Annotated in this window: 63 protein-coding genes and 1 pseudogene (2 of these 64 cut by a window edge); 7 read left to right on the forward strand and 57 right to left on the reverse strand. The window is 68.6% G+C overall.

What is annotated here, in order from left to right; genetic code table 11:
- The 3 genes from groL to IG54_RS0114070 all read right to left on the reverse strand — a co-directional run.
- Positions 1-1466 carry the 5' portion of a chaperonin GroEL gene (gene groL / locus IG54_RS0114060; RefSeq protein ID WP_030782438.1) on the reverse strand. It extends 163 nt beyond the left edge of the window, so only the first 1466 of its 1629 coding nucleotides appear in the window; it begins with the start codon at positions 1464-1466; its stop codon lies beyond the left edge, outside the window.
- Between the two features lie 137 nt (positions 1467-1603).
- Positions 1604-1912 carry a co-chaperone GroES gene (gene groES / locus IG54_RS0114065; RefSeq protein ID WP_010471835.1) on the reverse strand — a complete coding sequence of 103 codons (309 nt, stop codon included), beginning with the start codon at positions 1910-1912 and terminating at the stop codon, positions 1604-1606.
- A 473-nt stretch (positions 1913-2385) separates the two neighbouring features.
- Positions 2386-3312, reverse strand: a complete 927-nt coding sequence (locus IG54_RS0114070; RefSeq protein ID WP_030782445.1) for a polysaccharide deacetylase family protein — start codon at positions 3310-3312, stop codon at positions 2386-2388.
- A gap of 82 nt (positions 3313-3394) precedes the next feature.
- On the opposite strand from IG54_RS0114070, the gene IG54_RS0114075 reads away from it, so the two are divergent.
- Positions 3395-4663 carry a THUMP-like domain-containing protein gene (locus IG54_RS0114075; protein ID WP_078594082.1) on the forward strand — a complete coding sequence of 423 codons (1269 nt, stop codon included), beginning with the start codon at positions 3395-3397 and terminating at the stop codon, positions 4661-4663.
- 61 nt (positions 4664-4724) lie between these two features.
- On the opposite strand, the gene IG54_RS0114080 is transcribed toward IG54_RS0114075, so the two are convergent.
- On the reverse strand, positions 4725-6179 hold the full coding sequence (locus tag IG54_RS0114080) for an MFS transporter (RefSeq protein WP_030782452.1): 1455 nt from the start codon (positions 6177-6179) through the stop codon (positions 4725-4727).
- A gap of 73 nt (positions 6180-6252) precedes the next feature.
- On the opposite strand from IG54_RS0114080, the gene IG54_RS0114085 reads away from it, so the two are divergent.
- Positions 6253-6939, forward strand: a complete 687-nt coding sequence (locus IG54_RS0114085) for a TetR/AcrR family transcriptional regulator (protein ID WP_030782455.1) — start codon at positions 6253-6255, stop codon at positions 6937-6939.
- A 22-nt stretch (positions 6940-6961) separates the two neighbouring features.
- A complete protein-coding gene (locus IG54_RS0114090; protein ID WP_030782458.1) occupies positions 6962-7549 on the forward strand; it encodes a class I SAM-dependent methyltransferase in 588 nt (195 codons plus the stop codon).
- 3 nt (positions 7550-7552) lie between these two features.
- On the opposite strand, the gene IG54_RS0114095 is transcribed toward IG54_RS0114090, so the two are convergent.
- The 4 genes from IG54_RS0114095 to tsaB are packed head-to-tail and all read right to left on the reverse strand — an operon-like array spanning position 7553 to position 10110.
- Complete coding sequence (locus IG54_RS0114095; RefSeq protein WP_030782461.1) at positions 7553-7810, reverse strand: hypothetical protein; 258 nt, start codon at positions 7808-7810, stop codon at positions 7553-7555.
- On the reverse strand, positions 7807-8925 hold the full coding sequence (gene tsaD / locus IG54_RS0114100) for a tRNA (adenosine(37)-N6)-threonylcarbamoyltransferase complex transferase subunit TsaD (protein ID WP_030782464.1): 1119 nt from the start codon (positions 8923-8925) through the stop codon (positions 7807-7809). The genes IG54_RS0114095 and tsaD overlap by 4 nt, the downstream gene beginning before the upstream one ends.
- Positions 8918-9403, reverse strand: a complete 486-nt coding sequence (rimI, locus tag IG54_RS0114105) for a ribosomal protein S18-alanine N-acetyltransferase (RefSeq protein WP_051819517.1) — start codon at positions 9401-9403, stop codon at positions 8918-8920. The genes tsaD and rimI overlap by 8 nt, the downstream gene beginning before the upstream one ends.
- A 50-nt stretch (positions 9404-9453) precedes the next feature.
- Positions 9454-10110, reverse strand: a complete 657-nt coding sequence (gene tsaB / locus IG54_RS0114110) for a tRNA (adenosine(37)-N6)-threonylcarbamoyltransferase complex dimerization subunit type 1 TsaB (RefSeq protein WP_030782470.1) — start codon at positions 10108-10110, stop codon at positions 9454-9456.
- Positions 10111-10220: 110 nt separating this feature from the next.
- Between tsaB and IG54_RS0114115 the strand changes: the two genes are divergently transcribed.
- Complete coding sequence (locus IG54_RS0114115) at positions 10221-10766, forward strand: hypothetical protein (protein ID WP_063756223.1); 546 nt, start codon at positions 10221-10223, stop codon at positions 10764-10766.
- Here IG54_RS0114115 and IG54_RS43580 read toward each other — a convergent pair.
- The 6 genes from IG54_RS43580 to IG54_RS0114140 all read right to left on the reverse strand — a co-directional run bounded on the left by IG54_RS43580 (position 10738) and on the right by IG54_RS0114140 (position 16428).
- Entirely contained in the window at positions 10738-10962 is a 225-nt protein-coding gene (locus tag IG54_RS43580) for a hypothetical protein (RefSeq protein ID WP_106977010.1), read from the reverse strand. The genes IG54_RS0114115 and IG54_RS43580 overlap by 29 nt on opposite strands.
- Positions 10963-11102: 140 nt before the next feature.
- On the reverse strand, positions 11103-11615 hold the full coding sequence (gene tsaE / locus IG54_RS0114120) for a tRNA (adenosine(37)-N6)-threonylcarbamoyltransferase complex ATPase subunit type 1 TsaE (RefSeq protein WP_030782475.1): 513 nt from the start codon (positions 11613-11615) through the stop codon (positions 11103-11105).
- A 10-nt stretch (positions 11616-11625) separates the two neighbouring features.
- Positions 11626-12840, reverse strand: a complete 1215-nt coding sequence (locus tag IG54_RS0114125) for an alpha/beta fold hydrolase (RefSeq protein ID WP_030782478.1) — start codon at positions 12838-12840, stop codon at positions 11626-11628.
- Positions 12841-12873: 33 nt separating this feature from the next.
- Entirely contained in the window at positions 12874-14034 is a 1161-nt protein-coding gene (alr, locus tag IG54_RS0114130; protein WP_030782482.1) for an alanine racemase, read from the reverse strand.
- 397 nt (positions 14035-14431) lie between these two features.
- On the reverse strand, positions 14432-15871 hold the full coding sequence (locus tag IG54_RS0114135) for a bifunctional ADP-dependent NAD(P)H-hydrate dehydratase/NAD(P)H-hydrate epimerase (protein ID WP_030782484.1): 1440 nt from the start codon (positions 15869-15871) through the stop codon (positions 14432-14434).
- A gap of 188 nt (positions 15872-16059) precedes the next feature.
- Positions 16060-16428 (reverse strand): holo-ACP synthase, encoded by a 369-nt coding sequence (locus IG54_RS0114140; RefSeq protein WP_030782488.1) that lies wholly within the window; start codon positions 16426-16428, stop codon positions 16060-16062.
- An 89-nt stretch (positions 16429-16517) separates the two neighbouring features.
- Between IG54_RS0114140 and coaA the strand changes: the two genes are divergently transcribed.
- Both coaA and IG54_RS0114150 read left to right on the forward strand, forming a co-directional pair.
- Positions 16518-17516, forward strand: a complete 999-nt coding sequence (gene coaA, locus IG54_RS0114145; RefSeq protein WP_420712251.1) for a type I pantothenate kinase — start codon at positions 16518-16520, stop codon at positions 17514-17516.
- 35 nt (positions 17517-17551) lie between these two features.
- Positions 17552-18523 carry a DUF389 domain-containing protein gene (locus IG54_RS0114150; protein WP_030782495.1) on the forward strand — a complete coding sequence of 324 codons (972 nt, stop codon included), beginning with the start codon at positions 17552-17554 and terminating at the stop codon, positions 18521-18523.
- A gap of 154 nt (positions 18524-18677) precedes the next feature.
- Here the strand turns inward: IG54_RS0114150 and glmM are convergent.
- The 4 genes and pseudogenes from glmM to IG54_RS0114170 all read right to left on the reverse strand — a co-directional run.
- A pseudogene (gene glmM / locus IG54_RS0114155) lies at positions 18678-19928 on the reverse strand (phosphoglucosamine mutase); the annotation flags it as partial.
- Positions 19929-20045: 117 nt separating this feature from the next.
- Positions 20046-20567 carry a 30S ribosomal protein S9 gene (gene rpsI / locus IG54_RS0114160; protein ID WP_030782509.1) on the reverse strand — a complete coding sequence of 174 codons (522 nt, stop codon included), beginning with the start codon at positions 20565-20567 and terminating at the stop codon, positions 20046-20048.
- Positions 20568-20609: 42 nt separating this feature from the next.
- Positions 20610-21053 (reverse strand): 50S ribosomal protein L13, encoded by a 444-nt coding sequence (rplM, locus tag IG54_RS0114165; protein WP_030782512.1) that lies wholly within the window; start codon positions 21051-21053, stop codon positions 20610-20612.
- Positions 21054-21298: 245 nt separating this feature from the next.
- A complete protein-coding gene (locus IG54_RS0114170) occupies positions 21299-22525 on the reverse strand; it encodes a glycosyltransferase family 87 protein (protein WP_078594088.1) in 1227 nt (408 codons plus the stop codon).
- Between the two features lie 74 nt (positions 22526-22599).
- Here IG54_RS0114170 and IG54_RS0114175 point away from each other — a divergent pair, with 74 nt between their 5' ends.
- Positions 22600-23466 (forward strand): hypothetical protein, encoded by an 867-nt coding sequence (locus IG54_RS0114175; protein ID WP_030782517.1) that lies wholly within the window; start codon positions 22600-22602, stop codon positions 23464-23466.
- A gap of 31 nt (positions 23467-23497) precedes the next feature.
- Here IG54_RS0114175 and truA read toward each other — a convergent pair whose 3' ends face one another.
- The 39 genes from truA to rplL form a co-directional block, all read right to left on the reverse strand.
- Positions 23498-24352, reverse strand: coding sequence for a tRNA pseudouridine(38-40) synthase TruA (truA, locus tag IG54_RS0114180; protein WP_030782520.1), 855 nt, complete (start codon positions 24350-24352; stop codon positions 23498-23500).
- Positions 24353-24433: 81 nt separating this feature from the next.
- Positions 24434-24922, reverse strand: coding sequence for a 50S ribosomal protein L17 (gene rplQ, locus IG54_RS0114185; protein ID WP_030782522.1), 489 nt, complete (start codon positions 24920-24922; stop codon positions 24434-24436).
- A gap of 112 nt (positions 24923-25034) precedes the next feature.
- A complete protein-coding gene (locus tag IG54_RS0114190) occupies positions 25035-26057 on the reverse strand; it encodes a DNA-directed RNA polymerase subunit alpha (RefSeq protein ID WP_016645160.1) in 1023 nt (340 codons plus the stop codon).
- Positions 26058-26179: 122 nt separating this feature from the next.
- Positions 26180-26584, reverse strand: coding sequence for a 30S ribosomal protein S11 (gene rpsK, locus IG54_RS0114195; protein WP_003948617.1), 405 nt, complete (start codon positions 26582-26584; stop codon positions 26180-26182).
- 65 nt (positions 26585-26649) lie between these two features.
- Complete coding sequence (rpsM, locus tag IG54_RS0114200) at positions 26650-27030, reverse strand: 30S ribosomal protein S13 (RefSeq protein ID WP_030782528.1); 381 nt, start codon at positions 27028-27030, stop codon at positions 26650-26652.
- Between the two features lie 190 nt (positions 27031-27220).
- Entirely contained in the window at positions 27221-27334 is a 114-nt protein-coding gene (gene rpmJ / locus IG54_RS0114205) for a 50S ribosomal protein L36 (RefSeq protein WP_003974245.1), read from the reverse strand.
- Between the two features lie 58 nt (positions 27335-27392).
- Positions 27393-27614: a translation initiation factor IF-1 gene (gene infA / locus IG54_RS0114210; protein ID WP_003948620.1), complete on the reverse strand. Its 222-nt coding sequence runs from the start codon at positions 27612-27614 to the stop codon at positions 27393-27395.
- A gap of 280 nt (positions 27615-27894) precedes the next feature.
- Positions 27895-28731, reverse strand: coding sequence for a type I methionyl aminopeptidase (gene map, locus IG54_RS0114215; RefSeq protein ID WP_030782531.1), 837 nt, complete (start codon positions 28729-28731; stop codon positions 27895-27897).
- A gap of 124 nt (positions 28732-28855) precedes the next feature.
- The gene (locus tag IG54_RS0114220; protein WP_030782534.1) at positions 28856-29509 is read right to left on the reverse strand and encodes an adenylate kinase; all 654 of its coding nucleotides are present in this window, start codon (positions 29507-29509) and stop codon (positions 28856-28858) included.
- A complete protein-coding gene (secY, locus tag IG54_RS0114225; protein WP_030782537.1) occupies positions 29509-30822 on the reverse strand; it encodes a preprotein translocase subunit SecY in 1314 nt (437 codons plus the stop codon). Before secY ends, IG54_RS0114220 begins: the two co-directional genes overlap by 1 nt.
- A 225-nt stretch (positions 30823-31047) precedes the next feature.
- Positions 31048-31503 (reverse strand): 50S ribosomal protein L15, encoded by a 456-nt coding sequence (gene rplO / locus IG54_RS0114230; protein ID WP_030782540.1) that lies wholly within the window; start codon positions 31501-31503, stop codon positions 31048-31050.
- 1 nt (position 31504) lies between these two features.
- Complete coding sequence (rpmD, locus tag IG54_RS0114235; protein ID WP_005481207.1) at positions 31505-31687, reverse strand: 50S ribosomal protein L30; 183 nt, start codon at positions 31685-31687, stop codon at positions 31505-31507.
- The gene (rpsE, locus tag IG54_RS0114240) at positions 31687-32295 is read right to left on the reverse strand and encodes a 30S ribosomal protein S5 (RefSeq protein ID WP_007384078.1); all 609 of its coding nucleotides are present in this window, start codon (positions 32293-32295) and stop codon (positions 31687-31689) included. The genes rpmD and rpsE overlap by 1 nt, the downstream gene beginning before the upstream one ends.
- 68 nt (positions 32296-32363) lie before the next feature.
- Entirely contained in the window at positions 32364-32747 is a 384-nt protein-coding gene (gene rplR / locus IG54_RS0114245) for a 50S ribosomal protein L18 (RefSeq protein ID WP_030782545.1), read from the reverse strand.
- Positions 32748-32750: 3 nt separating this feature from the next.
- Positions 32751-33290 (reverse strand): 50S ribosomal protein L6, encoded by a 540-nt coding sequence (gene rplF, locus IG54_RS0114250; RefSeq protein ID WP_030782548.1) that lies wholly within the window; start codon positions 33288-33290, stop codon positions 32751-32753.
- Between the two features lie 21 nt (positions 33291-33311).
- On the reverse strand, positions 33312-33710 hold the full coding sequence (gene rpsH / locus IG54_RS0114255) for a 30S ribosomal protein S8 (protein ID WP_018528360.1): 399 nt from the start codon (positions 33708-33710) through the stop codon (positions 33312-33314).
- A 220-nt stretch (positions 33711-33930) separates the two neighbouring features.
- On the reverse strand, positions 33931-34116 hold the full coding sequence (locus tag IG54_RS0114260; protein ID WP_003956452.1) for a type Z 30S ribosomal protein S14: 186 nt from the start codon (positions 34114-34116) through the stop codon (positions 33931-33933).
- Positions 34117-34121: 5 nt separating this feature from the next.
- On the reverse strand, positions 34122-34679 hold the full coding sequence (rplE, locus tag IG54_RS0114265) for a 50S ribosomal protein L5 (protein WP_030782553.1): 558 nt from the start codon (positions 34677-34679) through the stop codon (positions 34122-34124).
- Positions 34679-35002, reverse strand: coding sequence for a 50S ribosomal protein L24 (rplX, locus tag IG54_RS0114270; protein WP_030685463.1), 324 nt, complete (start codon positions 35000-35002; stop codon positions 34679-34681). Before rplX ends, rplE begins: the two co-directional genes overlap by 1 nt.
- A gap of 2 nt (positions 35003-35004) precedes the next feature.
- Entirely contained in the window at positions 35005-35373 is a 369-nt protein-coding gene (rplN, locus tag IG54_RS0114275; RefSeq protein WP_003974257.1) for a 50S ribosomal protein L14, read from the reverse strand.
- Between the two features lie 97 nt (positions 35374-35470).
- Positions 35471-35755 carry a 30S ribosomal protein S17 gene (gene rpsQ / locus IG54_RS0114280; protein ID WP_030782556.1) on the reverse strand — a complete coding sequence of 95 codons (285 nt, stop codon included), beginning with the start codon at positions 35753-35755 and terminating at the stop codon, positions 35471-35473.
- Positions 35755-35979: a 50S ribosomal protein L29 gene (gene rpmC, locus IG54_RS0114285; protein ID WP_030782559.1), complete on the reverse strand. Its 225-nt coding sequence runs from the start codon at positions 35977-35979 to the stop codon at positions 35755-35757. The genes rpsQ and rpmC overlap by 1 nt, the downstream gene beginning before the upstream one ends.
- The gene (rplP, locus tag IG54_RS0114290; RefSeq protein ID WP_030782563.1) at positions 35979-36398 is read right to left on the reverse strand and encodes a 50S ribosomal protein L16; all 420 of its coding nucleotides are present in this window, start codon (positions 36396-36398) and stop codon (positions 35979-35981) included. Before rplP ends, rpmC begins: the two co-directional genes overlap by 1 nt.
- Positions 36399-36403: 5 nt before the next feature.
- Entirely contained in the window at positions 36404-37246 is an 843-nt protein-coding gene (rpsC, locus tag IG54_RS0114295; RefSeq protein ID WP_030782566.1) for a 30S ribosomal protein S3, read from the reverse strand.
- Positions 37246-37593, reverse strand: coding sequence for a 50S ribosomal protein L22 (gene rplV, locus IG54_RS0114300; RefSeq protein WP_004571827.1), 348 nt, complete (start codon positions 37591-37593; stop codon positions 37246-37248). The genes rpsC and rplV overlap by 1 nt, the downstream gene beginning before the upstream one ends.
- A gap of 42 nt (positions 37594-37635) precedes the next feature.
- Positions 37636-37917, reverse strand: a complete 282-nt coding sequence (gene rpsS, locus IG54_RS0114305; RefSeq protein WP_030782571.1) for a 30S ribosomal protein S19 — start codon at positions 37915-37917, stop codon at positions 37636-37638.
- Between the two features lie 12 nt (positions 37918-37929).
- Positions 37930-38766, reverse strand: a complete 837-nt coding sequence (rplB, locus tag IG54_RS0114310; RefSeq protein WP_030782576.1) for a 50S ribosomal protein L2 — start codon at positions 38764-38766, stop codon at positions 37930-37932.
- Positions 38767-38805: 39 nt separating this feature from the next.
- A complete protein-coding gene (gene rplW, locus IG54_RS0114315) occupies positions 38806-39225 on the reverse strand; it encodes a 50S ribosomal protein L23 (RefSeq protein WP_030782579.1) in 420 nt (139 codons plus the stop codon).
- Positions 39225-39878, reverse strand: coding sequence for a 50S ribosomal protein L4 (gene rplD, locus IG54_RS0114320; RefSeq protein WP_030782581.1), 654 nt, complete (start codon positions 39876-39878; stop codon positions 39225-39227). The genes rplW and rplD overlap by 1 nt, the downstream gene beginning before the upstream one ends.
- 8 nt (positions 39879-39886) lie before the next feature.
- Positions 39887-40531, reverse strand: coding sequence for a 50S ribosomal protein L3 (rplC, locus tag IG54_RS0114325; RefSeq protein WP_030782583.1), 645 nt, complete (start codon positions 40529-40531; stop codon positions 39887-39889).
- Between the two features lie 14 nt (positions 40532-40545).
- Complete coding sequence (gene rpsJ / locus IG54_RS0114330) at positions 40546-40854, reverse strand: 30S ribosomal protein S10 (protein ID WP_003948644.1); 309 nt, start codon at positions 40852-40854, stop codon at positions 40546-40548.
- A gap of 556 nt (positions 40855-41410) precedes the next feature.
- Complete coding sequence (locus IG54_RS0114335) at positions 41411-41920, reverse strand: hypothetical protein (protein ID WP_234336163.1); 510 nt, start codon at positions 41918-41920, stop codon at positions 41411-41413.
- A 242-nt stretch (positions 41921-42162) separates the two neighbouring features.
- Positions 42163-43356 carry an elongation factor Tu gene (gene tuf / locus IG54_RS0114340; protein WP_030782587.1) on the reverse strand — a complete coding sequence of 398 codons (1194 nt, stop codon included), beginning with the start codon at positions 43354-43356 and terminating at the stop codon, positions 42163-42165.
- 143 nt (positions 43357-43499) lie between these two features.
- Positions 43500-45626: an elongation factor G gene (fusA, locus tag IG54_RS0114345; RefSeq protein WP_030782590.1), complete on the reverse strand. Its 2127-nt coding sequence runs from the start codon at positions 45624-45626 to the stop codon at positions 43500-43502.
- A gap of 39 nt (positions 45627-45665) precedes the next feature.
- A complete protein-coding gene (gene rpsG / locus IG54_RS0114350) occupies positions 45666-46136 on the reverse strand; it encodes a 30S ribosomal protein S7 (RefSeq protein ID WP_003974303.1) in 471 nt (156 codons plus the stop codon).
- 2 nt (positions 46137-46138) lie between these two features.
- The gene (gene rpsL / locus IG54_RS0114355; RefSeq protein WP_003948652.1) at positions 46139-46510 is read right to left on the reverse strand and encodes a 30S ribosomal protein S12; all 372 of its coding nucleotides are present in this window, start codon (positions 46508-46510) and stop codon (positions 46139-46141) included.
- Positions 46511-46850: 340 nt separating this feature from the next.
- Positions 46851-50765, reverse strand: a complete 3915-nt coding sequence (locus IG54_RS0114360) for a DNA-directed RNA polymerase subunit beta' (RefSeq protein ID WP_030782593.1) — start codon at positions 50763-50765, stop codon at positions 46851-46853.
- A 98-nt stretch (positions 50766-50863) separates the two neighbouring features.
- Positions 50864-54349, reverse strand: a complete 3486-nt coding sequence (rpoB, locus tag IG54_RS0114370) for a DNA-directed RNA polymerase subunit beta (protein WP_030782595.1) — start codon at positions 54347-54349, stop codon at positions 50864-50866.
- A 576-nt stretch (positions 54350-54925) separates the two neighbouring features.
- A protein-coding gene (rplL, locus tag IG54_RS0114375) for a 50S ribosomal protein L7/L12 (RefSeq protein ID WP_030782597.1) crosses the window boundary here: on the reverse strand, positions 54926-55010 show its 3' portion. 299 nt of this gene lie beyond the right edge of the window; 85 of the gene's 384 nt are visible here — the last part of the coding sequence; its start codon lies beyond the right edge, outside the window; the stop codon is at positions 54926-54928.

Genomic DNA, 55010 nt, shown 5'->3' on the forward strand with positions numbered 1-55010 from the left:
ACCAGGTCGCCGTACTCGCCGGTCGCGGCGTTGAAGCCGAAGCCCTTGTCCAGCTCGGCGACCTTCGAGGTGATGACGTAACCCTCGAGGCCGGCGTTCTCGGCGATCCAGCGCAGCGGCTCGACGGCGGCGCGGCGGACGACCGCGACACCCGTGGCCTCGTCGCCGGTCTTGTCGAGGTTGCCCTCGAGGACCTTGACGGCGTGGACCAGGGCGGAGCCACCACCGGAGACGATGCCCTCCTCGACCGCGGCGCGGGTCGCGGAGATGGCGTCCTCCAGACGGTGCTTCTTCTCCTTCAGCTCCACCTCGGTGGCGGCGCCGACCTTGATGACGCACACGCCGCCGGCCAGCTTCGCGAGGCGCTCCTGGAGCTTCTCGCGGTCCCAGTCGGAGTCCGTGGCCTCGATCTCGGCCTTGATCTGGGCGACGCGGCCCTCGACGTCGGCCTTGTTGCCGCCGCCGTCGACGATCGTGGTGTCGTCCTTGGTGATGGTGACGCGGCGGGCGGTGCCGAGCACGTCCAGGCCGACCTGGTCGAGCTTGAGGCCGACCTCCTCGGCGATGACGGTGCCGCCCGTGAGGGTGGCCATGTCGCCGAGCATCGCCTTGCGGCGGTCGCCGAAGCCGGGGGCCTTCACCGCGACGGCGTTGAAGGTGCCGCGGATCTTGTTCACGACCAGGGTCGACAGGGCCTCGCCCTCGACGTCCTCGGCGATGATCAGGAGCGGCTTCGAGGAGTTGGCCTGGATGACCTTCTCGAGCAGCGGCAGGAGGTCCTGGATGGAGGAGATCTTGCCCTGGTGGATCAGGATGTACGGGTCGTCGAGGACGGCCTCCATACGCTCCTGGTCGGAGACCATGTACGGGGACAGGTAGCCCTTGTCGAAGGCCATGCCCTCGGTGAAGTCCAGCTCCAGGCCGAAGGTGTTGGACTCCTCGACGGTGATGACACCGTCCTTGCCGACCTTGTCCATCGCCTCGGCGATCAGCTCGCCGACCTGCGGGTCCTGGGCCGACAGACCGGCGACGGCCGCGATGTCGGCCTTGTCGTCGATCGGGCGGGCGGTGGCGAGCAGCTCCTCGGAGACGGCCGCGACGGCGGCGTCGATGCCCTTCTTCAGGGCGGCCGGGGAGGCGCCGGCCGCGACGTTGCGCAGGCCTTCCTTGACCAGGGCCTGGGCGAGCACGGTGGCGGTGGTGGTGCCGTCGCCAGCGATGTCGTTGGTCTTGGTCGCCACCTCCTTCACCAGCTGGGCGCCGAGGTTCTCGTACGGGTCCTCGACCTCGACCTCACGGGCGATGGTGACGCCGTCGTTGGTGATGGTCGGGGCGCCGAACTTCTTGTCGATGACGACGTTGCGGCCGCGGGGGCCGATCGTCACCTTGACCGTGTCGGCAAGCTTGTTGACGCCGCGCTCAAGGGCGCGACGGGCGTCCTCGTCGAACTTCAGGATCTTCGCCATGGGAGCGATTCAGCCCTCTCGAAAACTCGGGTGAACGAACCGCGCCCCTCGCCGCCCGGCAATCAGCGGGGTGACCAGGGGCGCAGCTCAAAAAGCAAATCTGCTGGTGAAGCAGGTGATGCAGGTGAAGCGGTGAATTACTTCTCGACGATCGCGAGCACGTCGCGAGCCGAGAGGACGAGGTACTCCTCGCCGCTGTACTTCACCTCGGTGCCGCCGTACTTGCTGTACAGCACGATGTCGCCGGTCTTCACGTCGAGCGGCAGACGCTCGCCGTTCTCGAAGCGGCCCGGGCCCACGGCCAGGACGACGCCCTCCTGGGGCTTCTCCTTGGCGGTGTCCGGAATGACCAGGCCGGAGGCCGTGGTCTGCTCGGCGTCGAGCGGCTGGACCACAATGCGGTCCTCGAGCGGCTTGATGGCAACCTTGGAGCTGGTGGTCGTCACGATCCGGTCTCCCCCTTCGGAGATCTCACGGGGTTAACAGTCTTAGGTGTGGCGACCAGGTGGATCCGTCGTCGCGGGTGCCGGACCTGCCCGTCGCTATTGGCACTCTCCAACGGGGAGTGCCAGAAGCGAGACTAGGACGGCGATTAGCACTCGGTCAAGCGGAGTGCCAATCGACTGCGTCCGGCTTCAGCGGATCGCGGCGCCCCGGGCGGGCGGGGCGGGCGGTGTTTTCCCTCGTTCGGGGCAACGGCTCTCGATGACTCCGGGTTCCCCGCCCGCGGCTCGCGGAGGCCTCGTTTCCCCACAGGCGGAGGCGGACGGCTCCCTGTCGGGGAGCTTCTCCGCCGCCTTTCTGCCCAGTCGCTCGATCGGGTCGACCGATTCGGCGCAGGACGTCAGCAGCGCGGGCGCGAGTACTCCGCACAGGAGGGCCCCGGTGAGGAGGCGGCGGTGGGCTCGCGCCCGCCGGGTCACAGGTAGTCCTCCAGCCTGGCCACCGCGTACCCCTTGGCCGTGACCGTCCTCATGAGCCTGCGGACCATGTCGGGCATGGTGCCCTTCCAGTCCTCGCGGCCCCTGAAGTGGGTGAGGATGATGTCGCCGGGGTGCAGGTCGCGGTCCCACTCGCGGTACTCCATGCGGTCGGCGAAGACCTCCGCGTTCCACAGCGGCACGGCCTTGATGCCGCACGACCTCGCGGCGCGCAGGGTGTTGGCGTTGTAGTTGCCGTACGGCGGGCGGAAGAGTTCGGGCCGCTTGCCGTAGCGCTTCTCGATGGTGTCCTGCATGCCGCAGATCTCGCGGCGCTGGCTCTTGTACGAGAGGCCGGGCATATAGCGGTGATTGAGGGTGTGGTTGTTCAGGGCGACCCCGTGCGACTGCATCTTCTTGAAGTACGCGTAGTCCTCCTTGACCAGGTAGTCACTGAGGAAGGCGGTGTACGGGATCCTCAGGTCGCTCATCATCCTCAGCAGCGCCGGATCCTTCTCGGCGCCGTCGTCGATGGTGAGGAAGACGACCTTCTGCTTGGTCGGGATGCTCGTGAAGACCGGCGGCAGCTTGGCGTGGCCCTTGACCTCGAAGCCCTTGCGGGTCTTGAGCCGCGGCTTCTTCCTGGGGGGCGCGGGCGCCGCCAGCGGGGTCCTTGCGAGGCGCCAGCGCTTGGCGGCCGCGACCCGGGCGGCCTGGGAGACGCCGAGCTGATGGGCGTAGGAGTCGAGGGCCCTGGCGGGCGGGGCCTTGAGCGGCTGCTGGCCGTGGGCGGGCTTCACGGCGTCCGAGCCGCCCGCGGAGGCGCAGCCCGAGGCGATCGCCGTGACGGTCAGCACCGCCACGACGGCACGCGTCTGATTCTTCCGCCGTGCGGCGGATTCTTCCTTTTGTCGTACGAGTTGCATGGCGCCGGATCCTCGCAGCTCACCGGCGTACCCCGGGGTCGACACCGCCACCGGCCGCGCACCATCCACCGACTGGCCCACAATGGGGCGGGTGAACGACCCGAACACGCCGAGCACCCCTGCCGCCGACCGCACCTCCGAAGGCGCCGAGGACGCGGGCCTCGACGATCCCCTCGCCGCCTTCGCCGCCCTGCGCACCGAAGCGGGGCGGGCCCTGCTCGACGAGGTGCGGGACGTGGAGCCCGCGCGGGAACTCGCCGCCGCCACCCGGCTGCGCCGCGAGCACCCGGCGCCGCTGGTCTCGGCCGCGCTCGCCCAGGCGCGGCTGCGCCAACGGGCCGTGGCGAAGTTCGGCGCCGAGGACGCGGCCCGGATGTTCTTCACGCCGGACGGCGTCGAGCAGTCCACCCGCGCCTCCGTCGCCACGCACCGCGCCGAGAGTTTCAAGAGGCTCGGGGTGCGTTCCCTCGCCGACCTGTGCTGCGGCATCGGCGGTGACGCGATCGCGCTGGCGCGGGCCGGGATCTCCGTGCTGGCCGTCGACCGGTCCCCGCTGACCTGCGCGGTCGCCCGTGCCAACGCCGAGGCGCTCGGGCTCGCCGACCTCATCGAGGTCCGGGAGGCCGATGTCATGGACGTGGACACATCGGCGTACGACGCGGTGTTCGTGGACCCGGCGCGGCGCTCCTCCAAGCGCGGCCGCATCTTCGACCCGGAGTCCTACTCCCCGCCGCTGTCCTGGGCGGTCCGGGCGGCCCGCAAGGCCCCGCGCGCCGCGCTGAAGATCGCCCCCGGGATCCCGCACGAGGCGATCCCCGCGGGGACCGAGGCCGAGTGGATCTCGGACGGCGGCGATGTGAAGGAGGCGGTGCTGTGGTTCGGCACGGACGCGCCAGCCTCGCACCGCGCGACGCTCCTGCCCCAGGACGTCTCCCTGTGGAGCGCCCTGGACGCGATGCTTCCCGACCCCGAGGTGCGGCCCGTGGGGCGGTACCTGTACGAGCCGGACGGCGCCGTCATCCGTGCGCATCTGGTCGCCGAGGTCGCGGCGCGGGTCGGCGGCGGGCTGATCGACGAGACCATCGCGTACGTCACGTCCGACGCGCTGCACACGACGCCCTACGCGGTGGCGTACGAGATCACCGACCGGCTCCCCTTCGGTGTGAAGAAGCTGAAGGCCCTGCTCCGGGAGCGGGAGGTCGGGATCCTGACGGTGAAGAAGCGGGGTTCGGCGGTGGAACCGGAGGAGCTGCGCCGCAAGGTGAAGCCGCAGGGGAAGAACGCGGCGACGGTGTTCCTGACGCGGGTGGCCGGGGCGCCCACGATGCTGATCGGCCACCCGGTCCCGTAACTCGGCCGCCCGGCCCCGGAAAGGAGCGCGGGGGCCGGGAGGGAGCCACGAGGGGGGAGCCTCAGGCGCGGGCGACAGGGTCCGGGGCGGTGTCCCGAGCCGGCGGCACGGGCGACGACGCTCGGCGGCCGTGCAGCACGGCTGTCCCCAGCGCGGCCGCCACCAGCAGCCCCGCGGACACCGCGAAGGCCGCCGCGTGCCCCTCGGCGAGGGCGGCCCGGCCGGTCCCCGTGCCGGTGACGTTCGCCGCGACCGTGACCAGGACCGCGAGGCCGAGCGAGCCGCCGAGCTGACGCGAGCTGTTGAGCAGCCCGGAGGCCATGCCGGCCTCCTCGGGGGCGACCCCGCTGGTCGCGGCCGTGCCCAGCGGTACGAAGCACATGCCGATGCCGACGCTCGCGACCAGCGAGGGCCCGAGGATCGAGCCGAGGAACGTGCCGCCCGCCTCGACCGTCAGCGCGAACCAGCCGAACCCGGCGGCCCCGAGCAGCCCGCCCGCCACCAGCAGCGCCCGTTCGCCGACCCGCCCGACCGTGCGGGCCGCGACCGTCGACCCGGCCACGACGCCCGCGCAGAACGGCAGGAAAGCGGCACCGGCCGCCGTCGGCCCGTACCCCATCACCTGCTGGAGGTAGAGCGAGGTGAAGTAGAAGGCGGCGAACTGCCCCGACGACATCAGCAGCGAGAAGACGTTCGCGGAGAGCACGGGCCGGTGGGCGGTGCCGAGCAGGCCGAGCCGCAGCAGCGGCTCCCGCTTGCGGGCCTCGACGGCGACGAAGGCCGCGAGCAGGACGGCCGCGACGCCGAGCGTGCCCAGCGTGGTGCCGGATCCCCAGGCGTACGTCTCCGTGCGCACGAGGCCGAGCACAAGTGCCGCCGTCCCGGCCGTGACGAGCAGGGCACCGGTGACGTCGAGTCGGGGCGCGGGCCCGGTGCGGCGGTCGACGGGCACCCCGCGGCGGGCGGCGAGGAGCGCGGCGAGCACCACGGGGACGTTGACGAGCATCACCGATCGCCAGCCCACCCAGTCGGTGAGCAGCCCGCCCGCCATGATCCCGACCGCGCCGCCGAGCGCCCCCGCGACGCCCCAGAGGCCGAGCGCCCGCGAACGAGCGGGCCCCGCCGCGTAGTTGACGGTGATCAGGGTGAGCGCGACGGGTGCGAGCGCCGCCGCGCCCGCGCCCTGTACCGCCCGCGCCGCGATGAGCTGCCCCGGTGTCAGGGCGAGCCCGCCCGCGAGGCTCGCCACGCCGAAGACGACGAAGCCCCAGATGAGGGTGCGCCGGCGCCCGGCCAGGTCGGCGAGGCGTCCGCCGAGCATGAGCAGGCCGCCGAAGGCGAGCGCGTAGGCGTTGACGACCCAGAGCAGCGAGCCGGGGGCGAAGCCGAGGTCGTCGTCCATGTCGGGCAGGGCGATGTTGACGACGGAGACATCGAGGGAGACGAGGAACTGCACGGTGAGCAGCACCGGCAGTAAAGCCCCTTGCGGGGTACGCGAGTTCACCTTGTTCACCATGGGCGGCACATTACTATACGCGTATAGAAATTAGGCAGGGGTCCGTGCGGAGCGAGCGCGCGACAATGAGCCGGTGGCAGCAGAAGAGAAGGCGAAGAAGCGCGGCGTGGGGCGACCCCGGCGCCTGGAACCGGAGACGATCGTCGCGACCGCCCGCCGGATCCTTCAGGAGGAGGGCGTGGCGGCCCTGAGCATGCGCCGGGTCGCCAAGGAGGTCGGCACCACGCCGATGGCGCTCTACCACCACGTACGCGACAAGGACGAGCTGCTGATGCTCACGCTCGCCGGTACCGCCGCCACGGTCCCGCGCCCCGAGCTGCCGGCCGACCCGCGCGAGCGCCTCCTCGCCGTCGCCCTGCATATGCACGGCACGCTGGCGCGGATGCCCTGGGTGGTCGAGGTGCTCAGCCTCGGCGACCTCACCGACAGGGGCGCCCTGTGGATGGTCGAGGAGATGATCGGCGCGGCCGTCGACTGCGGCCTCACCCCCGCGGAGGCGGTCCGCGCCTACCGGACCCTGTGGCACTGCGTCTACGGAGACCTGGTCTTCCGCCGCGCGATGGAGCGCCGCGCCGCGGACCCGGACCGCAAGCGGCACTTCCCCGGCATGCTCACGGACGCGGACGCGGCCGAACTCCCCCACCTCGCGGCGCTCGCGGACCAGTGGACCGAACTGACCGAGGACTACGACGTGGCCCGCCAACTGGGCGCGGTCGTCGACGGGTTGCTGGGGCGGGCGGGAGCGGAGCGGGCGGAGTGAGCCGTGTGCCAGGCTCGCCGCCATGCCCTTCGACCACAACGACCACTACCACCCGCTGCTCCTGAGGCACCTGCCGCCGCACGGCCGCACCGCCCTCGACATCGGCTGCGGCACCGGCCGCTTCGCCCGCCGCCTCGCGGCCCGCGGCTACGAGGTCGACGCGCTCGACCCGTCGGCGGAGGTCGTCGCCGAGGCCGAGGCGCTGGGTGGAGGCCCCCGCTACCGGCGGGCGGACGTGACCGCGCAGGACCTCCCCGAGGGCCACTACGACGTCATCACCTGCCTGGCGAGCCTGCACCACATGCCGTTCACCACGCTGACCCGGCTGCGCGCCGCCCTCGCGCCCGGCGGCACCCTGCTCGTCCTCGGCTGCTACGCCGGGACGACCTGGTGGGACCTCGCGGCGACCCCCGCCAACGCGCTGGCGCGCCTGACGGTGTACGCGGGCGAGCGCGTGCGCGGCACGCACGCGCCCCCGCTCAAGGCCCCCGTACGACAGCCGGACATGACGCTCCCGCAGATCCGCGCCGAGGCGACCCGCCTCCTGCCCGGCAGCGACGTCCGGCAGCTGCTGTTCTGGCGGTACCTGTTGACGTACCGCCAGCGGTGAGCGTCAGTCCGCGTCGACCGGCTCGAACCGCCAGCGATGCACCGCCCGGGTCACCAACTCCGGTGCGGGCTCGGGCAGTTCGGGCAGCTCGGCGTCGTACGCGGCGTCCCACCAGGTGATGACCAGGACCCGGTCCTGCGGCGCGCGGAACGTCTCCCGCCGCAGCGGCACGACGTCGAACCGCTGCTCCCGCGCCCACGCGAGCAGCTCCGCGCCGCGCCCCTCGACGGCACGGGCCTCCCACATCAGCGCGACGGTCACGAGTACAGGTTCCCCTTGCTGACCTCGTGCACATGGTCGTGGTCGTGCGTGTGGCCGTGCCCGTGGCCCGGCACGTGCGGTTCCGTCACCGGCAGCGACGAGTCCGCCGACAGGTCCCAGGACGAGGCCGAGCGGTTGCGCGCCACCATCTCCGCGCCGAGGGCCGCGACCATCGCGCCGTTGTCCGTGCACAGCTTCGGACGCGGCACGCGAAGGCGGATCCCGGCCTTCTCGCAGCGCTCCTGCGCGAGGGCGCGGAGCCGCGAGTTGGCGGCCACGCCGCCGCCGATCATGAGGTGGTCGACGCCCTCGTCCTTGCAGGCGCGGACCGCCTTGCGGGTCAGCACGTCGACGACCGCCTCCTGGAAGGACGCCGAGACGTCCCGCACCGGCACGTCCTCGCCCGCGGCCCGCTTGGCCTCGATCCAGCGGGCGACGGACGTCTTGAGCCCGGAGAAGGAGAAGTCGTAGGCCGGGTCGCGCGGGCCGGTCAGACCGCGCGGGAACGCGATCGCCCGCGGGTCGCCCTCGCGCGCGTACCGGTCGATGACGGGGCCGCCGGGGAAGCCGAGGTTCAGCACCCGCGCGATCTTGTCGAAGGCCTCGCCCGCCGCGTCGTCGATGGTCGAGCCGAGCGGACGGACGTCCGAGGTGATGTCGGCGGACAGCAGCAGCGAGGAGTGGCCGCCGGAGACCAGGAGCGCCATGGTCGGCTCGGGCAGCGGCCCGTGCTCCAGCTGGTCCACACAGATGTGCGAGGCGAGGTGGTTGACGCCGTAGAGCGGCTTGCCGAGCGCGTACGCGTACGCCTTCGCGGCCGAGACGCCGACGAGCAGCGCGCCCGCGAGTCCGGGCCCGGCGGTCACCGCGATGCCGTCGAGGTCCTTCGCGCTCACCCCCGCTTCCTTCAGGGCGCGGTCGATGGTCGGCACCATCGCCTCCAGGTGCGCGCGGGAGGCGACCTCGGGCACGACGCCGCCGAAGCGGGCGTGCTCGTCGACGCTGGAGGCGACGGCGTCGGCGAGCAGGGTGGTGCCGCGGACGATGCCGACGCCGGTCTCGTCGCAGGAGGTCTCGATGCCGAGGACGAGGGGTTCGTCGCGCGAGTCAGCCATGAATCTCGGTTCCTTGTACGCCAGTCGGAGCGGAGGTGGAGGGATCGGTACGGCGCATCACCAGGGCGTCCACATTGCCGGGCTGGTAGTAGCCGCGCCGGAAGCCGATGGGCTCGAAGCCGAAGCGTTCGTACAGCTTCTGGGCCCTGGTGTTGTCGACCCGCACTTCGAGCATGACCTCGGGGCACTCGAAGGCGGTCGCGGCCTGGAGCAGGTCGGTGAGCAGCCGGGCACCGAGCCCGGTGCCCCAGTGGTCGCGGGCGACGGCGATGGTCTGGACGTCGGCGAGGTCTCCGGAGGCGGCGAGCCCCGCGTAGCCGACCAGGCGGTCGCCGTCCATGGCCACCACATAGCGGCGGGTGGCCAGCGGCCCGCGCGCGTGGGCCAGCTCGGACCAGAACATGCCACGCGACCAGGCGTCGTCCGGGAAAAGCTCCTTCTCCAGGGCGAACACCGCGTCGATGTCCCACCAGCGCATCTCGCGCAGCACGGCGGCCGCGGTCGCATCGGTCCCATCGGTCACATCGGTCACTTCGGGGTGACCACCTTGTAGTTCTTCGGCACCTGCGCGTCGGGGCGGCGCAGATACAGCGGCCGGGGCTCAAGGAGTGCCTCGCCCCCGGCGAGCTTCTCGGCGGCCAGGGACGCGAGCGCCGCCGCCGAGACGTGCTCGGGGGCGCGGGCGTCGGGGAAGGTGTCGGGGTAGAGCAGCGCGCCCGCGCCGACGGCGGGCAGGCCCTCGACGTCGGCGGCGATGTCCGCGGGCCGGTCGACCGCGGGCTCGCTGACGCGCGTACGCACGTCCTGGTAGCGCGCCCAGTAGACCTCCTTGCGCCGGGCGTCGGTGGCCACCACGAAGGGGCCGGAGTCGATGCCGGAGGCGTAGGCGAGGCCGTCCAGCGTGCAGACCCCGTAGACGGGGATGCCGAGGGCGAGGCCGAAGGTCTCGGCGGTCATCAGTCCGACGCGCAGCCCGGTGTAGGGGCCGGGGCCCACACCGGCGACGAGGGCGGTGACGGCGTCGAGTCTCAGGCCGGCGTCGGCGAGCACGCGGTCGACGGCCGGAAGCAGCAGTTCCCCATGGCGCCGGGCGTCCACCTGGCTCGACTCCGCCACGACGGAGGAGCCGTCGTGGAGGGCGACGGTGACGGCGGGCGTTGCGGTATCAAGAGCGAGCAAGAGCACGCGAACAGCCTACGGCTCCGGCGCCCGGCGCACGGCCGCCCCGGGATGAGCGGTGCCTGCTGCTACCGTCGCTCCGTATCCGTACGCCGTACGAAGAGTGGGAGCGCAAGGTGTCAAGGAGCAGCTCGGGATTCGTGGCCGGGCTCACCGCCGCCGCGCTCGCCGCGGTCGGCTTCCTCGCCTACCAGGCTTCGGCCAACGCGCCGGACCCGGCCAAGCCGGAGAAGTCCGCGGGCGCCACCGCCTCCCGCTCCCCCAAGGACAGGGCCGACCCGATGGCGGTGCCGGCCGAGTCCGGCGCGGGCGAGCGGGTCGTGTACTCCGTGGGCGAGGACCGGGTCTGGCTGGTCGAGGCGTCCGGGAAGCCGCGGATCACGTTCAAGGTCACGCCGGGTTCGGTGGACCCGGCGCCGGGCACGTACGCGGTCACCTCGCGCTCCGGGACCGTCACCGGTACGGACGGGGTGCCGATCGAGCACGTCGTGCGGTTCACGACCGTCGACGGGATCACCGTCGGCTTCAGCGCGGCGGTCGACGGCTCGACGCCGAAGCCGGACCCGGCGAAGAGGACCGGTGGCATCCGCGAGTCGCGCGCGCACGGCAACGCGATGTGGGAGTTCGCGACGATCAGCAAGAAGGTCGTCGTCGTTCCGTAGGCCTCTTCCCGGCGGGTGCCGGGTCCCTGGGCGGAGTGGAGACCGCGGTCGCCGCGGCGCACGACGCGAGCAGATCGCTCATCGACAGGTGCGACAGGCCCGACAGCTGCGAGAGGCCCGAGACGGCCGAAGGTCCCGGCAGCCCGTGCGCATGCGCGTGCGGCTGCGGCTGTGCGTCACGTTCTGAAGCCGGCATGGATGCCTCCTGGGCTCCCGGGGACAGACGTGGTTAGGTAGACCTAACCAGGACCTGTACCCATGTGACCACGCGCGGCGCGTGCAACGCAAGATTTTGCCGACGACTTGTCGGAACCTTCGGCGGAACGCCCCGTGGCGTCAGGCCGCGAGCGAGGCCAGGTCCGCGTCCGTCCACCGCTCGCCGAGCCCGGTCAGCGTCACCTCGCGCACCTCGTCCGCCGTGTCGCCGACGGCGCGGTCGATGACGACGTGCAGCCGGTCGTCCGACAGCTCCTCGACCTTGCCGTCGCCCCACTCGACGACGACCACCGAATCGGGCAGCGAGACGTCGAGGTCCAGGTCCTCCATCTCGTCGAGCCCGCCGCCCAGGCGGTACGCGTCGACGTGCACCAGCGCGGGCCCCTGACCGAGCGGCGGGTGGACGCGGGCGATGACGAAGGTCGGGGAGGTGACGGCGCCGCGCACGCCGAGGCCGTCACCGAGGCCGCGGGTCAGCGTCGTCTTGCCGGCGCCCAGCTCGCCGGTGAGCATGACGAGGTCGCCGGGGCGCAGGAGTTTCGCCAGGCGGCGGCCCAACTCGCCCATCCGTTCGGGGGAGTTGACGGTGATCTTGAGTACGTTGGCGGGGGCCTGGTGGTGCGGTGCTTCCATACCGTCCACGTTAGCCGCTGGACGACCCCGCGTCGGCTGCCGCCCGCCCGGCGCCCGCCCTGGCCAGCAGCTCCGCGAGCCGGTCCGTGACCGCGTCGGGGTGCTCCAGCATGACCAGGTGCCCGGCGTCCGGGACCAGGACAAGATCGGCGTCCGGCAGCAGCGCCGCGATCGCCTCGCTGTGCTCGCTCGGCGTGACCAGGTCCTCCTCCCCCGCGAGCACCAGCACCGGCAGCCCGGCGAAGCGTTCGAGCGCCGCCGCCTTGTCGTGCTCGGCGAACGCCGGGTAGAACTCCGCGACCACGTCGATCGGCGTCGACTCGATCATCCGCTCCGCGAACCGCGCGATCGCCGGGTCCACGTCCCTGCTGGAGAACGAGTAGCGCTTGATGACCCCGGCGAAGAGGTCGGCGGTGGCCCGCCGCCCCCGCTCCACCAGCTCGGCCTGCGAGCCGAGCGTCCGCAGTACGCCGGGCAGCACCCGCCGGACCGCGTTCATCCCGGCCACCGGCAGCCCGAAGTTCACCTGACCGAGCTTCCCCGACGACGTACCGACGAGGGCGACGCCCACGACGCGCTCGCGGATCAGTTCGGGGAACTGGTCGGCGAGCGCCATCGTCGTCATGCCGCCCATGGAGTGCCCGACGAGGACGAGCGGCCCCTCGGGCGCGGCCGCGTCGATGACGGCCCGCAGGTCGCGCCCCAACTGGTCGATGGAGACCGGCACACCGCGCTCCGCCTGGTCGACGCCCCGCCCGGAACGGGCGTGGCTGCGCTGGTCCCAGTAGACCGCGCGGACCGCGCCGCGCAGGGCGTCCCGCTGGAAGTGCCAGGAGTCCTGGCTCAGGCAGTAGCCGTGGCTGAAGACGACCGTGACGGGCGCGGGGACGCGGCGCCCGAGGAGACGGCGCCTGCGCGCGGCCTGCTCGCCGTCCGTCTCGACCTCCTCGACCTCGTACGACAGCTCCGTGCCGTCGTCCGCGTACGCCGTGCCGGGCATGCCGCGCAGCGAGCCGTACGGCCCGGCGGCGTCCAGTGCGAGGCGGGCCTTCTTGCGCATGCCGCGCCCCACGGTGAGCCGCTCGATGGCGACGCCCGCGGCCGCGCCCGCGGCGAGCACACCGAGCGCGGCGCCGGCCACCCCGGCCCGGCGCCAGTTCCCCGCCGCGGCGGCGGCCTCCGTCACCGCTTCCGCCGCGGCAGCCCCCGTGCTGCTCTCGCTCACGTGCCGCTCCTCGTCAGTGGTCGGACTGCTCGTTCACATCTCTCCGATGCCGGGCCGCTCATTCACGTAGACGCGCGGGACACGCGATCCGATGCGGGTGACGATCTCGTACGCGATGGTGCCCGCGGCCTGCGCCCAGTCCTCGGCGGTCGGCTCGCCGCGGTCGCCGGGCCCGAACAGCACCGCCTCGGCGCCCACTTCGGGCTCGTCGCCGCCGAGGTCGACCACGAACTGGTCCATCGCCACACGGCCCGCGACCGTACGCCACTTGCCGTCGACGAGGACCGGGGCGGTGCCCGAGGCGTGCCGCGGAATGCCGTCGCCGTACCCGGCGGGGACGAGGCCGAGCGTGGTCGCGCCCGGGGTGACGTAGTGGTGCCCGTAACTCACCCCGTGGCCCCCCGGAGCGTGCTTCACATGGGCGAGCGAGGCGGTCAGCGTCATGACGGGCCGCAGTCCGAAGTCCTCGTGGGTGCCCACCTCGGGGCTCGGCGAGACGCCGTACATCGCGATGCCCGGCCGTACGAGATCGAAGTGGGTCTCCGGGAGCGTGAGGGTCGCCGGGGAGTTGGCGATGTGCCGCACCTCGGGCCGTATCCCCTCGCCCTCGGCGTACGCCACCATCTCGCGGAAGACCGTGAGCTGGGCGGCGATCGACGGGTGCCCCGGCTCGTCGGCGCACGCGAAGTGCGACCAGAGCCCGGTGACCCGGACGAGCCCCTCGGCCTCGGCGCGCAGGGACGCGGCGACCAGCTCGGGCCAGTCGGCCGGCATGCAGCCGTTGCGCCCGAGGCCGGTATCGGCCTTGAGCTGGATACGGGCGGTGCGCCCCGCCTCCCGGGCGGCGGCCGTCACCTCGCGCAGCGCCCACGGCGCGCTCACCGACATGTCGAGACCGGCCTCGACGCCCTCGCGCCAGGGGCCGCCCGGTGTCCACAGCCAGCACATGATCCGCCCCGGCAGTCCCGCGGCGCGCAGGGCCAGGGCCTCCTCGGGTGTCGCGGTCCCGATCCAGGCGGCCCCGGCCTGGACGGCGGCCTTGGCACAGGGCACCATTCCGTGGCCGTAGGCGTCGGCCTTCACCACGGCCATGAACGCGGCGTCCGGCGCGTGGGCACGCAGCGCGCGCACGTTGGCGCGGAGGGCGGCGAGGTCGATCTCGGCCCGGACACGGAAAGGTGCAGTCTCGTTCATCGCGCACAAGTGTCTCAGAGCGCGCCCCTTGCCCCGCTGGGGCGGCCCTCTCTGCGATCGGCACCCCCGAGGGGGGCGCGCTGCGGCGCCGCCCGCAGGGGCGCGGGGCTCGGGCGCCGCTAGTGGGCGGGCGCGGGGCTCGGGCGCCGCTAGTGGGGGGCGCGGGACTCGGGCGCCGCTAGTGGGGGGCGCGGGGCTCGGGCGCCGCTAGTGGGCGGGCGCGGGACTCTGGTGCCACCAGCCAGGCAGCGCGGGAACCTCGGCGCCGCTACCGGCGGCGCGGGACTCCAACGCCGGCGGCGCCAGCGTCGGCGCCGGCGAGCATCCCGCCCCCGCACCCGGGCTCACCCCCGGCCCTCAGCCCCGGCATCGACGGCCCGGCCCGCCGCCGGCCGGCTCAGTCCGCCCGCCGCACATCCCGCCAAGCGGCCAAAATCGCGTCCGCCACGTCCTGGGCCGCCACCGGCCCCCCACTCGACGCGTGCCGCGCGGCGAGGCCGTGCAGATAGGCGCCGACCGCCCCCGCGTCCCGCGCGTCCAGGCCCGCCGCCAGGAGGGAGCCCGCCAGGCCCGACAGGACGTCGCCGCTGCCCGCGGTGGCGAGCCATGGGGTGCCGGTGGGGTTGACGCGTACGGGCCCCTCCTCGGAGGCGACCAGCGTGGTGGACCCCTTCAGCAGCACGGTCGCGCCGTACCTCCCCGCCAGTTCCCGCACCGCGGAGAGCCGGGCCGACTCCACCTCCTCGCGGGAGACCCCGAGGAGCGCGGCGGCCTCCCCGGCATGCGGCGTGAGCAGCGTCGGCGCGCGCCGCGCCCGCACCTCCCGCTCCCCCGCGAGCCGCAGGCCGTCCGCGTCGATCAGCACGGGCACATCGGCGGCGACCACGTCCCGCAGCCGCTCCCCGTCGTCCCCGAGGCCGGGCCCCACGACCCAGGCCTGCACCCGCCCCGCCTTCGACGGCGGCCCCGCGGACACCAGCGTCTCCGGGAACCGCGCGATGACGGCGTCCGCGGCGGGCCCGACGTACCGCACGGCACCCGCGCCCCCGCGCAGCGCACCGGCCACGCAGAGAACGGCGGCGCCCGGATACCTCGCGGACCCCGCGACGACCCCGACGACCCCGCGCCGGTACTTGTCGCTCTCCCCGCTCGGCCGAGGCAGCAGCCCCGCCACATCGGCGTACTGAAGGGCTTCCAGAACCCGCTCGCCCGCGGCCGGTTCGAGCCCGATGTCGACGAGCCGCACCGCACCGGCGTACGCGCGCCCCGGATCGATCAGCAGCCCCGGCTTGTACGCCCCGAAGGTCACCGTCACATCCGCGCGCACCGCCTCGCCGCGCACCTCGCCCGTGTCGGCGTCGATGCCGCTCGGCAGGTCGACGGCGACGACGAGGGCGTCCCCTGCGACGGCGGCGACGAGGCGCGCGGCCCGCTCCCGGAGGCCGCCGCGGCCCCCGATGCCGACGATCCCGTCCACGACGAGCCGGGCCCGCGCGACGACACCCTCGGCCCTGTCCTCGCTCCCGTCGACCACCGTGCCCCCGGCGGCCCGCAGCGCGGCGAGCCCACCGGCGTGGGTCCGCTCCGGAGCGAGGAGCACGGCGGTGACTCCCGCGCCGCGCCCGGCCAGTCTGGCCCCCGCGTACAGGGCGTCGCCGCCGTTGTCCCCGCTGCCCACCAGCAGCGCGATCCGGGACCCGTACACCTTGCCGAGCAGCTGCGCGCACTCGGCGGCGAGCCCGGCCGCGGCCCGCCGCATCAGCGCTCCCTCGGGCTCCCGCGCCATGACCTCGCGCTCAGCAGCCCGGACACTCTCCACGCCATACGCATTACGCATGCCCCCAGTGTGCCCGCCGGGCAGCGCGGAGAGCTGTGCCCCTACTTCACCGTGTCAGCGCGGCGAGACGGGCGGGTGGGCGGGAAGCATCCGCCGCGAAGCGGCGGGCTGGAACGGCGAGCGCCCCAAGACGCCCGCAGCCGCGAAAGCACCCTCGCCGAGGCCGCCCCCCAAGGCCCAGGGGCCAGTCACCCCTCCGCCACCACCACCGCCGACGCCACCCCCGCGTCATGGCTCAGCGACACGTGCCAGGCCCGGACCCCCAGCTCGGCAGCCCGCGCGGCGACCGTCCCCCGCACCCGCACCCGCGGCTGCCCGCTCTCCTCGACATACACCTCGGCGTCCGTCCACCGCAGCCCCCCGGGCGCCCCCAGCGCCTTCGCCAGCGCCTCCTTCGCCGCGAAACGGGCCGCCAGCGAGGCCACCCCCCGGCGCTCCCCGCTCGGCAGCAGCAACTCGCTCTCGACGAACAGGCGTTCCGCCATTCCCGGCGTCCGGGCCAGCGCCGCCCCGAACCGCTCGATCTCGGCGACGTCGATACCGACCCCAATAATCACAGGCTCACCCCAAGAATCACCGGCTCAGCGTGACACACCCCACCACACGCCCAACCCCCTCGCCGTTCAAACAGCCGTAACAATGGACTGTGATCTCTTCGGTCTCCGCGCCTGCGAAGGCGCCGCGGAGCGCCCACCGGCACCGGCCGGAGGCGACTCCCTACGTCGACCTGACCCGTAACGAGTGGAGCGCTCTCCGGGAGAAGACGCCTCTGCCCCTGACGGCGGAGGAGGTGGAGAAGCTGCGCGGCCTCGGTGACGTCATCGACCTGGACGAGGTCCGCGACATCTACCTCCCGCTCTCCCGCCTCCTGAACCTCTACGTAGGCGCGACGGACGGCCTGCGCGGAGCCCTCAACACGTTCCTGGGCGAGAAGGGATCCCAGTCCGGAACCCCCTTCGTCATAGGGGTCGCCGGCTCCGTGGCCGTCGGCAAGTCGACCGTCGCCCGCCTGCTCCAGGCCCTCCTCTCCCGCTGGCCGGAACACCCCCGCGTAGAACTGGTGACGACCGACGGCTTCCTGCTGCCCACGAAGGAGCTGGAGGCCCGCGGCCTGATGTCCCGCAAGGGCTTCCCCGAGTCGTACGACCGCCGCGCCCTCACCCGCTTCGTGGCGGACATCAAGGCGGGCAAGGCCGAGGTCACCGCCCCCGTCTACTCGCATCTGATCTACGACATCGTCCCGGGCAAGCGCCTGACGGTCCGCCGCCCCGACATCCTCATCGTCGAGGGCCTGAACGTCCTCCAGCCCGCGCTCCCCGGCAAGGACGGCCGCACCCGCGTGGGCCTCGCGGACTACTTCGACTTCAGTGTGTACGTCGACGCGCGCGCGCAGGACATCGAGCGCTGGTACCTGAACCGCTTCAAGAAGCTGCGCGGTACGGCCTTCCAGAACCCGTCCTCGTACTTCCGCAAGTACACGCAGGTGTCGGAGGAGGAGGCCCTCGACTACGCCCGCACCACCTGGCGCACCGTCAACAAGGTCAACCTCCTGGAGAACGTGGCGCCCACCCGGGGCCGCGCCACCCTGGTCGTCCGCAAGGGCCCCGACCACAAGGTCCAGCGTCTGAGCCTGCGCAAACTCTGAAGATCCCACCCGCCGCACCCGACTACCCTGCCGGGATGCTGCACTTGCGCCTGATCTCCCCCGCGGACAAGACCGACGACGTACTGCGCCTGATCGAGGGGACGACCGGCACCACGCACCTGGCCGTCGTCCCCGGCGCCGCCCGCGACCCCGCGGGCGATGTCGTCATGTGCGACGTCGCACGGGAGGCGGGCGACGAGCTGATCGCCGGGCTGCGCGACCTCGACCTGGACAAGTGCGGCTCGATCGCGGTCGAGAACATCGACCTCTCCCTCTCCGAGCGTGCCGACGAGGCGGAACACGAGGCGCCGGGCGAGGGCTCGGACGCGGTCCTGTGGGAACAGCTGACCGACGCCACCCACGAGGAGTCGACGCTCTCGATCACGTACGTCGCGTTCATCACGCTCGCCACGATGATCGCGGCCTGCGGTGTCGTGCTCGACAACGCGATCCTGATCGTCGGCGCGATGGCCGTCGGACCGGAGTTCGGTCCCCTCGCCGGATTCTGCACGGCCCTGGTACGGCGCGCGCCCCGGTTGGCCCTGCGCTCCCTGATCGCCCTGCTGGTGGGCTTCCTCGTGGCGATGGTGGTGACGACCGGGTTCAGCTACTTCATGGACGCCACCGACCTGTTCAGCCACGAGGCCCTCAAGGCGGAGCGGCCGAACACGAACTTCATCTACCGCCCGGACTGGTTCTCGTTCGTGGTGGCGGTCCTCGCGGGCGCGGCGGGCACGCTCTCGCTCACCTCGGCGAAGTCGGGGGCGCTGGTCGGCGTGGCGATCTCGGTGACGACGGTCCCGGCGGCGGCGAACGCGGCGGTCGCCTTCAGCTACCACGAGTACAAGCAGGCGTGGGGCTCCACCGAGCAGCTCCTGCTGAACCTGCTCGGCATCGTCCTCGCCGGTACGCTCACGCTGCTGGCCCAGAAGGCTCTCTGGGCCACGCAGCGCGAACGTACCGCCAAGTCCCGGCGGAACGCTCAGGACTCGGTGACGGGCTCCTAGGGCCTGTCCGGCGGATCATGCCGCGGGCCGCGGGGTCTGGCACGCCGATCTGCCGCGTTGTCGTCGGTTGACAACGCTCCGCGTTGCCGCCCTCCTCCGCCTTGCATCTCGACGCACCAGACCCCGCTCACCAGCGCAGAAAGGTGACCGCCAAGGGCCGCAGCAGCACCCGCCCGGTGGAGCCCAGCTCACGCTCGGCGTCGGTGACGGCCGCGGAGAGTTCGGCGGAGGTCTTCACGCGCGACTTGTCGACGTCGGGGACGTTGATGAGGACCTGCGGCAGGCGCTCCATGACACTCGCCAGGTCCGCGAGCGTCCGCCCGGTCTCGGCGACGCGGGCCGCGAGCAGCAGGCCGGTCAGCGTGCCGTCACCGGTCGTCGCGTGGTCGAGGACGATCACGTGCCCGGACTGCTCGCCGCCGAGGGCGAAGCCGTGCTCCTTCATCGACTCCAGGACGTACCGGTCACCGACGGCGGTCTGCACCAGGGACAGGCCCTGGGCCTCCATGGCGAGCTTGAAGCCGAGGTTCGACATGACGGTGGCGACAACGGTGTCGTGACGCAGCGTGCCGTGCTCCCGCATGGCGAGGGCGAGCACGGCGAGGATCTGGTCGCCGTCGATCTCCGCGCCGGTGTGGTCCACGGCGAGGCAGCGGTCGGCGTCCCCGTCGTGCGCGATCCCGAAGTCCGCCTTGTGCTCCACGACGGCGGCCTTGAGCAGCCCCAGGTGCGTGGAGCCGCAGCCGTCGTTGATGTTCAGGCCGTCGGGCTGCGCCCCGATGGTGATGACCTCGGCGCCGGCGCGCGTGAACGCCTCGGGCGAGACGCGGGCGGCGGCGCCGTGCGCCTCGTCCAGGACGATCCGCAGCCCGTCGAGGCGGTTGGGGAGCACGCCGAGCAGGTGCGCGATGTACTGGTCGAGCCCCTGGTCGTACGACTTGACGCGGCCGACGCCCGAGCCGGTGGGCCGCTGCCAGGGAGCGCCGGTGCGGTGCTTGTCGTAGACCGACTCGATGCGGTCCTCCAGCTCGTCGGCGAGCTTGTGGCCGCCGCGCGCGAAGAACTTGATGCCGTTGTCGGGCATGGCGTTGTGGCTGGCGGAGAGCATCACGCCGAGGTCGGCGCCCAGCGCCCCGGTGAGATGCGCCACCGCGGGGGTGGGCAGCACACCGACGCGCAGGACGTCCACGCCCGCGCTCGCGAGGCCCGCGACCACGGCGGCCTCCAGGAACTCCCCGGACGCGCGCGGGTCACGCCCGACCACCGCCACCGGGCGATGGCCTTCAAAGGTGCCCGCCTCGGCCAGTACGTGCGCCGCCGCCACGGAGAGTCCGAGCGCCAGCTCGGCCGTCAGATCCGCGTTGGCGACACCACGCACGCCGTCCGTGCCGAAGAGTCGTCCCACTGCTGTCCTCCGAACGTTCCAGAAAAACGAATTGCCTCAGGGGTTCCTGAATAGACGAACGCCCCGGCAGCACGGTGAGTGCCGCCGGGGCGAACGAAAAGTACAAGCAGGCAGCGATTAGCGCTTGCTGTACTGCGGGGCCTTACGGGCCTTCTTGAGACCGGCCTTCTTGCGCTCGACCGCACGGTCGTCACGCTTGAGGTAACCGGCCTTCTTCAGGGCGCCGCGGTTGTTCTCGACGTCCGCCTCGTTCAGCGCACGGGCGACACCGAGACGGAGCGCACCGGCCTGACCGGAGACGCCGCCACCCGAGATGCGGGCGATGACGTCGTAGCGGTTGTCCAGCTCGAGCACCTTGAAGGGCTCGTTGACTTCCTGCTGGTGGACCTTGTTCGGGAAGTAGTCCTCGAGCGTGCGCCCGTTGACCTTCCACTTGCCGGTGCCCGGGACGATCCGGACGCGGGCGATGGCGTTCTTGCGACGGCCCAGGCCGGCGGCCGGCTGGGGGTCGCCGAAGCGCGCGGCGTTCGACTCCGAGGTGTACTCGCCCTCAAGGGGAGCCTCGGACTCGGTGGTGTACTGCTCGACGTCAACAACCTCGGTCTCTTCGACCGGCTGCTCAACGGTGGTCTCGGCCACGATTCTCCTCAGATTCTTTTTCGTCTTAGGGGGTGGCCGGAACTACTGCGCGACCTGGGTGATCTCGAACGGGACCGGCTGCTGAGCGCCGTGCGGGTGCTGGTCGCCCGCGTAGACCTTCAGCTTCGAGAGCATCTGACGGCCCAGGGTGTTCTTGGGGAGCATGCCCTTGACGGCCTTCTCAACGGCCTTCTCGGGGCTCTTCTCGAGCAGCTCGTCGTAACGGACGGAACGCAGACCACCCGGGTAGCCGGAGTGGCGGTACGCCATCTTCTGGGTCTTCTTGTTGCCGGAGAGGTGCACCTTCTCCGCGTTGATGATGATGACGAAGTCACCGGTGTCAACGTGGGGGGCGTAGATCGGCTTGTGCTTGCCACGCAGGAGGGTGGCAGCGGTGGTCGCCAGACGACCGAGGACGATGTCCCGGGCGTCGATGACGTGCCACTGGCGGGTCACATCGCCGGGCTTGGGGCTGTACGTACGCACTTAGTAGCCTTCGCTTCTTCAGTGGATGGGGTCCAGACACACGGCACCCAGGAAGCGATCATGCAGCTGGGGCCCACAATGCCGGGGACGCTGCCCGTATGCGAGCCACTGGTAACTGCTCCAGGGAACCTACGTAAGGGCCCTTTCGCGTGAGATCGAGGACACCAATACGTATCAATCCCCGAGAGTACCCGCGCCGCCCCGTACCGGTCAAAACGCGGCGCTGAAGACCGGCACCAGGCGACTCACACACCACGGACAGGTCTGCACTCATCAGGGTAACGCCCCGCCCGCTCCACCCCGCACCGCCCGCACAGCACCCCCGCCGCGCACGCACACGCCCCCGCCGCACACACCCGCCCGACCGTGACCGCCAGCAGACACAGCGTCGCCGCGTCCTTGAAGGCCCGCCGCGTCACCGGCTCGAACCACGGCCAGACGAACCCCGGCACCTGCGGCACCAGCGCCACCCAGAACCACGGACTGCGCGCCGGCGCCCCCGCCCGCAGCGCGCCCGCGAGCAGCAGTGGCAGGACGACCAGCAGATAGTGGTCGTAGGAGGGCCGGGAGACGAGAAAGGCCGAAAGCATCAGCATCGTGGCGCACTCCACCACCCTCGAAGGCCCCTCGTCCCCCCTCCCCCACCGCCGCCTGGCACACCACACCCCGGCCGCCGCCGCGCCCCCCGCGACGAGCGTCGCCGCCGACTGCGGCACCCCGAGCCGCGCGAGCACCGCGGCGGGCGATGCCTCATACAGGCGTACGAAGGCGTCGTCGCCCCGCAGCAGGAACGGCAGCGTCCGCGTGAAGAACCCGGCGGGGTCCGGCATCACGAGCGCGGCCCCCAGCGACGCCACCGCGGGCACGGCGACCGCCGCCCCGAGCGCCCGCCACCGCCCGGCGAAGACGAAGAGGAGCACCACGGGCGCGAGCAGCGGCTTCACGGCGACGGCGGCGCCGATGACGAGCCCGGCCGCGAGCCACCGCCCGCGGGACACGAGCAGCAGCGCGAGCGGCAGCGCGGCCGCGGACGCCACCGTCCAGTTGCCGAGCCCGACGAGGTGTCCGAAGGGCGTGAAGCCGAGCGCGAGCCCGAGCAGGCCGTACGCCGCGAACCGGCTGCGCCAGGGCACCTCGTACAGCCGCAGCGCACACGCCCAGCCCACGACGAGACCGGCGCTGACGCCCAGGGGCACCAGGAAGCGGACGACGGCGGTCGGGAGCAGGGCCTGCGGCACCGCGGCGAGCACGGCGCCCGGCAGATAGAGGAAGTGCCGGTCGGCGTAGGGCGAGCGCCCGTGGATCCAGGCCTCGGCGGCGCGCACGACGATGGCGTTGTCCATGCCCCCGTCCGGCGACCGCAGCCCCACGCGGAGGGCCCCGGCGAGCAGCACCAGACCCAGCACGGCCCGGACATGCCATCCAGCGGGCCGCAACAACCATCCACTAACAGCCGATTTGCCCGTATCCATACGCCTCAGGCTAGGGCGGGAACCCCACGCGGCCCCGGCTCAACATCCCCAACTCCCCGTCTAAGATGCGCCCCATGAGCTTTGGGCAAGGGGGACCTCAGTGGGGTCCGGGCGGAACGGGCGGGCCCGGCGGCGGGCCCACGCCCGACTGGGCGGCACTCGCCGAGGCCTCCGAGGCGCGCGCCCGGCGCCGCAAATGGCTGATGATCGGCGGCGGCGCGCTCGCCACGGTCGGCATCGCGGCGGCCGTGGCGCTCACCGTCGTCTCCGCGAACAGCGATGACGCCTCCGCCTCGAACAAGCCCGCGAGCGAGCTGCCGGCGACGGCGGACATCCCCGGGGCGAGCGAGAACCCCGGCCCGACCTTCAAGCCGACCACGCCGCCGCCCCCGCCGGATCCCAAGGACTTCATCTCCAGCGCCAAGAAGGACAAGGCGCCGCTCACCCCCGAGGGCCTCTTCCCCGGAAAGACGTTCACCTCGGGTGAGACCGTCTACAAGAAGGGCACCACGGACAGCACCAAGCAGTGCGCGTCCGTCACCCAGCCCGCCCTCGGCGCGATCCTCACCAAGAACGACTGCACGCGCCTGATCCGCGTCAGCTACGTCAAGGGCGCCCTCGCGGTCACCATCGGCGTCGCCGTCTTCGACACCTCGGGCGAGGCGGCGAAGGTCAAGGAGCAGGTGAGCAAGGGCCTGGTCACAGCGTTGCCCGGCAAGGGCGTGCCGGGTTTCTGCCAGACGGGCGTATGCCGCGGGACGTACAACGCGTACGGCCGCTACGCCTACTTCACCACCACCGGCTACACCAGCGGCAAGAACGTGACGACCGGCGACCGCAAGGCCTACGCCGTCGGCGACACCATGGCCCGCTTCGCCTTCCAGCGGATCACCCAGCGCGGCCAGGCCCAGGCGTCGGCCGCGGCGGCAGCCCCCGAGTAGCCGGGCGGCCCATGGGTCCGGCGGCCGGGGCTCAGCAGCATCCGGCGCCGGGCAGCGTCCGCTTGTTGCGCGCCTCCTTGCTGCGCGCGGCGAGCAGCTCGTCGGCGGGGTAGCCGACCTCCTCCAGCGTGAGTCCGTGCGGCCGCACGACATGCACGGCGGAGTCCCGCACGCCCGCTTCGAGGACCTTCCCCGGCCACTCCACGGGCCGGTGCCCGTCGCCCACGAACAGCATGGCGCCGACCAGGGACCGCACCATGTTGTGGCAGAAGGCGTCGGCCCGCACGGTCGCTTCGAGGATCCCGTCGGGCCGCCGCTCCCACCGCAGCTCCTGGAGCGTACGAATGGTGGTGGCCCCCTCGCGCCGCTTGCAGTAGGCGGCGAAGTCGTGCTCGCCGATCAGCCGCTCGGCGGCGGCGTTCATGGCGTCGAGGTCCAACTCCCAGTCGTGCCACAGCACATGACCGCGCAGCAGTGGATCGACGCCACCGGGGTGGTCGGTCACGCGGTACGCGTACCGCCGCCACACGGCGGAGAACCGCGCGTTGAAACCGGCGGGCGCCTCGGCGACCTTCCACACCCGCACATCGTGCGACAGCCGCCCGGCGAGCCGCCGCAGCAGCTTCTCGCGGTGCTCCTCCCACACGCTCTCGGGCAGGTCGACGTGCGCGACCTGCCCCCGCGCGTGGACCCCGCTGTCGGTCCGCCCCGCGACGGTCAGCTCGTACGTCTCCTGCGACCGCGTCACGGTCCGCAGCGCGGCCTCGATCTCGCCCTGGACGGTCCGCTGCCCGTCCCGCTGCTTGGCCCAGCCGGAGAAGTCCTTGCCGTCGTACGACAGATCCAGTCGCACCCGCACGAACCCGGGCCCTGCTTCGTCACTCACTCGTGGTTCCTCTCAGGCAACAAAAAGCGGGCCCACCCCCGGCAAGGGGCGGACCCGCGACGCCCTGAAGGGGCAGAACGCTTACGCGTCCTTCGACTCCTCGGCAGCCTCGTCGGACTTGGCCTCGACGGCCTCGTCCTTCTTGAGGGAGTCTTCCTTGACCGCGCGCTTGGTCGCGGCCTCGGCCTCACCGGTGGCCTCCTGGGCCACGGTCAGGGCCTCCACCAGCTCGATGACCGCCATGGGCGCGTTGTCGCCGCGACGGTTACCGATCTTGGTGATACGGGTGTAGCCACCCGGGCGGTTCTCGTAGCGCGGGCCGATCTCCGTGAAGAGCGTGTGCACGATGCTCTTGTCGGTGATGACGGACAGCACCTGGCGGCGGTTGTGAAGGTCACCCTTCTTCGCCTTGGTGACCAGACGCTCCGCGTACGGGCGCAGGCGACGGGCCTTCGCCTCGGTGGTGGTGATGCGGCCGTACTCGAAGAGCTGCTTGGCGAGGTTCGCCAGCAGAAGCTTCTCGTGCGCGGCGCTGCCGCCCAGACGGGCACCCTTGGTGGGCTTCGGCATGGTGTTTCTCCTTGATGTCTGCCCCGGCCGTATCAGGTACCGGGGTCAGTGGCCGCGCCCCGACAGGGGCGCGGGGAACTGCGCGACCGGCCCGAGCCGGTCCGCAGAGAATTTAGTACTGCTCGGTCTCGACGAACCCGGCGTCGGCGTCGTCGTCGGCGCCGAAGGCGTCCGCGGCGGCGGTCGGGTCGAACCCGGGAGGCGAGTCCTTCAGCGCGAGGCCCATGCCATTGAGCTTCATCTTGACCTCGTCGATCGACTTCGCACCGAAGTTGCGAATGTCGAGCAGGTCCGCCTCGGAGCGGGCGACAAGCTCGCCCACCGAGTGGATGCCCTCACGCTTGAGGCAGTTGTACGACCGGACGGTCAGCTCAAGCTCTTCGATCGGCAGCGCCAGGTCGGCGGCGAGGGCGGCGTCCGTCGGGGACGGGCCCATGTCGATGCCCTCGGCGTCGATGTTCAGCTCGCGGGCGAGACCGAACAGCTCGACCAGGGTCTTGCCGGCGGACGCCATGGCGTCGCGCGGCCGCATGGCCTGCTTGGTCTCGACGTCGACGATCAGCTTGTCGAAGTCGGTGCGCTGCTCGACACGGGTCGCCTCGACCTTGTACGTGACCTTGAGCACCGGCGAGTAGATCGAGTCGACCGGGATACGGCCGATCTCCTGGCCGACCTGCTTGTTCTGCACGGCGGAGACGTAACCGCGACCGCGCTCGACGGTCAGCTCCATCTCCAGCTTGCCCTTGCCGTTGAGCGTGGCGAGGACGAGGTCGGGGTTGTGCACCTCGACACCGGCCGGGGGCGCGATGTCAGCGGCGGTGACCAGACCCGGACCCTGCTTGCGCAGGTACATCACGACGGGCTCGTCGTGCTCGGACGACACGACCAGCTGCTTGATGTTCAGGATGAGGTCGGTGACGTCCTCCTTGACGCCCGGCACGGTGGTGAACTCGTGCAGGACACCGTCGATGCGGATGGACGTGACGGCCGCACCCGGGATCGAGGAGAGGAGCGTACGACGCAGGGAGTTGCCGAGGGTGTAGCCGAAGCCCGGCTCCAGCGGCTCGATCACGAACCGCGAGCGGAACTCGTCGACGACCTCTTCGGTCAGCGACGGGCGCTGAGCAATAAGCATGAAGGAATCCTTCAGTCAGGGGCACCCACTATTTGATGCCCTGAGATGTTTCAAGGGTACGGGCGGCACGCCTCCGAAGAGCCGTACCGCCCGAATCCAGGTAAAGCTAAGACAACCGTGCGTCAGACGCGGCGGCGCTTGGGCGGACGGCAGCCGTTGTGCGGCGTGGGCGTCACGTCCTGGATCGAGCCGACCTCAAGGCCGGTCGCCTGGAGCGAACGGATGGCGGTCTCACGACCGGAACCCGGGCCCTTGACGAAGACGTCGACCTTGCGCATGCCGTGCTCCTGCGCGCGACGGGCAGCCGACTCGGCGGCCATCTGCGCGGCGAACGGCGTGGACTTGCGCGAGCCCTTGAAGCCGACGTGGCCGGCGGAGGCCCACGAGATCACGTTGCCGGTCGGGTCCGTGATGGACACGATCGTGTTGTTGAACGTGCTCTTGATGTGAGCGTGCCCGTGGGCAACGTTCTTCTTTTCCTTGCGGCGCACCTTCTTGGCAGCGCCCTGACGACCCTTGGGGGGCATCTATAACTCCTACGGGAGGTGGTCGGTCCTACAGCGACAGCTGTCAATAGACCGCTGAGCGAGGACTACTTCTTGCCCGGCTTCTTCTTACCGGCGATGGCGCGACGCGGGCCCTTGCGGGTGCGGGCGTTGGTGCTGGTGCGCTGACCGCGGACGGGCAGGCCACGACGGTGACGCAGACCCTGGTAGCAACCGATCTCGACCTTGCGGCGGATGTCGGCCTGGATCTCGCGACGGAGGTCACCCTCGGTCTTGATGTTGGCGTCCACGTACTCGCGGATCTTGACGAGGTCTTCCTCGGTCAGATCGCGGACGCGGGTGTTGCGGTCCACCTCGGTGGCGTCCAGCGTCTGCTGGGCCAGCGTGCGGCCGATGCCGAACACGTAGGTGAGGGCAACCTCGATGCGCTTTTCGCGCGGGAGGTCAACGCCTTCAACGCGTGCCATTCATGGCTCCTGTTGATTCTTCGGAGGTCTTCAGCAGTACCACTCCCAGCGGCCGTATGAGGTACCTACTGGGTCCCCGGCCTCCGACCGGGGGTGTCGCCCTCCATTACCTGAATGGAACTGAAGAGGGACGGGTCCTGCGTATCTACTTACGTGCGTCGCGCGAAAATCTGCGAACGGCAGTTGTGCGTCAGCCCTGGCGCTGCTTGTGGCGCGGGTTGTCGCAGATGACCATGACCCGGCCGTGACGGCGGATCACCCTGCACTTGTCGCAGATCTTCTTGACGCTCGGCTTGACCTTCATTGGGTGAGGTTCTCCGGGTCAGTGCCACCACCCCGCCGGAACGGGGTGCGGGCAAGATCTACTTGTACCGGTAGACGATCCGGCCACGCGTCAGGTCGTACGGAGACAGCTCCACCACGACCCGGTCGTCAGGGAGGATACGGATGTAGTGCATACGCATCTTGCCGCTGATGTGTGCCAGGACCTGGTGGCCGTTCTGGAGCTCCACCTTGAACATGGCGTTCGGAAGAGACTCGACGACAGTGCCTTCGATCTCGATGGCACCTTGCTTCTTGGCCACGCTTCGCCCTTCGAATCGACTACCTTGATCGACTTCATGCTCCGTATGCAGACACACGGATGCACGAGAGCCGACGCGTCAGTCTACGTCAGTGCACTCGGAAAGACGAATCGAGAAAGTCTGCCCCATGCCGTAGATCCTTAAGCAACCGGCTGGCCGACCGGCGCCGCATGGCGCACCGACTGCTGTGGGCAGGCGTGCCGCAGGGCGGCACGGGTGGGCACAGCCAACGGCGCCGCCCGCGAGAACCAAGGCTCCCGCCCCGGCGCAGCCGGACGGCTCAGCCCAGCGGGTCCGGCGCCGGGGTTACCCCGTACGCCGCGAGGCGCTCACGCCCGCAGTCGGGAGCCGTCAGGACGAGCGGGCCCTCCTCCGTGAGGGCCACCGAGTGCTCCCAGTGCGAGGACCAGGTGCCGTCGGTCGTGATGACCGTCCAGTCGTCCTCCAGGACCTCCGTGCGCGGGGTGCCCAGCGAGACCATCGGCTCGATCGCGAGGCAGAAGCCGGGGACCAGCTTGGGGCCCTTGCCGCGGCGGCGCTCGACGTAGTTCAGGAGGTGCGGGTCCATGTGCATCTCGGTGCCGATGCCGTGACCGCCGTAGTCCTCGACGATCCCGTACTTGCCGCCGCCCGGCTTCGGCTGGCGGCGGATGTACGTCTCGATGGCACGGGAGATGTCGACGAGGCGGTTGCCCTGCTTCATCGCCGCGATGCCGGCCCACATCGACTCCTCGGTCACCCGGGACAGCTCCACCAGCTCAGGAGCGTGCCCGGTGCCGACGAACGCGGTGTAGGCCGCGTCACCGTGCCAGCCGTCGATGATCGCGCCCGCGTCGATGGAGATGATGTCGCCGTCCTTGAGGACGGTCTTGTCATCCGGGATGCCGTGCACGACGACCTCGTTGACCGAGGTGCAGATCGTCGCGGGGAAGCCGCCGTACCCCAGGAAGTTGGACTTCGCGCCGTGCTCGGCGATCACCTTGCGCGCGACGTCGTCGAGATCCTTCGTGGTGGCGCCGGGCACCGCGGCCTCACGGGTCGCGGCGTGAATCGCGGCGACGACAAGGCCCGCCTCACGCATCTTCGCGATCTGCTCGGGGGTCTTGATCTGCACCATGGGGCTTCCGCTCTCCGTCATCCGTCCAACAACCGGCCGCGTACGAACCGTCTACGTACACAACAGTACGGCCGCGGTCCCCCGAAGGGCACCGCGGCCGAAACAGCGTACTGGTTACTACTGGCTACTTGTCGCCCTTGAGCGCGTCCATCGCGCGCTCGGTGACCTCGTCCACCTTGCCGAGCGCCGAGATCGTGACGACCAGACCCTGGGTCCGGTAGTAGTCGATGATCGGCTCGGTCTGCGTGTGGTAGACCTCGAGGCGCTTGCGGACGGTGTCCTCGCTGTCGTCCTCGCGCTGGTACAGCTCGCCGCCGCAGATGTCGCAGACACCTTCCTGCTTCGGCTGCGAGTACGTCACGTGGAAGACGTGGCTGGAGTCCTTGCGGCAGATACGGCGGCCGGCGATCCGCTTGACGACCTCGTCCTCGGGGACCTCCAGGTCCAGGACGGCGTCGAGCTTCACGTCATCGGCCTTGAGCGCCACATCCAGCGCCTCCGCCTGCGACACATTGCGCGGGAACCCGTCGAGCAGGAAACCGTGCTCGGCGTCCGGCTGCGCCATGCGGTCCTTCGCCATGCCGATCGTCACCTCGTCGGGCACGAGGTTCCCGGCGTCCATGAACGCCTTCGCCTGCTTGCCCAGCTCCGTGCCCTGGCTGATGTTGGCACGGAAGAGGTCGCCCGTGGAGATGTGCGGGATCGACAGGTTCTTGGCGAGGAACGCGGCCTGCGTTCCCTTGCCCGCACCGGGCGGCCCGACGAGGACGATTCGCATCAGCGGAGGAACCCTTCGTAATTGCGCTGCTGGAGCTGGCTCTCGATCTGCTTCACGGTTTCCAGACCCACACCCACGATGATGAGGATGCTCGTCCCGCCGAACGGGAAGTTCTGGTTGGCCCCGAAGCCCACCAACGCCATCGTCGGCACAAGAGCGATCAGACCCAGATACAGCGAACCCGGCCAGGTGATCCGGTTGAGTACGTAGCTCAGGTACTCAGCGGTCGGACGGCCAGCCCGGATGCCCGGGATGAAGCCACCATACTTCTTCATGTTGTCGGCGACTTCCTCGGGGTTGAAGGAGATCGCGACGTAGAAGAAGGCGAAGAAGACGATCAGCACGAAGTACGTGGTGATGTAAACCGGGTGGTCACCTGTGGTCAGGTTCGCGTCGATCCACTGCTTCCATCCCGAGTTGCCACCGGCGAACTTGGCGACCAGCGCCGGAATGTAGAGCAGCGAAGAGGCGAAGATCACAGGGATGATGCCCGCCTGATTCACCTTCAGCGGGATGTACGTCGACGTACCGCCGTAGGACCTGCGGCCGATCATGCGCTTCGCGTACTGAACGGGGATGCGCCGCTGCGCCTGCTCGACGAAGACCACCAGGCCGACCATGACGAGACCGACCGCGATGACGGTGCCGAACTCGATCCAGCCGTCGGCGAGCGAGCCCTCCTCCTTGATGGCCCACAGGGCGGCGGGGAAGGTCGCGGCGATCGAGATGAACATCAGGATCGACATGCCGTTGCCGATGCCGCGGTCGGTGATCAGCTCGCCGAGCCACATGACGGTGGCCGTACCGGCGGTCAGCGTGATGACCATGGTCATGGTGACGAAGATCGACTGGTCGGGGACGATCTCGCTGGCCACGGGGCAGCCCTGGAAGATGCTGCCGGTGCGGGCGGTGGCCACCAGACCCGTGCCCTGAAGGATCGCGAGCGCGATGGTCAGATAGCGCGTGTACTGCGTGATCTTCGCCGTGCCTGCCTGACCCTCCTTCTTGAGGGCCTCCAGCCGCGGGATGACCACGGTCAGCAGCTGGAGAATGATGCTCGCCGTGATGTACGGCATGATGCCGAGCGCGAAGATCGTGATCTGGAGCAGCGCGCCACCGCTCATCATGTTGACCAGGCCGAACAGACCCTGGTTCTGACTCGCGCTGTCGACGCAGGTCTGAACGTTCCGGTAGTCGACGCCGGGGATCGGCACATGCGTACCGATCCGGTAGATCACAATGATGCCAAGTGTGAAGAGCAGCTTCTTGCGCAGGTCGGGCGTCTTGAACGCCCGGGCGAACGCGGTGAGCACGGTGCCTCCTGCGACCCCCGCGCGCGTGCGCCAGAGGTGGTGGTCTTGAGGTTCGACGAATACGTATCAGTCAACAAAACCGTGCGGGCAGACCGCACGGAGCTTAGACAGTGCACGCCACCTTACCGGCGTCCGTGCCCCCCTTGGAACGACCAACCGGGGATGCCCCTTTTGTGGGGCATCCCCGGCTGGGAATCGCTCATGTCATCGACACGTCTGAGGGAATCAGACGAGTTCGGTGACGGTACCGCCCGCGGCGGTGATCTTCTCCTTGGCGGAACCGGAGACGGCGTCGACCGTCACCTGGAGCGCCACGGTGATCTCGCCCTGGCCGAGCACCTTGACGAGGCTGTTCTTGCGAACGGCACCCTTGGCGACGAGACCCTCGACGGTGACCTCGCCACCCTCCGGGTACAGCGCGCTCAGCTTGTCGAGGTTCACGACCTGGAACTCGGTCTTGAACGGGTTCCGGAAGCCCTTGAGCTTCGGGAGACGCATGTGGAGGGGCATCTGGCCACCCTCGAAGCGCTCCGGAACCTGGTAACGGGCCTTGGTGCCCTTGGTACCACGACCAGCGGTCTTACCCTTGGACGCCTCACCACGACCCACACGGGTCTTGGCGGTCTTGGCGCCCGGGGCGGGCCGGAGGTTGTGGACCTTCAGCGGGTTCTGCTCCGCCATGTCAGTCGACCTCCTCAACCGTCACGAGGTGGCGGACGGTGTGCACCATTCCGCGGAACTCGGGGCGGTCCTCCTTGACGACCTGCGTGTTGATGCCCTTGAGACCAAGGGAACGCAGGGTGTCGCGGTGGTTCTGCTTGCTGCCGATGTACGACTTCGTCTGCGTGATCTTGAGCTGTGCCATTACGCAGCACCAGCCCCGGCACGCGCCCGCAGCAGAGCCGCGGGAGCGACGTCCTCGAGGGGCAGACCACGGCGAGCCGCGATCTCCTCGGGACGCTGGAGACCCTTGAGGGCCGCCACGGTCGCGTGCACGATGTTGATCGCGTTCGACGAACCGAGCGACTTCGACAGGATGTCGTGCACACCGGCGCACTCGAGCACGGCACGCACCGGGCCACCGGCGATAACACCGGTACCGGGGGAAGCAGGCTTGAGCAGGACGACGCCCGCGGCCTTCTCGCCCGTGATCGGGTGCGGGATGGTGCCCTGGATACGGGGGACCTTGAAGAAGTGCTTCTTGGCCTCCTCAACACCCTTGGCGATGGCGGCCGGCACCTCCTTGGCCTTGCCGTAACCGACACCCACGGTGCCGTCACCATCGCCTACCACGACCAGCGCGGTGAAGCTGAAGCGACGACCACCCTTCACAACCTTGGCGACGCGGTTGATCGCGACAACGCGCTCAACGTACGCGGTCTTCTCGGCGGCAGCAGCGCCACCGTCGCGACCCTTCCGGTCCCGCCGCTCGCCGCCACCGGCACCGCCACCGCGGCGCTGGGGTCCAGCCATTGGAATTACCTCTCTCTGTTTCCGCTAGCTACGCAGCATCAATGAGTCACTGCGCGAACGGGCAGGACTCAGAACTTGAGTCCGGCTTCGCGGGCGGCGTCCGCCAGGGCGGCGATGCGCCCGGCGTACTGGTTACCACCACGGTCGAACACGACAGTCTCGACACCGGCTGCCTTGGCGCGCTCGGCGACCAGGGCGCCGACCGACTTGGCCTGCGCGGACTTGTCGCCCTCGCCGCCGCGGATCGTGGTGTCCAGGGTCGACGCCGACGCAAGGGTGTGACCCTTGATGTCGTCGATGACCTGGGCCACGATGTGGCGGTTGGAGCGCGTCACGACCAGGCGCGGACGCTCAGCCGTACCCGAGATGTGCTTACGGATGCGGATGTGACGACGCTTGATGGCAGCACGCTTGTAAGCGTCGCCCTTAGCAATCTTGACACCGTATGCCATGGCTTACTTACCCGCCTTTCCGACCTTGCGGCGGATGACTTCGCCTTCGTACTTGACGCCCTTGGCCTTGTACGGGTCGGGCTTGCGCAGCTTGCGGATGTTGGCCGCAACCTCGCCGACCTTCTGCTTGTCGATGCCCTCGACCGAGAACTTGGTCGCCGATTCGACCTTGAAGGAGATGCCCTCGGGCGCCTCGATCAGGATCGGGTGGCTGTAGCCGAGCGAGAACTCCAGGTTGGAGCCCTTCGCCAGGACGCGGTAACCGACACCGCTGATTTCGAGCTTCTTCACGTAACCCTGGGTCACGCCGGTGATCATGTTCGCCACCAGCGTGCGGGACAGGCCGTGCAGGGCCTTGTTCTGACGCTCGTCGTTCGGGCGGGTGACGTTCAGGACGCCGTCCTCACCCTTAGCGATCTCGATCGGCGCGACGATGGTGTGGCTCAGGGAACCCTTGGGGCCCTTGACCGCGACCGTCTGGCCGTCGATGGTGACGTCCACGCCGGCGGGAACCGTGATGGGGAGCTTGCCAATACGCGACATTAGCTATTCCTCCGTTCCCGACTACCAGACGTAGGCGAGGACTTCCCCACCTACGCCCTTCTTGCCTGCCTGCTGGCCGGTGAGCAGACCGTGGGACGTGGAGATGATCGCCACGCCCAGGCCGCCGAGCACCTTCGGCAGGTTGGTGGACTTCGCGTAAACCCGGAGACCGGGCTTGGAGATCCGCTTGATGCCCGCGATGGAGCGCTCACGGTTCGGGCCGAACTTCAGCTCGAGAACGAGGTTCTTGCCAACCTCGGCGTCCTCGACCTTCCAGCCCGTGATGAAGCCCTCCTGCTGGAGGATCTCCGCGATGTGAGACTTGATCTTGCTGTGCGGCATCGCCACGGTGTCGTGGTACGCCGAGTTCGCGTTACGCAGACGAGTCAGCATGTCCGCGATCGGATCAGTCATGGTCATGAATTGGCCTTCGGCCTCTCTCGCCGGGGTTTCCTATCTGCGCCATCCCTCTCCCCACTCAGAGGCGGGACGGGTGCGGCGCGGGGACCTACGGCGTAGTAAGTCGGTCAGGGCGGCAGACGCCCAACCCTCCTAGCCTAAGCCATGGAGGGGAGGACCTCTGCCGACCCTTTACTTACCGAGAGATCCAGGAGTCCTTAAAAACCCTTGAAGGGCAGGACTACCAGGAGCTCTTGGTCACGCCCGGCAGCTCGCCACGGTGAGCCATCTCACGAAGGCACACGCGGCACAGGCCGAACTTGCGGTAGACGGAGTGCGGACGGCCGCAGCGCTGGCAGCGGGTGTACGCACGCACACCGAACTTGGGCTTACGAGCAGCCTTGGCAATCAGAGCCTTCTTCGCCATCTCGCTTACGCCTCCTTGAACGGGAAGCCGAGGTGACGAAGGAGGGCACGGCCCTCGTCGTCGTTGGTCGCCGTGGTGACCACGGTGATGTCCATACCCCGGACGCGGTCGATCTTGTCCTGGTCGATCTCGTGGAACATGACCTGCTCCGTGAGACCGAAGGTGTAGTTGCCACGGCCGTCGAACTGCTTGGGGGACAGACCACGGAAGTCGCGGATGCGCGGCAGCGCGAGCGACAGGGTGCGGTCCAGGAACTCCCACATGCGGTCGCCACGGAGCGTGACGTGGCAGCCGATCGGCTGGCCCTCGCGCAGCTTGAACTGCGCGATGGACTTCCGGGCCTTCGTCACGGCCGGCTTCTGGCCGGTGATCGTGGTCAGGTCGCGGATGGCGCCGTCGATCAGCTTCGAGTCACGGGCGGCGTCGCCGACACCCATGTTCACCACGATCTTGACCAGGCCGGGGATCTGCATGACGTTCTCGTACGAGAACTCCTCACGCAGCTTGCCCGTGATCTCCTCGCGGTACTTCGTCTTGAGACGCGGAGTGGTGGTGGTCGTCATCAGATGTCCTCACCCGTCCGCTTGGCAACGCGGATCTTGTTGCCCTCGTCGTCGAAGCGGTAACCGACGCGCGTGACAACCTTGTTGCCGTCCTTCTCCACGACCAGCTGGACGTTGGAGACGTGGACGGGGGCCTCGGTGGTCACGATGCCGCCGGCCTGCGAGCCGCTGGCGGTCGGGCCGGCCTTCGTGTGCTTCTTGACCCGGTTGACACCCTCGACCAGGACGCGCTCCTCGCGCGGGTAAGCGGCAATGACCTTGCCCTGCTTGCCCTTGTCCTTACCGGTGATGACCTGGACCAGGTCGCCCTTCTTGATCTTCATGCTTACAGCACCTCCGGCGCGAGCGAGATGATCTTCATGAACTTCTTCTCGCGCAGCTCACGGCCGACGGGGCCGAAGATACGGGTGCCGCGAGGGTCGCCGTCGTTCTTCAGAATGACGGCGGCGTTCTCGTCGAAGCGGATGTACGAGCCGTCCGGACGGCGGCGCTCCTTGACGGTGCGAACGATGACCGCCTTGACGACGTCACCCTTCTTCACGTTGCCACCGGGGATCGCGTCCTTGACGGTGGCGACGATGACGTCACCGATGCCCGCGTAGCGGCGACCCGAGCCACCGAGAACACGGATGGTGAGAATTTCCTTCGCACCCGTGTTGTCGGCGACGCGCAGTCGCGACTCCTGCTGGATCACGTCTATCTCCTGATTGTCTGCCGGTTCCCCCGGGGCAGTTCAGTGAACTGCCCCGGGAGCCTGGCGGAACGAACTCCTAGGGATACCCCTGGGAGAATTACTTGGCCTTCTCGAGGATCTCGACGATGCGCCAGCGCTTGGTCGCCGACAGCGGACGCGTCTCCATCAGGAGGACGCGGTCGCCGACGCCGGCAGCGTTCTGCTCGTCGTGGGCCTTGAGCTTGTTCGTACGGCGGATGACCTTGCCGTACAGCGCGTGCTTCACACGGTCCTCGACGGCGACGACGACGGTCTTGTCCATCTTGTCGCTGACGACCAGACCCTCGCGGGTCTTGCGGAATCCGCGGGTCTCGGTGTTCTCAGTCACGTTGTTCTCGCTCATCAGGCGCTCTCCACCGTCTCGATGCCCAGCTCGCGCTCACGCATCAGGGTGTAGATCCGCGCGATGTCCTTACGGACGGCCTTGAGCCGGCCGTGGTTCTCGAGCTGGCCCGTCGCCGCCTGGAAGCGGAGGTTGAACAGCTCTTCCTTGGCTTCGCGGAGCTTGTTGACAAGCTCCTCGTCGCCCAGATCGCGCAGCTCGGAAGCCTTGGTACCGGCCGACATCACGACTCACCTGCCTCGCGCCGGACGATGCGGCACTTCATCGGAAGCTTGTGAGCAGCGCGGGTGAGCGCCTCACGAGCAATCTTCTCGTTCGGGTAGGACAGCTCGAACATCACCCGACCCGGGTGAACGTTCGCGACCCACCACTCGGGCGAACCCTTACCGGAACCCATGCGGGTCTCGGCAGGCTTCTTGGTCAGCGGGCGGTCCGGGTAGATGTTGATCCAGACCTTGCCGCCACGCTTGATGTGGCGGGTCATCGCGATACGAGCCGCCTCGATCTGGCGGTTGGTCACGTACGCCGGCGTGAGGGCCTGAATGCCGTACTCGCCGAACGCAACCGTCGTACCGCCCTTGGCCTGACCACGGCGCTTCGGGTGGTGCTGCTTGCGGTGCTTGACCCTACGGGGGATCAGCATTTCGGTCAGGCCTCCGTTCCGGTGCTCTCAGCAGCCGGAGCAGCGGCGGCGGGAGCGTCGGCCTTGGGGGCCTCGGCAGCCGGCGCGGACTGCTGCTGCGGCTTGCGGCCGCGGCCGCCACGCTCGCCACCACGGCCACCACGGGCCGGGCGGTCGTTGCCGCCGCCACGCGCCGGGCGGTTACCCGCACGGGCAGCGGCGTTCTCGGCGCGGACCTCGGCGATGTTCTTGACGTCGCCCTTGTAGATCCAGACCTTCACGCCGATGCGGCCGAAGGTCGTCTTGGCCTCGAAGAAGCCGTAGTCGACGTTGGCGCGGAGCGTGTGCAGGGGCACGCGGCCCTCGCGGTAGAACTCCGAGCGCGACATCTCGGCGCCGCCGAGACGGCCACCACACTGGATCTTGATGCCCTTGGCGCCGGCCTTCATCGCCGACTGCATGCTCTTACGCATGGCGCGACGGAAGGAGACGCGGGAGGACAGCTGCTCCGCCACGGCCTGGGCCACGAGCTGAGCGTCGACCTCGGGGTTCTTGACCTCGAGGATGTTCAGCTGGACCTGCTTGCCCGTGAGCTTCTCGAGGTCACCGCGGATGCGGTCGGCCTCGGCGCCACGGCGGCCGATGACGATGCCGGGACGAGCGGTGTGGATGTCCACACGCACGCGGTCACGGGTGCGCTCGATCTCAACCTTCGAGATGCCGGCGCGCTCCATGCCGGACGTCATCATCCGACGGATGGCGACGTCTTCCTTGACGTAGTCCTTGTACAGCTTGTCGGCGTACCAACGCGACTTGAAGTCGGTCGTGACACCGAGCCGGAACCCGTGCGGGTTTACCTTCTGGCCCATTACCGGGTTCCTTCCTTGCTGCTGACGACCACGGTGATGTGGCTGGTCCGCTTACGGATCCGGTAGGCACGGCCCTGAGCACGCGGACGGAACCGCTTCAGGGTCGGGCCCTCATCCACGTACGCCTCGCTGATGACCAGCGAAGAGGCGTCGGTGTGGTCGTAGTTGTGCGCGGCGTTGGCAATGGCGCTGTCCAGCACCTTGCCGACCGGCACGCTCGCGGCCTGCGGGGCGAAACGCAGGACCGCCTGAGCCTCCGTGGCATCCATGCCACGGATGAGGTCCACCACGCGGCGGGCCTTCATGGGCGTGACGCGGATGTACCGCGCCTGGGCCCTGGCTTCCATGGTTGTCCCTTCGGTGTTAGTCATAGTCGATTCCACCCCGCCTTAGCGGCGCTTCGACTTCCGGTCGTCCTTGACGTGACCCCGGAAGGTGCGCGTCGGCGAGAACTCGCCGAGCTTGTGGCCGACCATCGACTCGGTGACGAACACCGGGATGTGGGTCTTGCCGTTGTGCACCGCGATCGTGTGGCCCAGCATGCTGGGGATGATCATCGAGCGACGGGACCAGGTCTTGATGACGTTCTTGGTGCCGGCTTCGTTCTGGGCGTCCACCTTCTTTACGAGGTGGTCGTCGACGAAGGGCCCCTTCTTGAGACTGCGCGGCATCTAAACCCGCTCCTAGCGCTTCTTGTTCGACTTGCGGCGGCGGACGATGTACTTGTTGCTCGCCTTGTTGCGATCACGAGTACGACCCTCCTTCTTGCCCCACGGCGAGACCGGGTGACGACCACCGGAGGTCTTGCCTTCGCCACCACCGTGCGGGTGGTCGACCGGGTTCATCACGACACCACGCACGGTCGGGCGGACGCCCTTCCAGCGCATGCGGCCGGCCTTGCCCCAGTTGATGTTCGACTGCTCGGCGTTGCCGACCTCGCCAATGGTGGCGCGGCAGCGGACGTCGACCAGGCGGATCTCACCGGACGGCATGCGAAGGTGCGCCATGGCGCCTTCCTTCGCGAGCAGCTGCACGGAGGCACCCGCGGAGCGGGCGAACTTCGCGCCGCCGCCGGGCCGCAGCTCGATGGCGTGGATGGTCGTACCGACCGGGATGTTGCGCAGCGCCAGGTTGTTGCCGGGCTTGATGTCGGCGCCAGGGCCGCTCTCAATCCGGTCACCCTGCTGCGTGCCGCGCGGGGCGAGGATGTAGCGCTTCTCGCCGTCCGCGTAGTGCAGCAGCGCGATGCGCGCGGTGCGGTTGGGGTCGTACTCGATGTGCGCGACCTTCGCCGGCACGCCGTCCTTGTCGTGACGACGGAAGTCGATGACGCGGTAGGCGCGCTTGTGTCCGCCACCCTGGTGACGAACGGTGATCCGACCGGCGTTGTTACGGCCGCCCTTGCTGTGCAGCGGGCGAACCAGCGACTTCTCCGGCGTGGACCGCGTTACCTCGACGAAGTCGGCGACGCTGGAGCCACGACGGCCCGGCGTAGTCGGCTTGTACTTGCGGATTCCCATTTCTCAGTCCTCGTCCGATATTCGGACCAGGGCGCTCCGTTAGGAGGCCTGGCCGAAGATGTCGATACGGTCGCCCTCAGCAAGGGTCACAATCGCGCGCTTGGTGTCGGCACGCTTGCCGAAACCAGACTTGGTGCGCTTGCGCTTGCCCTGACGGTTGATCGTGTTGACTCCGGTGACCTTGACCGAGAAGACCGTCTCGACGGCCTGCTTGATCTGGGTCTTGTTGGAGCCGGGGGCCACGATGAACGTGTACTTGCCCTCGTCGAGCAGCGCGTACGACTTCTCGGAGACGACCGGCTTGACGAGGACGTCGCGCGGGTCCGAGAAGGACTTGCTCAGCGGGGTGGGCTCAACGGCGATCTTGCCCTCGGTCGCGATGCGCTTCGCCTTGGCGACGCGCGCGGCCTTGGCGGCCTTCGCAGCCTTGGACGCGATGCTCTGGTGACGAATAGCCATCAGGCTTCGCTCCCTTCGGTCTCATTGGCCTTGGGGCCAGACACGAAGGACTCGAACGCGGCCTTGGTGAAGACCACGTCGTCCGAGACGAGCACGTCGTACGTGTTCAGCTGGCCCGGCTCCAGGATGTGCACCTGGGGCAGGTTGCGGGCGGAGAGCAGCGAGGCCTCGTCCGAGCGCTCGATGACCAGGAGCACGTTCTTGCGCTCGCTGACCTTGCCGAGGAGGCTCTTGGCGGCCTTCGTGGAGATCTCGCCCTCGACCACGCCGGAGACGACGTGGATGCGGGAGTTGCGCGCCCGGTCGGTGAGGGCGTGACGCAGAGCGGCAGCCTTCATCTTCTTGGGGGTGCGCTGGGAGTAGTCACGCGGCACGGGGCCGTGGACGACGCCACCGCCGGCGAACTGCGGCGCACGGGTCGAACCCTGGCGCGCGCGGCCGGTGCCCTTCTGGCGGTAAGGCTTCTTGCCACCACCACGGACTTCACCGCGGGTCTTGGTCTTGTGCGTGCCCTGACGGGCCGCGGCCAGCTGCGCGACGACGACCTGGTGGATCAGCGGGATGCTGATCTTCTCGACGTCGAAGATCTCCGCGGGGAGCTCGACCGTCCCGGTCTTGTCGCCTGCCGGCGAAAGGATGTCAATGGTGCTCATGGGTTACCTCAGGCCCCCTTGGCCGCGGTACGGACCAGGACGAGGCCGCCGTTCGGACCGGGGACCGCGCCCTTGATGAGCAGCAGACCCTTCTCCGCGTCAACGGCGTGGACGGTCAGGTTCTGGGTGGTGACCCGCTCGTTGCCCATGCGACCCGCCATGCGCATGCCCTTGAAGACACGGCCGGGGGTGGCACAGCCACCGATGGAACCGGGCTTGCGGTGCACGCGGTGGGCACCGTGGGAGGCCTTGCCGCCGTGGAAGTTGTGACGCTTCATCACACCGGCGAAGCCCTTGCCCTTGCTCTTGCCGGTGACGTCGACCTTGATACCGGCCTCGAACGTCTCGGCAGTCAGCTCCTGGCCGAGGGTGTACTCGCTGGCACCAGCGGTACGGATCTCGACGAGGTGGCGACGGGGGGTCACGTCGGCCTTGGCGAAGTGGCCCTTGAGGGGCTTGTTCACCTTGCGCGGGTCGATCTCGCCGAAGGCGATCTGGACCGACTCGTAGCCGTCGCTGTCATTCGTACGGACCTGGGTAACGACGCAGGGCCCGGCCTTGACCACGGTCACCGGGACGACACGGTTGTTCTCGTCCCAGACCTGGGTCATGCCGAGCTTCTCGCCCAGGATGCCCTTGATCTGCTTGGTCATCTTCTTCGCGCCCTTCAGAGCTTGATCTCGATGTCAACGCCGGCCGGAAGGTCCAGGCGCATCAGCGAGTCAACGGTCTTGGGGGTCGGGTCGAGGATGTCGATCAGGCGCTTGTGCGTGCGCATCTCGAAGTGCTCGCGAGAGTCCTTGTACTTGTGCGGCGACTTGATGACGCAGTACACGTTCTTCTCAGTGGGCAGCGGCACCGGGCCCGCGACCGACGCACCAGTGCGAGTCACCGTCTCGACGATCTTCTTCGCCGAAGAGTCGATGACCTCGTGGTCGTAGGCCTTGAGCCGGATGCGGATCTTCTGTCCCGCCATGGCTACTTAGTAGTCCTTCGTCTCGAACGCTCTGGCTCCCGGAAGGCCCTTTTTTCTACTTCCTCCGACCCACGCGGTCGGGCGTGTCGCAGTCCCGCTCACACGGTTCTCCCGAAGGAGAATCCCTGCTAGGGGCTGCGGCCCTGATGACCGCGGGTCCGGGGGAAGAAACCCACCGGGCGCCTGGCCGAGCCACCGCACCGCACTTCCCGAAAGATTCCCGTACTTCCGCCCAAGCGCTGCCGCGAACGACAGATAGGGCGACGAGTACTGTGGGACTCGCTTCCGGTCCTCCCGGCGGGAGGCGCACAGCATCGGCACTCAACCGAGCAACCAGGACAGTCTGCCATACGAGGCATGCCTGGGGCCAATCGAGCCGAGAAGACTACCCCGTGGGTGACGAAGGTCAAACCCGGCGCGCGGCCCGACCCGTGTGGCGGCCCTGCGCCTCGTCTCGGCCGTTCCGTGACCGTACGTAATCATCCATGGGCCGCGACGGATGCGCGGCAAGCCGCTCCGTAAGCAGCGGTCGTCTTCGGCGAGGCCGGGGCCGGTCTCAGAACGCCTGCAAGTAGACCCGAGCCCGCTCGGACGTGAGCGTCTGGACGTAGATCTCGATCCACTGGACCTTGTCGCGACGCCCGTCGTTCACGCACGGTGGACATACACCTGCCCAGCGCGTCCCCTTCAAGGTCTGCGGTTCGGCAAGGCCCAGGTGCCCATATAGCTCGGTCTTCGGCACGGGGCCGTTGTTCCGCGCCTTGAGGGGTTTCTCGGGGCGCAGCGCCGCCGCGAGTTCCTCGGCGTTCTTCACGCTGGTGACGAAGGAGAGCAGGTAGATGTCCTCCCGCGGGTTGACCTGCACGGCACCTTCGGTCTCGGTCGCCCCCTCGGGCACCTCCACCTTCATGAAGGCCGACGCTTCGTCCGCGCCTGCCTCCCGGTCCCAGTGCCAATCACGGCCCTCGGCCACCTGACGGTCCCCCGCGTCCGGGACGGAGCACGCGGAGAGGAGAAGGCCCGCGGCCAGTGTCATGACGGAGCACGCACCAAGTCGGCTGTTCACCGGTCCTCCTCGTCACCGCGGGAGACATCTCCGCGGGTGCCTTCGCGTCCCTGATCCGGCGGGTTCGTCGCCGGGGGCGCATCGCTGTCCAGGTCATACGTATAGGTCGAGCTGCCGACACCCCCGGCACACGAAAAGGCCCGTACGACCGAAGTCGTACAGGCCCTTCCGTTACTGCGTGTACTGCGATGCGCTCAGTTCAGAGCGACCGGGTCTCCCCGATCTTCAAGCAAGCGGGAAGCTTACTTGTTGATCTTGGTGACCTGGCCGGCGCCGACGGTCCGGCCACCCTCACGGATGGCGAACTTGAGGCCCTCCTCCATGGCGACGGGCTGGATGAGCTCCACCTTCATCTCGGTGTTGTCACCCGGCATGACCATCTCGGTGCCCTCGGGGAGGGTCACGACGCCGGTCACGTCCGTCGTACGGAAGTAGAACTGCGGGCGGTAGTTGTTGAAGAACGGGGTGTGACGGCCACCCTCGTCCTTCGACAGGATGTAGGCCTGGGCCTCGAACTCGGTGTGCGGCGTGACCGAACCGGGCTTGATGATGACCTGGCCGCGCTCGACGTCCTCGCGCTTGATGCCACGGAGGAGCAGACCGACGTTCTCACCGGCCTGGCCCTCGTCGAGCAGCTTGCGGAACATCTCGATGCCGGTGACCGTGGTGGTGGTCTTCTCGGTCTTGATGCCGATGATGTCGACGGTCTCGTTGACCTTGAGGACACCACGCTCGATACGACCGGTGACGACGGTGCCACGACCGGTGATCGTGAAGACGTCCTCGATCGGCATCAGGAACGGCTTGTCGACGTCGCGCTCGGGCTCCGGGATCGACTCGTCGACGGCGGCCATCAGCTTGAGGACCGACTCGCCCCACTCCTTGTCGCCCTCGAGCGCCTTGAGCGCCGAGACCTTGACGACCGGGAGGTCGTCGCCCGGGAACTCGTACTCGGAGAGGAGCTCACGGACCTCGAGCTCGACGAGCTCCAGGATCTCCTCGTCGTCCACCATGTCGGCCTTGTTCAGGGCGACAACGATGTAGGGAACGCCGACCTGGCGGGCCAGGAGCACGTGCTCCTTGGTCTGCGGCATCGGGCCGTCGGTGGCGGCGACCACGAGGATGGCGCCGTCCATCTGCGCCGCACCCGTGATCATGTTCTTGATGTAGTCCGCGTGACCGGGGCAGTCGACGTGGGCGTAGTGACGCGCCTCGGTCTGGTACTCGACGTGCGCGATCGAGATCGTGATACCGCGCTGGCGCTCCTCGGGAGCCTTGTCGATCTGGTCGAAGGCCGAGGCCTCGTTCAGGTCGGGGTACGCGTCGTGCAGCACCTTGGTAATGGCGGCCGTGAGGGTCGTCTTACCGTGGTCAATGTGACCGATGGTGCCGATGTTGACGTGCGGCTTAGTCCGCTCGAACTTCGCCTTCGCCACTGGGTCCTCCTGGGAGTGGTTCTGTACGCCTTGCTTCATCGGCGCCAGGTGATCTTTGCTGGGAAGCCAGCCGCCGGGGTTCTTGCCTTACGGGGTCGAACCCCGGCGGATGGTGTCAAGCCTAAAGCGTTAACTGGGGTGAGTTACTCGCCCTTGGCCTTCGCGATGATCTCCTCGGCGACGTTCCGCGGAACCTCGGCGTAGGAGTCGAACTGCATTGAGTAGCTTGCGCGACCCGACGTCTTGCTGCGGAGGTCTCCGACGTAGCCGAACATCTCCGAGAGGGGCACGAGGCCCTTCACGACGCGAGCGCCGCTGCGCTCCTCCATGGCCTGGATCTGGCCACGGCGGGAGTTGATGTCACCGATGACATCGCCCATGTAGTCCTCGGGCGTGGTGACCTCGACGGCCATCATCGGCTCGAGCAGCACGGGGCTGGCCTTGCGCGCGGCCTCCTTGAAGGCCTGCGAACCGGCGATCTTGAAGGCCAGCTCGGAGGAGTCGACCTCGTGGTAGGCGCCGTCGATGAGCGTGACGCGGACGCCCGTCATCTCGTAGCCCGCCAGGATGCCGAACTGCATGGCCTCCTGAGCACCCGCGTCCACCGAAGGGATGTACTCCTTGGGGATGCGGCCACCGGTGACCTTGTTCACGAACTCGTACGACGCGTCGCCGCCCTCGATGGGCTCGATCGCGATCTGCACCTTCGCGAACTGACCGGTACCACCGGTCTGCTTCTTGTGGGTGAAGTCCACGCGCTCGACGGCCTTGCGGATCGTCTCGCGGTAGGCCACCTGCGGCTTGCCGACGTTCGCCTCGACGCGGAATTCGCGCTTCATGCGGTCGACGAGCACCTCGAGGTGAAGCTCGCCCATACCACCGATGATGGTCTGGCCGGTCTCCTCGTCCGAGTGCACGCGGAAGGAGGGGTCCTCCTCCGAGAGACGCTGGATGGCGACACCCAGCTTCTCCTGGTCGCCCTTGGACTTGGGCTCGATGGCGACCTCGATGACCGGCGCCGGGAAGTCCATGGACTCCAGGATCACCGGGTTCTTGTCGTCGCTCAGCGTCTCACCGGTGGTGGTCTGCTTCAGGCCCATGACGGCGACGATGTCGCCGGCGCCCACCGAGTCGATCTCCTCACGCTTGTTCGCGTGCATGCGGTAGATCTTGCCGATGCGCTCCTTCTTGCCCTTGACGGAGTTCAGCACCGCGGTGCCGGCGTCCAGGCGACCGGAGTAGATCCGGACGAAGGTGAGCTTGCCGAGGTGCGGGTCGCTCGCGATCTTGAACGCGAGGGCCGACAGCGGCTCGTCGTCGGACGGCTTGCGCTTGATGACCTGCTCCGGGTCCTTCACGTCGTGGCCTTCGATGGCCTCGACGTCCAGGGGGGAGGGCAGGTAGCGCACGACCGCGTCGAGCAGGGGCTGGACGCCCTTGTTCTTGAACGCGGTACCGCAGAAGACGGGGGTGACGGTGGTGTCGCCGCCCTTGCCGGAGGCGATGGTGATGCGACGGATCGCCGCGTACAGCTGGTCCACCGAGGGCTCCTGGCCCTCGAGGTACAGCTCCATCATCTCTTCGTCGTTCTCCGCGACGGCCTCGAGGAGCTTGCCGCGGTACTCCTCGGCAGCCTCGGTGTGCGTGTCGGGGATGTCGACGATGTCGTAGGCCTCGCCCATCTTGGTCTCGGCGGACCAGACGAAGGCCTTCATGGTGACGAGGTCGACGACGCCCTTGAAGTCAGCCTCTGCGCCGATGGGCAGCTGCATGACGAGGGGGGTCGCACCGAGGCGGTCGACGATCATGTCGACGCAGCGGTGGAACTCGGCACCCGTACGGTCGAGCTTGTTGACGAAGCAGATACGCGGAACGCCGTAGCGGTCCGCCTGACGCCACACGGTCTCGGACTGGGGCTCAACGCCGGCGACGCCGTCGAACACCGTCACGGCACCGTCGAGCACGCGGAGCGAACGCTCCACCTCGACGGTGAAGTCGACGTGGCCCGGGGTGTCGATGATGTTGATGGTGTGGTCGACGTCGTTCAGCGGCCAGTGACAAGTGGTGGCAGCAGAGGTGATCGTGATGCCACGCTCCTGCTCCTGCTCCATCCAGTCCATCGTCGCGGCGCCGTCGTGGACCTCACCGATCTTGTACGAGACACCGGTGTAGAACAGGATCCGCTCGGTGGTCGTCGTCTTGCCCGCGTCGATGTGAGCCATGATGCCGATGTTGCGCACCTTGGCCAGGTCAAGTGAAGTGGTAGCCATGTCGGCTCAGTCTTCTCTCGGTCTCGATGTGGGGAGCGACTACCAGCGGTAGTGCGCGAAGGCCTTGTTGGACTCGGCCATCTTGTGGGTGTCCTCGCGCTTCTTCACAGCGGCACCAAGGCCGTTGGAGGCGTCGAGGAGCTCGTTGAGCAGACGCTCGGTCATGGTCTTCTCGCGACGGGCGCGGGAGTAACCGACCAGCCAGCGCAGCGCCAGGGTGTTGGCACGACCGGGCTTGACCTCGATCGGCACCTGGTACGTGGCGCCACCGACGCGGCGGGACTTGACCTCAAGGGTCGGCTTGATGTTCTCAAGCGCGCGCTTCAGCGTGATGACCGGGTCGTTGCCGGTCTTCTCGCGCAGGCCCTCCATGGCGCCGTACACGATGCGCTCGGCGGTGGAGCGCTTGCCGTTCAGCAGCACCTTGTTGATGAGGGAGGTCACCAGAGGAGAACCGTAGACCGGGTCGATGATGACCGGGCGCTTCGGGGCGGGGCCCTTACGAGGCATTCTTACTTCTCCTTCTTGGCGCCGTAGCGGCTTCGGGCCTGCTTGCGGTTCTTGACACCCTGGGTGTCGAGGGAACCGCGGATGATCTTGTAGCGAACACCAGGCAGGTCCTTCACACGGCCACCACGCACGAGCACGATGGAGTGCTCCTGGAGGTTGTGTCCCTCACCCGGAATGTAAGCCGTGACCTCGATCCCGGAGGTCAGACGCACACGCGCGACCTTACGGAGGGCCGAGTTCGGCTTCTTCGGGGTGGTCGTGAACACACGCGTGCAGACGCCACGGCGCTGGGGCGAACCCTCGAGTGCGGGCGTCTTGTTCTTCTCGACCTTGTCCTGCCGGCCCTTACGGACCAGCTGCTGGATCGTAGGCACTACTTCTCCGGTTTCTGTGTGCCGAATAGTAAAGCTAACCTGGAACGTTGCCGACCCACGCGGTCGGGTGTGTCGAATCCTGCGGACTCCCGCCGCAAGGCAAGAAGAAGCGCGGATTGCGGTGGCCGTTGACGGACTCGTGATGCGGCTGATGACACGCGCACGAGCCCAGGCACACCCCAGGCACAAGGTCTGAGCGTACCTACCTCATCGCCTCTGGTCAAAACAAATGCCCACGCGGGGGACACACCGGCCTGCAACATACGACACAGGGCGGCCGCTCCGCGAGGAGTGACCGCCCTGTGGGCGCCTGTACGCCCCTAAAGGGACGTACTACCGCTTACTGGTTGTACGGACCGTAGTCGTAGTCCTCCAGCGGCACAGCCTGGCCGGAGCCCGTGCCGAACGGCGAGTAGTCGATGTCGTCGTAGCCGACGGCCGAGTACATCGCCGCCTTGGCCTCCTCGGTCGGCTCCACCCGGATGTTGCGGTAGCGGGACAGGCCCGTACCGGCCGGGATGAGCTTACCGATGATGACGTTCTCCTTGAGGCCGATGAGGCTGTCGGACTTGGCGTTGATCGCCGCATCCGTCAGGACTCGGGTCGTCTCCTGGAAGGAGGCGGCCGACAGCCAGGATTCCGTCGCCAGCGAGGCCTTGGTGATACCCATCAGCTGCGGACGGCCGGAGGCCGGGTGGCCGCCTTCCGTCACGACACGACGGTTCTCGGTCTCGAACTTCGAACGCTCGACCAGCTCGCCCGGCAGCAGCTCCGCGTCGCCGGACTCGATGATCGTCACACGGCGCAGCATCTGCCGGATGATGATCTCGATGTGCTTGTCGTGGATCGACACACCCTGGCTGTTGTAGACCTTCTGGACTTCGCCGACCAGGTGGACCTGGACCGCGCGCTGACCGAGGATCCGCAGCACGTCGTGCGGGTTGGTGGCACCGAAGGTGAGCTTCTGGCCCACCTCGACGTGGTCACCCTCGCGCACCAGGACCTTGGCACGCTTCGAGATCGGGAACGCCGTCTCGTCGCTGCCGTCGTCCGGGGTGACGACGATCTTCTTGGTCTTCTCGGTCTCCTCGATGCGGACACGGCCCGCGGCCTCGGAGATCGGGGCGACACCCTTCGGCGTACGAGCCTCGAACAGCTCGACGACACGGGGCAGACCCTGGGTGATGTCGTCACCGGCCACACCACCGGTGTGGAAGGTACGCATCGTCAGCTGCGTACCGGGCTCACCGATGGACTGGGCGGCGATGATGCCGACCGCCTCACCGATGTCGACCAGCTTGCCGGTGGCGAGCGAACGGCCGTAGCAGAAGGCACAGGTGCCGACCGCCGACTCGCAGGTCAGGACCGAGCGGGTCTTGACCTCCTCGACGCCGTTGGCGACCAGGGCGTCGATGAGGACGTCACCGAGGTCGACGTTGGCCGGCGCGATGACCTTGCCGTCGATGACGACGTCCTCGGCCAGCATGCGGGCGTAGACCGAGGTCTCGACGTTCTCCGTCTTGCGGAGCACACCGTCCTCGCCCTTGACCGCGATCTTCAGCTTCAGACCGCGCTCGGTGCCACAGTCCTCCTCGCGAATGATGACGTCCTGGGAGACGTCGACCAGACGACGGGTGAGGTAACCGGAGTCGGCGGTACGCAGAGCCGTGTCCGCCAGACCCTTACGGGCACCGTGCGTGGAGATGAAGTACTCGAGAACGGTCAGGCCCTCACGGAACGAGGCCTTGATCGGACGCGGGATGGTCTCGTTCTTCGCGTTCGACACCAGACCACGCATACCGGCGATCTGACGCATCTGCATCATGTTTCCTCGGGCACCCGAGTCAACCATCATGAAGATGGGGTTCGTCTTCGGGAAGTTCGCGTTCATCGCCTCGGCAACCTCGTTGGTCGCCTTGGTCCAGATCGCGATGAGTTCCTGCGTGCGCTCGTCCTTGGTGATCAGACCGCGCTCGTACTGCTTCTGGACCTTCTCGTCCTGGGCCTCGTAGCCCGCGACGATCTCCTTCTTGGCCGCGGGGACCACGACGTCGGAGATGGCCACGGTGACGCCGGAACGGGTCGCCCAGTAGAAGCCCGCCGCCTTCAGGTTGTCGAGCGTCGCCGCCACGATGACCTTGGGGTAGCGCTCGGCGAGGTCGTTGACGATCTCGGAGAGCTGCTTCTTGCCGACCGAGTAGTCGACGAAGGGGTAGTCCTCGGGCAGCAGCTCGTTGAAGAGCGCGCGGCCGAGCGACGTACGCAGCCGGAAGCTGTCACCCGGCTGGTAGGCACGCTCGTCGCCGAAGTCCTCGCCCTCGGCGCTGACCGGCGGGGTCCAGCCGCGCGGCGGGATGGTGCCCACCGGGAAGCGGATGTCGACGGTCGACTGGAGAGCCAGCTCCCCGGCGTCGAACGCCATCATCGCCTCGGCGGTGGAACCGAACGCACGGCCCTCGCCCTTGGTGTCCCGCAGCTCGCCGTCGGTGGTGAGGAAGAACAGACCGAGGACCATGTCCTGGGTCGGCATCGTCACCGGACGGCCGTCGGCGGGCTTCAGGATGTTGTTCGAGGACAGCATCAGGATGCGGGCCTCGGCCTGCGCCTCCGCGGAGAGCGGCAGGTGCACGGCCATCTGGTCACCGTCGAAGTCCGCGTTGAACGCGGTGCAGACGAGCGGGTGGATCTGGATGGCCTTGCCCTCGACCAGCTGCGGCTCGAAGGCCTGGATGCCGAGGCGGTGCAGCGTGGGCGCACGGTTCAGCAGAACCGGGTGCTCGGCGATGACCTCTTCGAGGACGTCGTACACGACCGTGCGGCCGCGCTCGACCATCCGCTTGGCGCTCTTGATGTTCTGCGCGTGGTTCAGGTCGACCAGGCGCTTCATCACGAACGGCTTGAAGAGCTCCAGCGCCATGGCCTTGGGCAGACCGCACTGGTGCAGCTTCAGCTGCGGACCGACGACGATCACGGAACGCGCGGAGTAGTCCACACGCTTACCGAGAAGGTTCTGACGGAAACGACCCTGCTTGCCCTTGAGCATGTCGCTCAGGGACTTCAGCGGGCGGTTACCGGGACCGGTGACCGGGCGACCACGACGACCGTTGTCGAAGAGGGCGTCCACGGCCTCCTGGAGCATGCGCTTCTCGTTGTTCACGATGATCTCGGGCGCGCCGAGGTCGAGAAGCCGCTTCAGGCGGTTGTTGCGGTTGATCACGCGGCGGTACAGGTCGTTCAGGTCGGAGGTCGCGAAGCGGCCACCGTCCAGCTGCACCATCGGACGCAGGTCCGGCGGGATGACCGGCACGCAGTCGAGCACCATGCCCTTGGGGCTGTTGCTCGTCTGGAGGAACGCGGAGACGACCTTGAGGCGCTTGAGCGCACGGGTCTTCTTCTGGCCCTTGCCGGTACGGATGATCTCGCGAAGCCGCTCGGCCTCTTCATCCAGGTCGAAGGACTCCAGGCGCTTCTGCAAGGCAGCGGCACCCATGGAGCCGTCGAAGTACGTGCCGAAGCGGTCACGCAGCTCGCGGTAGAGCAGCTCGTCGCCCTCGAGGTCCTGGACCTTGAGGTTCTTGAAGCGGTTCCACACCTCGTCGAGACGGTCGATCTCGCGCTGGGCGCGGTCGCGCAGCTGCTTCATCTCGCGCTCGGCGCCTTCGCGCACCTTGCGGCGCACGTCGGCCTTGGCGCCCTCGGCCTCCAGCTCGGCCAGGTCGGTCTCGAGCTTCTTGGCGCGGGCCTCCAGGTCGGAGTCGCGACGGTTCTCGATCTGCTGACGCTCGACGGAGACGTGCGCCTCCAGGGACGGCAGGTCGCGGGTACGACGCTCCTCGTCCACGAACGTGATCATGTACGCCGCGAAGTAGATGACCTTCTCGAGGTCCTTCGGGGCGAGGTCGAGGAGGTAACCGAGGCGCGAGGGAACGCCCTTGAAGTACCAGATGTGGGTGACGGGCGCGGCCAGCTCAATGTGGCCCATCCGCTCACGGCGCACCTTGGCGCGGGTGACCTCAACGCCACAGCGCTCGCAGATGATGCCCTTGAAGCGGACACGCTTGTACTTGCCGCAGTAGCACTCCCAGTCCCGGGTCGGACCGAAGATCTTCTCGCAGAAGAGCCCGTCCTTTTCCGGCTTGAGCGTGCGGTAGTTGATGGTCTCCGGCTTCTTGACCTCGCCGTGGGACCACTGTCGGATGTCGTCCGCGGTGGCAAGGCCGATCCGCAGCTCGTCGAAGAAGTTGACGTCGAGCACTTTGTCGTCAATCCCTCTTTCGGGGTCGAGTCTCAATCATGGTCTGTACGGGTCCGGGGCAGGGCCGGGGCCTCACGAGGAGGCCCCGACCAGACCCGTCAGACCTCTTCGACGCTGCTCGGCTCGCGCCGGGACAGGTCGATGCCGAGCTCCTCCGCCGCGCGGAAGACGTCCTCGTCGGTGTCGCGCATCTCGATGGACATGCCGTCCGAGGACAGCACCTCCACGTTGAGGCAGAGCGACTGCATTTCCTTGATGAGCACCTTGAAGGACTCGGGAATGCCGGGCTCGGGGATGTTCTCGCCCTTGACGATGGCCTCGTAGACCTTCACGCGGCCGGTCACGTCGTCGGACTTGATCGTCAGCAGCTCCTGGAGGGCGTACGCGGCGCCATAAGCCTCAAGCGCCCACACCTCCATCTCACCGAAGCGCTGACCACCGAACTGTGCCTTACCACCCAGCGGCTGCTGGGTGATCATCGAGTACGGACCGGTCGAACGGGCGTGCAGCTTGTCGTCGACCAGGTGGTGCAGCTTGAGGATGTACATGTACCCGACCGAGATCGGGTCCGGGAACGGCTCGCCGGAGCGGCCGTCGAACAGGCGCGCCTTGCCGGTCGGGAGCACCATGCGCTCGCCGTCGCGGTTCGGGATGGTGTGCTGGAGCAGACCGGCCAGCTCGTCCTCACGCGCACCGTCGAAGACGGGGGTGGCGACGTTCGTACCGGGGTCGACCTTGTCGGCGCCGATGGCCTGGAGGCGCTGCGCCCACTCGTCCGCGAGACCGGAGACGTCCCAGCCGCGGCTGGCGAGCCAGCCGAGGTGGATCTCCAGGACCTGTCCCGGGTTCATTCGGGACGGCACACCCAGCGGGTTGAGGATGATGTCGACCGGAGTTCCGTCCTCGAGGAACGGCATGTCCTCGATCGGAAGGATCTTCGAGATAACACCCTTGTTGCCGTGGCGGCCGGCGAGCTTGTCGCCGTCCGTGATCTTGCGCTTCTGCGCCACGTAGACCCGAACCAGCTGGTTCACGCCCGGCGGCAGCTCGTCGCCCTCTTCACGGTCGAAGACGCGGACGCCGATGACCTTGCCGATCTCACCGTGCGGCACCTTCAGCGAGGTGTCGCGCACCTCGCGCGCCTTCTCACCGAAGATCGCGCGGAGCAGGCGCTCCTCGGGCGTCAGCTCGGTCTCACCCTTGGGCGTGACCTTGCCGACGAGGATGTCGCCGGCGACGACCTCGGCACCGATACGGATGATGCCGCGCTCGTCGAGGTCGGCGAGGACCTCCTCGGAGACGTTCGGGATGTCCCGGGTGATCTCCTCCGGGCCGAGCTTGGTGTCACGGGCGTCGACCTCGTGCTCCTCGATGTGGATCGAGGAGAGGACGTCGTCCTGCACGAGGCGCTGCGACAGGATGATCGCGTCCTCGTAGTTGTGACCTTCCCAGGGCATGAACGCGACGAGCAGGTTCTTGCCGAGGGCCATCTCGCCCTCTTCGGTCGCGGGACCGTCGGCCAGGACCTGGCCCTCGATCACGCGGGCGCCCTCGTCGACGACAACCTTCTGGTTGACGGAGGTGCCCTGGTTCGACCGGGAGAACTTGGCGATGCGGTACGTGGTGTACGTGCCGTCGTCGTTGGTGACGGTGACGTAGTCCGCGGAGACCTCCTGGACCACACCCGCCTTCTCGGCCTTGATCACGTCACCGGCGTCGACCGCGCAGCGGTACTCCATGCCGGTGCCGACGAGGGGGGCCTCGGCGGTGATCAGCGGCACGGCCTGACGCATCATGTTCGCGCCCATGAGGGCACGGTTGGCGTCGTCGTGCTCGAGGAACGGGATCATGGCGGTCGCGACCGACACCATCTGGCGCGGCGAGACGTCCATGTAGTCGACGTCCGTGCCGGGCACGTAGTCGATCTCTCCGCCACGGCGGCGGATCAGGACGCGGGCCTCGGCGAAGTGGAGGTCGTCCGTCAGCGGCGCGTTGGCCTGCGCGATGACGAAGCGGTCCTCCTCGTCGGCCGTCAGGTAGTCGACGTCGTCGGTGACCTGGCCCTCGACGACCTTGCGGTACGGCGTCTCGACGAAGCCGAACGCGTTGACGCGGCCGTAGGAGGCGAGCGAACCGATCAGACCGATGTTCGGGCCTTCAGGAGTCTCAATCGGGCACATGCGGCCGTAGTGAGACGGGTGCACGTCACGGACCTCGAAGCCGGCCCGCTCACGGGAGAGACCACCCGGACCAAGCGCCGACAGACGGCGCTTGTGGGTGAGACCCGACAGCGGGTTGTTCTGGTCCATGAACTGCGACAGCTGCGAGGTGCCGAAGAATTCCTTGATCGACGCCACGACCGGGCGAATGTTGATCAGGGTCTGCGGCGTGATCGCCTCGACGTCCTGGGTCGTCATGCGCTCGCGGACGACGCGCTCCATACGAGCCAGACCCGTGCGGACCTGGTTCTGGATCAGCTCGCCGACGTTGCGCAGACGGCGGTTGCCGAAGTGGTCGATGTCGTCGGTCTCGACGACGATCGACGTACCGCTGTCGCCAACGGTCTCGGTCTCACCGGCGTGCAGCTTCACCAGGTACTTGATCGAGGCGATGATGTCCTCGACCGTGAGGATGCCCGCGTCGAGCGGAGCGTCCGCACCCAGCTTCTTGTTGACCTTGTAGCGGCCGACCTTCGCGAGGTCGTAGCGCTTGGGGTTGAAGTAGAGGTTCTCAAGCAGCGTCTGAGCGGCCTCACGGGTCGGCGGCTCGCCCGGACGGAGCTTGCGGTAGATGTCGAGCAGCGCGTCGTCCTGGCCCTGGGTGTGGTCCTTCTCCAGGGTGGCGCGCATGGACTCGTACTCGCCGAACTCCTCGAGGATCTGCTCGGTCGTCCAACCGAGAGCCTTGAGCAGAACGGTGACCGACTGCTTGCGCTTGCGGTCGATGCGTACACCGACCATGTCGCGCTTGTCGATCTCCATCTCCAGCCAGGCACCCCGGGACGGGATGATCTTGGCGGAGAAGATGTCCTTGTCGGACGTCTTGTCGATCGAGGAATCGAAGTAGACACCCGGCGAACGGACCAGCTGCGACACGACGACACGCTCGGTGCCGTTGATGACGAAGGTGCCCTTGTTGGTCATGAGCGGGAAGTCGCCCATGAAGACCGTCTGGGACTTGATCTCGCCGGTCTCGTTGTTGGTGAACTCGGCGGTGACGAAGAGCGGGGCGGCGAACGTGAAGTCGCGCTCCTTGCACTCGTCGATCGAGTTCTTGGGAGGCTCGAATCGGTGGTCGCGGAACGTCAGGGACATCGACCCGGAGAAGTCCTCGATCGGGGAGATCTCCTCGAAGATCTCCTCCAGACCGGACTTGGTGGGGACGTCCTGTCCGCTTTCAAGAGCCGCCTCGACACGAGCCTTCCACGCGTCGTTGCCGAGCAGCCAGTCAAAGCTCTCGGTCTGCAGCGCAAGAAGGTTCGGAACCTCGAGGGGCTCCTTGATCTTTGCAAAGGAAATGCGCAGCGGGGCGGTGCTGGCGCCGTTGTTCGTATTCGCGGTCGAGGCAGTGCGCGAGGCGGCCAAGAGGGGGTCCTTCCGAGGGCTCGGACTCACTACGCGCGTACCGGTCCCAGGCTGGACAAGGAGACAGACATCCCAGGTCAGGGAAGATTCGGTCCACAGTGCTCAAGCATGGGCATGCCCCTGGTGACGGGCAGGAGGCAGCTAACAGGCAGCGCAAAGGGTCAGTGTAGCCACTCGGCCCACTGATGTCCAGTGCGGGTTTTTGAAGACCCTCGTTTTTCTCAACCCCTGCTGCAAGCCACGCCCTCGATGCACATCGATACTGCCCTCTTCGCCGCCGATCCATGCCTCGGATGCGGATCGTTGTGACGACGCGTCCTGAGAATTGCGCGCTGCGTGCGGTTCGTCAAGGCCCCCCATGCCCCGACTTGGCCCGGAGAGCGTCACCGTCACGGGCCGTCCCGAGGCACAACGAAGATCACCATACTCGCCGGGACCGACATCGCAAGGCGCCCTCACGCGCGTGCCCGGGAACGCCGAAAGGCGACCACCCACATGGGTGATCGCCCTTGGCGTCCCGCGCGTTACAGCGTTTCCGCCGTACGTGCGGTGAAGAGAGTCAGACGACTCGTGAGGTCACTTGACCTCGACGGAGGCGCCGGCGCCCTTGAGGGCCTCGGCGGCCTTCTCCGCGGCGTCCTTGGCGACCTTCTCGAGGACC

The sequence above is a fragment of the Streptomyces sp. NRRL S-920 genome, from assembly GCF_000717945.1.
Taxonomy (GTDB): Bacteria; Actinomycetota; Actinomycetes; order Streptomycetales; family Streptomycetaceae; genus Streptomyces; species Streptomyces alboniger.

Coding starts and splice junctions, on each gene's coding strand:
- rplD (WP_030782581.1), bottom strand. CDS start 39,878: ATGAGCACCATTGACATCCTTTCGCCGGCAGGCGACAAGACCGGGACG.
- tsaE (WP_030782475.1), bottom strand. CDS start 11,615: ATGGAAGCACCGCACCACCAGGCCCCCGCCAACGTACTCAAGATCACC.
- IG54_RS0114190 (WP_016645160.1), bottom strand. CDS start 26,057: ATGCTTATTGCTCAGCGCCCGTCGCTGACCGAAGAGGTCGTCGACGAG.
- rpmJ (WP_003974245.1), bottom strand. CDS start 27,334: ATGAAGGTCAAGCCGAGCGTCAAGAAGATCTGCGACAAGTGCAGGGTG.
- rpsG (WP_003974303.1), bottom strand. CDS start 46,136: ATGCCTCGTAAGGGCCCCGCCCCGAAGCGCCCGGTCATCATCGACCCG.
- rpsM (WP_030782528.1), bottom strand. CDS start 27,030: ATGGCACGCGTTGAAGGCGTTGACCTCCCGCGCGAAAAGCGCATCGAG.
- IG54_RS43580 (WP_106977010.1), bottom strand. CDS start 10,962: ATGCCGGCTTCAGAACGTGACGCACAGCCGCAGCCGCACGCGCATGCG.
- IG54_RS0114080 (WP_030782452.1), bottom strand. CDS start 6,179: ATGGTGAACAAGGTGAACTCGCGTACCCCGCAAGGGGCTTTACTGCCG.
- IG54_RS0114075 (WP_078594082.1), top strand. CDS start 3,395: ATGGGGCGGGTGAACGACCCGAACACGCCGAGCACCCCTGCCGCCGAC.
- IG54_RS0114175 (WP_030782517.1), top strand. CDS start 22,600: ATGAGCTTTGGGCAAGGGGGACCTCAGTGGGGTCCGGGCGGAACGGGC.
- rpsQ (WP_030782556.1), bottom strand. CDS start 35,755: ATGAGCGAGAACAACGTGACTGAGAACACCGAGACCCGCGGATTCCGC.
- rplR (WP_030782545.1), bottom strand. CDS start 32,747: ATGGCATACGGTGTCAAGATTGCTAAGGGCGACGCTTACAAGCGTGCT.
- IG54_RS0114220 (WP_030782534.1), bottom strand. CDS start 29,509: ATGCGAATCGTCCTCGTCGGGCCGCCCGGTGCGGGCAAGGGAACGCAG.
- rplO (WP_030782540.1), bottom strand. CDS start 31,503: ATGGCGGAGCAGAACCCGCTGAAGGTCCACAACCTCCGGCCCGCCCCG.
- rplV (WP_004571827.1), bottom strand. CDS start 37,593: ATGGAAGCCAGGGCCCAGGCGCGGTACATCCGCGTCACGCCCATGAAG.
- rpmC (WP_030782559.1), bottom strand. CDS start 35,979: ATGTCGGCCGGTACCAAGGCTTCCGAGCTGCGCGATCTGGGCGACGAG.
- rplX (WP_030685463.1), bottom strand. CDS start 35,002: ATGAAGATCAAGAAGGGCGACCTGGTCCAGGTCATCACCGGTAAGGAC.
- rpsS (WP_030782571.1), bottom strand. CDS start 37,917: ATGCCGCGCAGTCTCAAGAAGGGGCCCTTCGTCGACGACCACCTCGTA.
- rpsJ (WP_003948644.1), bottom strand. CDS start 40,854: ATGGCGGGACAGAAGATCCGCATCCGGCTCAAGGCCTACGACCACGAG.
- rplW (WP_030782579.1), bottom strand. CDS start 39,225: ATGGCTATTCGTCACCAGAGCATCGCGTCCAAGGCTGCGAAGGCCGCC.
- rplP (WP_030782563.1), bottom strand. CDS start 36,398: ATGCTGATCCCCCGTAGGGTCAAGCACCGCAAGCAGCACCACCCGAAG.
- IG54_RS0114150 (WP_030782495.1), top strand. CDS start 17,552: ATGCTGCACTTGCGCCTGATCTCCCCCGCGGACAAGACCGACGACGTA.
- map (WP_030782531.1), bottom strand. CDS start 28,731: ATGGTGCAGATCAAGACCCCCGAGCAGATCGCGAAGATGCGTGAGGCG.
- rpsH (WP_018528360.1), bottom strand. CDS start 33,710: ATGACCATGACTGATCCGATCGCGGACATGCTGACTCGTCTGCGTAAC.
- tsaD (WP_030782464.1), bottom strand. CDS start 8,925: ATGGCTGACTCGCGCGACGAACCCCTCGTCCTCGGCATCGAGACCTCC.
- IG54_RS0114260 (WP_003956452.1), bottom strand. CDS start 34,116: ATGGCGAAGAAGGCTCTGATTGCCAAGGCTGCTCGTAAGCCCAAGTTC.
- rpsE (WP_007384078.1), bottom strand. CDS start 32,295: ATGGCTGGACCCCAGCGCCGCGGTGGCGGTGCCGGTGGCGGCGAGCGG.
- alr (WP_030782482.1), bottom strand. CDS start 14,034: ATGAACGAGACTGCACCTTTCCGTGTCCGGGCCGAGATCGACCTCGCC.
- IG54_RS0114070 (WP_030782445.1), bottom strand. CDS start 3,312: ATGCAACTCGTACGACAAAAGGAAGAATCCGCCGCACGGCGGAAGAAT.
- IG54_RS0114170 (WP_078594088.1), bottom strand. CDS start 22,525: ATGGATACGGGCAAATCGGCTGTTAGTGGATGGTTGTTGCGGCCCGCT.
- rpsK (WP_003948617.1), bottom strand. CDS start 26,584: ATGCCCCCCAAGGGTCGTCAGGGCGCTGCCAAGAAGGTGCGCCGCAAG.
- IG54_RS0114090 (WP_030782458.1), top strand. CDS start 6,962: ATGCCCTTCGACCACAACGACCACTACCACCCGCTGCTCCTGAGGCAC.
- rplB (WP_030782576.1), bottom strand. CDS start 38,766: ATGGGAATCCGCAAGTACAAGCCGACTACGCCGGGCCGTCGTGGCTCC.
- rpsC (WP_030782566.1), bottom strand. CDS start 37,246: ATGGGCCAGAAGGTAAACCCGCACGGGTTCCGGCTCGGTGTCACGACC.
- fusA (WP_030782590.1), bottom strand. CDS start 45,626: ATGGCTACCACTTCACTTGACCTGGCCAAGGTGCGCAACATCGGCATC.
- rplQ (WP_030782522.1), bottom strand. CDS start 24,922: ATGCCGAAGCCCACCAAGGGTGCCCGTCTGGGCGGCAGCGCCGCGCAC.
- rplF (WP_030782548.1), bottom strand. CDS start 33,290: ATGTCGCGTATTGGCAAGCTCCCCATCACGGTTCCCGCCGGCGTGGAC.
- IG54_RS0114135 (WP_030782484.1), bottom strand. CDS start 15,871: ATGCGTAATGCGTATGGCGTGGAGAGTGTCCGGGCTGCTGAGCGCGAG.
- rplC (WP_030782583.1), bottom strand. CDS start 40,531: ATGACCAAGCAGATCAAGGGCATCCTGGGCGAGAAGCTCGGCATGACC.
- rpmD (WP_005481207.1), bottom strand. CDS start 31,687: ATGGCACAGCTCAAGATCACGCAGACGAAGTCGTACATCGGCAGCAAG.
- rplE (WP_030782553.1), bottom strand. CDS start 34,679: ATGACGACCACCACCACTCCGCGTCTCAAGACGAAGTACCGCGAGGAG.
- rimI (WP_051819517.1), bottom strand. CDS start 9,403: ATGCGCTGGTGGGACATCGACGCGGTGTTCGCCCTGGAGAAGGAGCTT.